The sequence below is a fragment of the Sphingomonas sp. genome, from assembly GCF_040398505.1.
In the GTDB taxonomy this organism is placed as follows: domain Bacteria; phylum Pseudomonadota; class Alphaproteobacteria; order Sphingomonadales; family Sphingomonadaceae; genus Sphingomonas.
In genome coordinates this window covers 1-57,671 of sequence record NZ_JBBATX010000003.1, presented here as the reverse complement: position 1 = coordinate 57,671, position 57,671 = coordinate 1, and the positions used below count along the sequence as shown (strand labels likewise).

At 65.4% G+C, this 57,671-nt stretch carries 40 protein-coding genes and 1 pseudogene (1 of these 41 running past the window's edge); 23 read left to right on the top strand and 18 right to left on the bottom strand.

What is annotated here, in order from left to right:
- Both ABWP09_RS01005 and ABWP09_RS01000 read right to left on the bottom strand, forming a co-directional pair.
- Positions 1-741 carry the 5' portion of a glycoside hydrolase family 28 protein gene (locus tag ABWP09_RS01005; protein ID WP_353203304.1) on the bottom strand. Its footprint begins 684 nt before the window's first position, so the window shows 741 of its 1,425 coding nt (coding positions 1-741); the start codon lies at positions 739-741; its stop codon lies beyond the left edge, outside the window.
- A 31-nt stretch (positions 742-772) separates the two neighbouring features.
- Entirely contained in the window at positions 773-4,057 is a 3,285-nt protein-coding gene (locus ABWP09_RS01000; protein WP_353203311.1) for a TonB-dependent receptor domain-containing protein, read from the bottom strand.
- 204 nt (positions 4,058-4,261) lie between these two features.
- Between ABWP09_RS01000 and ABWP09_RS00995 the strand changes: the two are divergent.
- Positions 4,262-4,399, top strand: a pseudogene (locus ABWP09_RS00995) (IS110 family transposase); the annotation flags it as partial.
- Between the two features lie 249 nt (positions 4,400-4,648).
- Here ABWP09_RS00995 and ABWP09_RS00990 read toward each other — a convergent pair.
- Positions 4,649-5,548 carry a LysR family transcriptional regulator gene (locus tag ABWP09_RS00990; protein ID WP_353203303.1) on the bottom strand — a complete coding sequence of 300 codons (900 nt, stop codon included), beginning with the start codon at positions 5,546-5,548 and terminating at the stop codon, positions 4,649-4,651.
- 90 nt (positions 5,549-5,638) lie between these two features.
- On the opposite strand from ABWP09_RS00990, the gene ABWP09_RS00985 reads away from it, so the two are divergent.
- The 4 genes from ABWP09_RS00985 to ABWP09_RS00970 all read left to right on the top strand — a co-directional run bounded on the left by ABWP09_RS00985 (position 5,639) and on the right by ABWP09_RS00970 (position 12,921).
- Entirely contained in the window at positions 5,639-7,138 is a 1,500-nt protein-coding gene (locus ABWP09_RS00985; RefSeq protein ID WP_353203302.1) for a CoA-acylating methylmalonate-semialdehyde dehydrogenase, read from the top strand.
- Positions 7,139-7,201: 63 nt separating this feature from the next.
- Positions 7,202-8,080 (top strand): 3-hydroxyisobutyrate dehydrogenase, encoded by an 879-nt coding sequence (mmsB, locus tag ABWP09_RS00980; protein WP_353203301.1) that lies wholly within the window; start codon positions 7,202-7,204, stop codon positions 8,078-8,080.
- Between the two features lie 582 nt (positions 8,081-8,662).
- On the top strand, positions 8,663-10,672 hold the full coding sequence (locus tag ABWP09_RS00975) for a putative bifunctional diguanylate cyclase/phosphodiesterase (protein ID WP_353203300.1): 2,010 nt from the start codon (positions 8,663-8,665) through the stop codon (positions 10,670-10,672).
- 200 nt (positions 10,673-10,872) lie between these two features.
- On the top strand, positions 10,873-12,921 hold the full coding sequence (locus tag ABWP09_RS00970) for an amidohydrolase family protein (RefSeq protein WP_353203299.1): 2,049 nt from the start codon (positions 10,873-10,875) through the stop codon (positions 12,919-12,921).
- A 28-nt stretch (positions 12,922-12,949) separates the two neighbouring features.
- On the opposite strand, the gene ABWP09_RS00965 is transcribed toward ABWP09_RS00970, so the two are convergent.
- From ABWP09_RS00965 to ABWP09_RS00945, 5 genes are all read right to left on the bottom strand, one after another.
- The gene (locus ABWP09_RS00965; RefSeq protein ID WP_353203298.1) at positions 12,950-14,149 is read right to left on the bottom strand and encodes an MFS transporter; all 1,200 of its coding nucleotides are present in this window, start codon (positions 14,147-14,149) and stop codon (positions 12,950-12,952) included.
- 44 nt (positions 14,150-14,193) lie between these two features.
- Complete coding sequence (locus tag ABWP09_RS00960) at positions 14,194-15,246, bottom strand: LacI family DNA-binding transcriptional regulator (RefSeq protein ID WP_353203297.1); 1,053 nt, start codon at positions 15,244-15,246, stop codon at positions 14,194-14,196.
- 78 nt (positions 15,247-15,324) lie between these two features.
- Positions 15,325-17,865: a glycoside hydrolase family 3 protein gene (locus tag ABWP09_RS00955; RefSeq protein WP_353203296.1), complete on the bottom strand. Its 2,541-nt coding sequence runs from the start codon at positions 17,863-17,865 to the stop codon at positions 15,325-15,327.
- Complete coding sequence (locus tag ABWP09_RS00950; protein WP_353203295.1) at positions 17,865-18,713, bottom strand: glycoside hydrolase family 16 protein; 849 nt, start codon at positions 18,711-18,713, stop codon at positions 17,865-17,867. Before ABWP09_RS00950 ends, ABWP09_RS00955 begins: the two co-directional genes overlap by 1 nt.
- A gap of 76 nt (positions 18,714-18,789) precedes the next feature.
- A complete protein-coding gene (locus tag ABWP09_RS00945) occupies positions 18,790-21,588 on the bottom strand; it encodes a TonB-dependent receptor (protein WP_353203294.1) in 2,799 nt (932 codons plus the stop codon).
- A gap of 251 nt (positions 21,589-21,839) precedes the next feature.
- Between ABWP09_RS00945 and ABWP09_RS00940 the strand changes: the two genes are divergently transcribed.
- The gene (locus tag ABWP09_RS00940) at positions 21,840-22,070 is read left to right on the top strand and encodes a hypothetical protein (protein ID WP_353203293.1); all 231 of its coding nucleotides are present in this window, start codon (positions 21,840-21,842) and stop codon (positions 22,068-22,070) included.
- Positions 22,071-22,177: 107 nt separating this feature from the next.
- On the opposite strand, the gene ABWP09_RS00935 is transcribed toward ABWP09_RS00940, so the two are convergent.
- Complete coding sequence (locus ABWP09_RS00935) at positions 22,178-22,378, bottom strand: hypothetical protein (protein ID WP_353203292.1); 201 nt, start codon at positions 22,376-22,378, stop codon at positions 22,178-22,180.
- Positions 22,379-22,503: 125 nt separating this feature from the next.
- On the opposite strand from ABWP09_RS00935, the gene ABWP09_RS00930 reads away from it, so the two are divergent.
- Both ABWP09_RS00930 and ABWP09_RS00925 read left to right on the top strand, forming a co-directional pair.
- Positions 22,504-23,985 carry an ATP-binding protein gene (locus tag ABWP09_RS00930; protein ID WP_353203291.1) on the top strand — a complete coding sequence of 494 codons (1,482 nt, stop codon included), beginning with the start codon at positions 22,504-22,506 and terminating at the stop codon, positions 23,983-23,985.
- A complete protein-coding gene (locus ABWP09_RS00925) occupies positions 23,982-24,659 on the top strand; it encodes a response regulator (RefSeq protein WP_353203290.1) in 678 nt (225 codons plus the stop codon). Before ABWP09_RS00930 ends, ABWP09_RS00925 begins: the two co-directional genes overlap by 4 nt.
- Positions 24,660-24,663: 4 nt before the next feature.
- Here ABWP09_RS00925 and ABWP09_RS00920 read toward each other — a convergent pair whose 3' ends face one another.
- The 3 genes from ABWP09_RS00920 to ABWP09_RS00910 all read right to left on the bottom strand — a co-directional run bounded on the left by ABWP09_RS00920 (position 24,664) and on the right by ABWP09_RS00910 (position 27,956).
- On the bottom strand, positions 24,664-25,773 hold the full coding sequence (locus ABWP09_RS00920; protein ID WP_353203289.1) for a HupE/UreJ family protein: 1,110 nt from the start codon (positions 25,771-25,773) through the stop codon (positions 24,664-24,666).
- A complete protein-coding gene (locus ABWP09_RS00915; protein ID WP_353203288.1) occupies positions 25,770-26,759 on the bottom strand; it encodes a YHYH protein in 990 nt (329 codons plus the stop codon). Before ABWP09_RS00915 ends, ABWP09_RS00920 begins: the two co-directional genes overlap by 4 nt.
- A gap of 195 nt (positions 26,760-26,954) precedes the next feature.
- The gene (locus tag ABWP09_RS00910) at positions 26,955-27,956 is read right to left on the bottom strand and encodes a YHYH protein (RefSeq protein WP_353203287.1); all 1,002 of its coding nucleotides are present in this window, start codon (positions 27,954-27,956) and stop codon (positions 26,955-26,957) included.
- A gap of 204 nt (positions 27,957-28,160) precedes the next feature.
- Between ABWP09_RS00910 and ABWP09_RS00905 the strand changes: the two genes are divergently transcribed.
- From ABWP09_RS00905 to ABWP09_RS00860, 10 genes are all read left to right on the top strand, one after another.
- Entirely contained in the window at positions 28,161-29,297 is a 1,137-nt protein-coding gene (locus tag ABWP09_RS00905) for a M42 family metallopeptidase (protein WP_353203286.1), read from the top strand.
- Positions 29,298-29,312: 15 nt separating this feature from the next.
- Positions 29,313-30,590 carry an acetamidase/formamidase family protein gene (locus ABWP09_RS00900; protein ID WP_353203285.1) on the top strand — a complete coding sequence of 426 codons (1,278 nt, stop codon included), beginning with the start codon at positions 29,313-29,315 and terminating at the stop codon, positions 30,588-30,590.
- Between the two features lie 8 nt (positions 30,591-30,598).
- Positions 30,599-34,153: a hydantoinase B/oxoprolinase family protein gene (locus ABWP09_RS00895; protein ID WP_353203284.1), complete on the top strand. Its 3,555-nt coding sequence runs from the start codon at positions 30,599-30,601 to the stop codon at positions 34,151-34,153.
- A complete protein-coding gene (locus ABWP09_RS00890) occupies positions 34,153-34,806 on the top strand; it encodes a DUF969 domain-containing protein (RefSeq protein ID WP_353203283.1) in 654 nt (217 codons plus the stop codon). The genes ABWP09_RS00895 and ABWP09_RS00890 overlap by 1 nt, the downstream gene beginning before the upstream one ends.
- A complete protein-coding gene (locus ABWP09_RS00885) occupies positions 34,803-35,744 on the top strand; it encodes a DUF979 domain-containing protein (protein ID WP_353203310.1) in 942 nt (313 codons plus the stop codon). The genes ABWP09_RS00890 and ABWP09_RS00885 overlap by 4 nt, the downstream gene beginning before the upstream one ends.
- A complete protein-coding gene (locus ABWP09_RS00880) occupies positions 35,744-36,718 on the top strand; it encodes a DUF2891 domain-containing protein (protein WP_502959738.1) in 975 nt (324 codons plus the stop codon). The genes ABWP09_RS00885 and ABWP09_RS00880 overlap by 1 nt, the downstream gene beginning before the upstream one ends.
- Positions 36,719-36,900: 182 nt before the next feature.
- Positions 36,901-39,999: an efflux RND transporter permease subunit gene (locus tag ABWP09_RS00875; RefSeq protein ID WP_353203281.1), complete on the top strand. Its 3,099-nt coding sequence runs from the start codon at positions 36,901-36,903 to the stop codon at positions 39,997-39,999.
- A gap of 93 nt (positions 40,000-40,092) precedes the next feature.
- Positions 40,093-41,487 carry a M20/M25/M40 family metallo-hydrolase gene (locus tag ABWP09_RS00870; protein WP_353203280.1) on the top strand — a complete coding sequence of 465 codons (1,395 nt, stop codon included), beginning with the start codon at positions 40,093-40,095 and terminating at the stop codon, positions 41,485-41,487.
- 7 nt (positions 41,488-41,494) lie between these two features.
- Positions 41,495-42,634 (top strand): aromatic ring-hydroxylating oxygenase subunit alpha, encoded by a 1,140-nt coding sequence (locus ABWP09_RS00865; protein WP_353203279.1) that lies wholly within the window; start codon positions 41,495-41,497, stop codon positions 42,632-42,634.
- Between the two features lie 172 nt (positions 42,635-42,806).
- The gene (locus ABWP09_RS00860) at positions 42,807-44,414 is read left to right on the top strand and encodes a phytoene desaturase family protein (protein WP_353203278.1); all 1,608 of its coding nucleotides are present in this window, start codon (positions 42,807-42,809) and stop codon (positions 44,412-44,414) included.
- Here the strand turns inward: ABWP09_RS00860 and ABWP09_RS00855 are convergent.
- Complete coding sequence (locus ABWP09_RS00855; protein ID WP_353203277.1) at positions 44,394-45,680, bottom strand: amino acid permease; 1,287 nt, start codon at positions 45,678-45,680, stop codon at positions 44,394-44,396. The genes ABWP09_RS00860 and ABWP09_RS00855 overlap by 21 nt on opposite strands.
- A gap of 88 nt (positions 45,681-45,768) precedes the next feature.
- Between ABWP09_RS00855 and ABWP09_RS00850 the strand changes: the two genes are divergently transcribed.
- Positions 45,769-47,388 (top strand): tetratricopeptide repeat-containing sulfotransferase family protein, encoded by a 1,620-nt coding sequence (locus ABWP09_RS00850; RefSeq protein ID WP_502959737.1) that lies wholly within the window; start codon positions 45,769-45,771, stop codon positions 47,386-47,388.
- A gap of 103 nt (positions 47,389-47,491) precedes the next feature.
- Positions 47,492-50,044 (top strand): TonB-dependent receptor, encoded by a 2,553-nt coding sequence (locus ABWP09_RS00845; RefSeq protein ID WP_353203276.1) that lies wholly within the window; start codon positions 47,492-47,494, stop codon positions 50,042-50,044.
- 4 nt (positions 50,045-50,048) lie between these two features.
- Here the strand turns inward: ABWP09_RS00845 and ABWP09_RS00840 are convergent, their stop codons facing one another.
- A complete protein-coding gene (locus ABWP09_RS00840) occupies positions 50,049-50,306 on the bottom strand; it encodes a hypothetical protein (RefSeq protein ID WP_353203275.1) in 258 nt (85 codons plus the stop codon).
- Between the two features lie 95 nt (positions 50,307-50,401).
- Here ABWP09_RS00840 and ABWP09_RS00835 point away from each other — a divergent pair, with 95 nt between their 5' ends.
- Together ABWP09_RS00835 and ABWP09_RS00830 are read left to right on the top strand one after the other, a co-directional pair.
- On the top strand, positions 50,402-51,568 hold the full coding sequence (locus ABWP09_RS00835) for a serine hydrolase domain-containing protein (RefSeq protein WP_353203274.1): 1,167 nt from the start codon (positions 50,402-50,404) through the stop codon (positions 51,566-51,568).
- Between the two features lie 182 nt (positions 51,569-51,750).
- Positions 51,751-52,215, top strand: coding sequence for a hypothetical protein (locus tag ABWP09_RS00830; protein WP_353203273.1), 465 nt, complete (start codon positions 51,751-51,753; stop codon positions 52,213-52,215).
- Here ABWP09_RS00830 and ABWP09_RS00825 read toward each other — a convergent pair.
- From ABWP09_RS00825 to ABWP09_RS00810, 4 genes are all read right to left on the bottom strand, one after another.
- On the bottom strand, positions 52,202-52,939 hold the full coding sequence (locus ABWP09_RS00825) for a Crp/Fnr family transcriptional regulator (RefSeq protein ID WP_353203272.1): 738 nt from the start codon (positions 52,937-52,939) through the stop codon (positions 52,202-52,204). The genes ABWP09_RS00830 and ABWP09_RS00825 overlap by 14 nt on opposite strands.
- 212 nt (positions 52,940-53,151) lie before the next feature.
- Complete coding sequence (locus ABWP09_RS00820; protein WP_353203308.1) at positions 53,152-53,517, bottom strand: hypothetical protein; 366 nt, start codon at positions 53,515-53,517, stop codon at positions 53,152-53,154.
- A complete protein-coding gene (locus tag ABWP09_RS00815) occupies positions 53,424-54,863 on the bottom strand; it encodes an ATP-binding cassette domain-containing protein (protein WP_353203271.1) in 1,440 nt (479 codons plus the stop codon). Before ABWP09_RS00815 ends, ABWP09_RS00820 begins: the two co-directional genes overlap by 94 nt.
- A 2-nt stretch (positions 54,864-54,865) precedes the next feature.
- The gene (locus ABWP09_RS00810) at positions 54,866-56,419 is read right to left on the bottom strand and encodes an ATP-binding cassette domain-containing protein (RefSeq protein ID WP_353203270.1); all 1,554 of its coding nucleotides are present in this window, start codon (positions 56,417-56,419) and stop codon (positions 54,866-54,868) included.
- Between the two features lie 125 nt (positions 56,420-56,544).
- Here ABWP09_RS00810 and ABWP09_RS00805 point away from each other — a divergent pair.
- The coding region (locus tag ABWP09_RS00805) for a cytochrome ubiquinol oxidase subunit I (RefSeq protein WP_353203269.1) at positions 56,545-57,671 on the top strand (1,127 nt) is incomplete at its 3' end.

Here is a 57,671-nt window from a genome sequence, read left to right as displayed (position 1 = left end):
CTGCCAGAACGGCGCGCCACGCAGCCGCACGCCTTCGATCAGGACATTGTCGCACAGGTAGGGTTGGACGAACGCCGGGCGCAGGAAACTGTCGTCGCCGAACACGCGCTTTTCGACCGGCACACGACGCTCCGCCATGTCGAACAGCCGCGCGCGCGCCGGGCGCTGATCGGGCATGCCGTCGCGCCAGCCGTGGTCGACCGTGCCGCTCCATGGCCCCTTCCACGACCACCAATGCTGCGCGCTGGCCTGGCCATCGAGCGTGCCTTCGCCGGTGATGCCGATGTTCTGCGCGCGATAGGCATAGATGAGCGGTGAATAGTTGATCAGCTCGATTCCCTCCCAGCGGGTCGGGACCAGCGGATAATCGGCCGGGTTGGAACTGAACGCGAGTGTCGCGCCGCGCGCCAGATGGAGCTCAACCCCCGATTTGAGCTCGACCGCGCCGGTCAGGAAGCGCCCGACCGGGACGAGCACGCGCCCGCCCCCCGCTGCAGCCGCTGCGCCGATCGCTTGCGCAATCGCTTTGCTATTCAGCGTGACGCCGTCACCGCGCGCGCCAAACGCGGTGATGTCGAAGCGCCGTGCGGCGAAGCGTGGCGGGGTGATGGCGCGACGAATCCAGTCCGCGCGCGCCCAACCGGGATCACTCGCAGGCAAGGCAGCGGCGGCGACAGCGACCCCCATCGCTGCCGCCGCGCCCCCCGCCTTCACCACGTCACGCCGGGAGAGGGTGTTCATGGCCTTATGTCCTCGCCCGCGCGCCGGTGCTTTAGAAAACGACGCGCAGTCCAGCCGTGACGATCCGCCCGGTGCTCGCAGCAACCGAACTGAGTGGGTTGGCCGAGTACATCGTGTTCCACTGCGTTGCGTTGGTCAGGTTGCGCGCTTCGAGGGAGACACGCGCCCAGGGCGTGATCGCATAGCTCGACGCAAAGTCGAGGTTGAAGGTCGATTCGCGATAGCCAAAATCGGCGACGATCGGCGAGTTGCACGGTGCCCCGGCGTTGGTCGTCAAGCCGACGCTGCACGTGCCCGTCGCCAGCGGGAACTTGTTCACATAGCGCGTGCGGTACGCGCCCGAAAAGCGGATCGAGAACTTCGAATCTTCGTAATAGAGCGTGGCGTTGAACGCGTCGGGCGAGGTATTGAGGAACGGCGCGCTGCCATAGGTGTTCGCCGCCGTGGTCGCCGTGCCGGTCTGCGTCGTCGCCAGCGCCGAGCCGACCAGATAGCTCAGCCGCGACGTGATGTGCGTATAGTTGGCGGTCACCCCGAAATTGTCGAACGGTGCGGGCAGGAAGCTGAAGTTCGACTGAACGTTGAATTCCACACCCTTAATGACTCCGCCCGGCGCATCATTGAACTGCCGCACCGCGTAGACGCCGTCGGCCTGGGTATAGGCCAGCAGCGTCGGGCTGGTGATGGTGGTCAGGATGAACTGATAGGTGGTCGGGTCGTAAACCGAGGAGAGCGGCACTTCACCCGCCGTCTGTTGTGGGAAATTGTCGAGTTTCTTGAGGAAGAACGCAGCCGAGACAAGGCCATTCTTGCCGAAGTAGCGCTCGAAACTGATGTCGAGGTTGGTGGCCCGGAACGGCTTCAGGTACGGATTACCCACCGTCACCCCAGGGGCGGAACCGTTCGTCGGCAGACCCGTCGGGAACGCCGTCGTGCCCGGCGTGAGCGAGGACAGCTGTGGCCGCGCGATCACCTTGGCTGCGGCGAAACGGAACAGGAAGTTGCGCGCGATCGTCCAAACCAGATTGGTTGACGGCAGAACGTCGGTATACTCGTTGCGCGCCGTCACCACCACGCCGAGCGCACCATTGCCGGCACCACCAACCGATCCGGTCGATGAAACCTGCGTATTGGCGACGCGGACGCCGGCGTTGCCACGGAAATCATGGCCGAACAGCATGCCGTTCCAGTCGAGCTCGAAGAAGCCCGTTAGGTCGCGCTCGGTCACCTGGTTGGCGTTGCGGCCGTCCTGGGTGAGGCGATAGTCGGAATATTTGTTGACGCAATTGCAGTCGATGCCGAACGCATTGATGAATTTCGAAAGATCGGGGACGAAGAAGCTGGTCGGCGTGCCGGCCCTCAGATCGAGCCCTTGGCCGAAGCCCACGGTGCGGCCGAGCGAGCTGATCGACGCGATCCCAGCCTCGGCAAGCGTCGGATTGATCGCCTCGATCGTCGTGTTGTTGCGGCCCGACGTGCTGTAATAGGTAAAGCGCTTCCAGGTCAGCCCCGCCTGCAGTGCAATTTCGCTACTCACCTTCCATGCAAGGCTACCGCGGCCGACCGTAAAAGTGTTGCGCACATCGTCGGAGAACACGCGGATCGTCGACAAGCCCTTCACCAAATTCCAATTAGCGGAATTGGCAACGTCGAAACCGGGATTGAACAGCGGCACCTGACCGCCATTACGCTCATCGTAAACAAAGCCGTTCTGATCGATCGCGTTGAACTCCGTCAGATAGCCGCGGTCGTTGAACTTCGATTCGGAATAGCCGCCCGTACCTTCGAAGTGGAGATTGGGCGTGAAGTCGTGCTTTACGTTGATCGTCCCCTGCTTGAAGGTCGTCTTGCCGAACTGCGAATCGGCGAAGCTGCGCCAGTCGAGCCGGTCGAGCGCGAGATAATCGGCTTCTCCTGCCGCGTTGACATTGGCGGCCCGGATCTGCGTGCTCGGGCGACCGATCAGCTGGTTGTAGAACCCGGTTTGGTTCGCCGTCGCGACATAGCCCGGTGACGCCGGATTGTTGTAATAGTCGAACGGGTTGAGGTTGTTGGGGTTGAGGCTGTTGAGATAGCCGGTGAGCGGCGTTCCGCCAACGCCGGTTCCGTCGGCCAGCCCGTTGCAGTCGAGCGATGCTGAGGCGACGCAATTAGGATAGAGCGCGACGCGATCGGCATTGCCATTCGCCGTGCCGATCGCACGCAGCCCAGCGCTGCCGGTCAGTTGCGCGCGCGCATTGCTGCCGTTGCGGTTGAGCCCGATCGTAGTGATGCCGCTGACAGTCGAATCCTGCTTGTAGCTCGAATAGACGCCGTCGAGCGTGATCTCGGTGTGGTCGGTCGGGCGCCACTGCGCGGTAAGCGTTGCGCCGATCCGTTCATATTGAAGGTCCTGCCGCGACAGTGCTGGCAGCGCCGGGATCAACGTCGTCGGCGTAACCAGCGCATAGGCCGCCGGGTCCGATCCGTAGAGAATGCCGGTGCCCTGGTTCGATGGCAGCGCAAAACCATAGGTGTTGGGCGTGATGCCGTTCAGCTGCGAGTTGCGATAGGTATATTCGAATTGCCCTGGATTGCGGCGATAGGCGTCAATCTGCTGCTTTTGCTTCTGATACGCCAGCGTGCCGAGAATCCCGAAATTGTCGGTGATATGCTGCGATATCAGCGCGGTAATGCGCGGATTGTAGGTCTTGCCATTCTCGCGATATTCGCCCTCTAGGCCGAGCGCATAGCGATTTTTCTTGCTCGCCAGCGGACGCCCGGTGTTCAGGTCGATGATCGCGCCAAGCGAACCTTCGTCGTTTGAGGCCGCTGTCGATTTGGTCACGGTGACACCGCCGAACAGTTCGGACGCAAAGGTGTTAAAGTCGAAACCGCGCGAGCGGTTGGCGCCCGAATCGGACTGATTGCCGCCAGAAATGCTTAGCGCATCGGCGCCGTTGAGCCGTACCTGTTGAAAATCGCCGCCCAGGCCGCGCACGGTGATCGTGCGGCCCTCGCCATTGTCGCGATCGATCGAGATGCCCGGCAGGCGCTGAATCGACTCGGCGAGGTTGGCGTCGGGGAAGTTGGCGATGTCCTCCGCCGTAATCGCATCGATGATCTGGTTCGACAGCCGCTTCTGGTCGAGTGCGTCCGCCAGCGATTTGCGGAAACCGGTGACAATGATGTCGTCCGATTTGACCTCTGCGGGTGCAGGCCGGGCTTGGGCCGCTGCACCCGAAGCCGCGCTAGCGGCGACGGCTGGCGCAAATGGCGATGTCGGCGCTTGCTGCGCAGCCGCCGGAGCAGCAATCGCAACACTGGCGACAACCATGCTCAAGCTTGAGCCCGATAGAAAAAGCTTTGATGCCCCAGTGATCATACACCCTCCCCCTCATGTTCGCTTCGGCGACTTATTGTCGCTCCCAATCGTATTGACACCGGAATCAATATGATTTGAACATTTCAAGTGGGATTGGCGGGGCGTTGAATTTCGTTACGCAGGCAGCCGCTGAGCTTGCCTGAACGAGCGGGGTGGATGGCTCCCGCGGACGGCATTGACGCAGCGGGCAAAGTGGTCGTCGGTAAGGCGCTGCGACGCGCGCAGCTTCTGCCATTTTTTGCTACGCTGCCTCCTTGCCTTGCCGGTTTGGAGGCCTGCGGCACGGCGCATCATTAGGCGCGCGACCTGCTTGCCTGGCAGATGAGCAATCAGGCGGACCTGCACCGATGCGGGCTTCACGCACGCGCGCCTCGGCCATTTCCTGCATTGCTTCGTGGGGGGCAATCTGATCCGCACGACAGCCCCGAAAGTGGTCGCTCGACCGCGCATCCCGAAGCGCGCTCTACGCTCGCCTGCTACGGACGCACCAAAGGCTCCGCACAATATCGAGGCGCTGACGCCGCGGATCGTTGGCTGGCTGGCTCAGGCGCACGACTTTGACGATGGCATCAGCACCTGTCTTTCGGTCACAACGAGCGCGGTGAGCCAGTCGCTGAACGCGCGAATGGCCGGGAAAAGACTGGTATCCTGGTGTGTTACCAACCAGAAAGAGCGGGTGATACGGATCTCCGCCAGGATCGCGACGAGCTTGGGATCGGCGTCGCCGATGAAGCAGGGAAGAATCCCGATTCCAGCCCCGCTCGCGATCATGCGGGCTTGTGCATTGATGCTGGACGACCGCAGGCTTGGCTGTCGCGCCCCGGGAATTTCGTCGAGATACCGCAATTCCGGCGCATAAATAATGTCGGGAACGTAACCGATCATGCGTCTGCTCCGCAGATCGTGCAGGGATGCGACCGCGCCCTTAGCGGTCAAATAGTCGGCCGACGCGTACAGGCGCAGCGCATAGTCGGTGAGTTTGCGGGTCCGCAGCGGCCCGCGGCGGGGTCGTGCGAGCAAAACCGCGACATCGGTTTCGCGCCGCGTCGGATTGAGAAAACCGCTACTCGCGACGAGATCGACGTTGAGCCGGGGATAGGCGTCGGCCAGACGGCCGAGGTGGCGGCTGACGAACCAGGTGCCGAACCCTTCGGCGACACTCACCCGCACGGTCCCGGCAATCTCGGGTTTGCTGTCAGACGTGATGCGCGCGCCTGCGGCAATCTCTTCCATTGCGGTTGCACGTTCGAGCAGATCGAGGCCAGCCACCGTCAGAATCTGTCCGCTCGGACTTTGCTCGAACAGCCGCTGGCCGACCGCCTGCTCCAGCCGTCGCAGCCGCCGCCCCACAGTGGTCGCATCGACGCCCAATAGCACCGACGCGCGTCCGATTTGCTGCGATCGCGCGACTTCGAGAAAAAACGGCAGGTCGCTCCAGTCCATCACCTGCAAATATGCAGGTCGAAGCTGCATGTCCATCGCTTGCGCGCTGCGTGTTCCGATGGTCTAGCCGCCACAGATTAGGAGAATGTCATGCGGATCATCGACCATCACATCGTGGGGCTTTCGGGTGGCGGTGCTGGCCGCACCGGTGACGTGTTCGATCCCAACACCGGTCTGGTCCAGGCGCAGGTCAATCTTGGGACGCAAGCCACGCTCGATACCGCCGTTGCCGCCGCGCTGAAGGCGCAACCCGGTTGGGCGGGGACCAATCCGCAGCGCCGCGCACGCGTGATGGCCGAGTTCAAGCGGCTGGTCGACGCGCATATCGACGAGCTCGCGCATCTGTTGTCGTCCGAGCACGGCAAGGTGATCGCCGATTCGAAAGGCGATATCCAACGCGGGCTCGAAGTGATCGAATTTTGCTGCGGCATCCCGCATGTGATGAAGGGCGAATATACGCAGGGCGCCGGCCCCGGCATCGACGTCTATTCGATGCGCCAGCCGCTCGGTATCGGCGCCGGCATTACGCCGTTCAACTTCCCGGCGATGATCCCGTTGTGGATGTCGGGCGTGGCGATTGCCACGGGCAATGCCTTCATCCTGAAACCCAGCGAGCGTGACCCCTCGGTGCCGGTGCGGCTTGCCGAGCTGTTCGCCGAAGCCGGCCTGCCCGAGGGGATCCTGCAAGTCGTCCACGGCGACAAGGAAATGGTCGACGCGATCCTCGATCATCCCGCGATCAGCGCGGTCAGCTTCGTCGGTTCGTCGGACATCGCGCATTATGTCTATCGGCGTGGCGTCGCCGCGGGCAAGCGCGTGCAGGCGATGGGCGGTGCCAAGAATCACGGCATCGTCATGCCCGATGCCGATCTCGATCAGGTCGTCGCCGATCTGTCGGGTGCCGCCTTCGGGTCGGCAGGCGAGCGTTGCATGGCGCTGCCGGTGGTTGTGCCGGTCGGCGAGAAGACCGCGATTGCCTTGCGTGAAAAACTCCTCCCCGCGATCGCCAAATTGCGCATCGGCACCTCGACCGACACGGACGCGGATTACGGCCCGGTCGTCAACGCCGCGCACCGTGCGCGCGTCGAAGGCTGGATCCAGAAGGGCGTCGATGAAGGCGCCGAGCTCGTCGTCGATGGCCGCGGCTTCGAGTTGCAGGGCCATGAAAAGGGCTTCTTTATCGGCCCGTCGCTGTTCGATCATGTCACGACAGCCATGGAATCGTACAAGGAGGAAATCTTCGGACCCGTCCTCCAGATCGTCCGCGCCGACGATTTCGAACATGCGCTGCGCCTGCCGAGCGAGCATCAGTACGGCAATGGCGTCGCGATCTTCACGCGCAACGGCCACGCCGCGCGCGAATTCGCCGCGCGCGTCAATGTCGGGATGGTCGGCATCAACGTGCCGATCCCGGTGCCGGTCGCCTACCACACCTTTGGCGGGTGGAAGCGCAGCGCGTTCGGCGACACCAATCAGCACGGCATGGAAGGCGTGAAGTTCTGGACCAAGGTCAAGACCGTCACGCAACGCTGGCCGGACGGCGGTGTCGGCGACGGCGGCAACGCTTTCGTCATCCCGACAATGGGGTGACGCGGGACGAGCGAGCAGTCCGATTTCACCACCTGCAGCCTTACGGGCAATAAGGAAAAGACCATGACACGCATCGCCTTTATCGGCCTTGGCAATATGGGGGGCGGGATGGCCGCGAACCTCGCCAAGGCGGGACATGATGTCCGGGCGTTCGACCTGTCGCCCGAAGCGCTCGCACGCGCCAAAGCCGCCGGATGCCTCCCCGCCGCCAGCGCGGCCGCGGCGGCCGACGGGGCCGAGGCGATCGTCACGATGCTGCCGGCGGGCGCGCATGTCGAGGCGGTCTATACCGACCTGTTCGCCGCCAGCGTCGCGCCGTCCGCGATCCTGATCGATTGTTCGACGATCGATGTCGCCACCGCCAAGCGGGTTGCCGAGGCGGCGCTGGTCAAGGGTCTCGCCGCGGTCGATGCCCCCGTCTCGGGCGGCATCGGCGCGGCCAATGCCGGCACGCTGACCTTCATGGTCGGCGGCAGCGATGCGGCGTTCGCGCGGGCCGAGCCGATCCTGTCGGCGATGGGCAAGGCGGTGATCCATGCCGGGGCGAACGGGACCGGGCAAGCTGCGAAGATCGCCAACAACATGCTGCTCGGCGCGACGATGATTGCGACGTGTGAGGCGTTCCTGCTTGCCGAGAAACTGGGGCTCGACGCGCAGACCTTTTACGACATTTCCAGCGTCGCCTCGGGGCAAAGCTGGTCGATGACAAGCTATTGCCCGGTCCCCGGCGTCGGCCCCGACACCCCCGCCGACCATGACTATCAGGGCGGCTTCGCCACGATGCTGATGTTGAAGGACCTCAAACTCGCCGCCGCCGCCGCCGCCGATACGGGTGCCGACACGCCGATGGGGGCGAAGGCGGCAGAGCTTTACCAGCGCTTCGCCGACGAAGGGCAGGGCGGACTGGATTTCTCCGGCATCATCAAAATGCTGCGGGGCTGAGAGTCGAATTTTCGTTCGGCTCCTGGATATCCGCGTAAAATACTGTCCTGCCGGAATCGTCTCTACTTCAGGAGATGGTTTCGCGTTGACGCCTCAACGCTAGCCGCCAAATCCGGAGGGCGGATGCGTATCGCGCTGTGGCGTGGGGCTTTGAACGTCGCAAGCTGGGTCTTTCGGATCAAAAGACCCCATCGCCAAAGTGACGCGCCACGGCGGGATTGGCGTCGCGCGTAGGGCGCGGCGCGAGGACTCGCTCGTGCGTGCCTGAACGCGGTAGCGCACTCCGTCAGCGCCATTTTGTTGACCAGGTTCGGGGAGCGAGCAGGGTGGCATGACGGCCCGCGGTCACGACCCCACCGGCCTGTCCCCCGCTATTGCACAAAAACGCACAGCGAAACCGCATGGGCGCTGGCATCGGCTATAATGGGCACAGCGCAGGTGGACGGGGAAGCCGGCATTGATCCAGCGTCGCGGCTTGGATCGTGCCGCCGGATCATCGGCGGATATCCCGCTTCCGACCTGCGCCACGGTTGGGCCAAGAGCGATCGAGTCGTCGGCCGGAAGGAAGGGAAGGGGACTGTCATGCACGCCCGCGAGCCTCAGAGCGTTGAGCGGGACCTGTTGGCGATCGCGTTCGAAAACCTGAAGCCGATGCTGGGCATGAATTTCGTCGCATGCGGTGGCGTCTCGATCATCTTATGGTCGGACGGCGCGCATTGGGTGGCGTGGTGGTTCGCGGCGGCGGCGATCTTGGTTTTCTTGCGATATGGACTCAGCGCCCGTCTGCCACGCGCGGTCATTCTGGGCGGCACGCTGGGCCAATCGGTGCGATGGCGGCGTCAGTTCGCAGTCGGGCTGTATCTGTCTGCGGCGCTATGGGCAGGTCTGGCGCTGCTGGTGAGCCACTCGAATAGCCCCAGCCAGTATATGGTCGCGATCATTATCTCGGCGCTGGCGGCGGGCGGATCCGGGGTCATGGCGAGCATGCTGCGCGAGGGGCGGGTGTATATCGCGATGATGCTCGGGCCGGCCTCCATCCTGCTGTTCGCCAGCGATCATCAGGGTGGCGTTATGACGATCCTGGGCTTGATGTTCCTGATCGTGATGCTCGTCATCCATCGACGCAATTACCTCGCGATCCATTGCAGCGTCGTGTTGAAGAACCAAAATGTTGATCTTGTCCGCGATCTGCAAGCGCTCAACACCGACCTCGAACGCAGGATCGAGGAGCGGACGAGGGCGCTGGCCGACGCGGCCAATTCTGACAGCCTGACCGGCCTGCCGAACCGGCGGCGGCTCCTCGCCTGGATGCACACGCACCTTCACGCCGACAATGGCCGCGATGCCGCCGCGTTGTTTCTCGATCTCGACCGCTTCAAGCAAATCAACGACGCGATGGGCCATGATGTCGGGGACCGCATCCTTCGCGGGGTTACCGAGCGGCTGAGCGGCCTGCTTCCCGACAATGCGATATTCGCGCGCTGGGGCGGGGATGAATTCGTTCTCGTCCTGGGGCATGGCGACGACGTTTCTCGCAAGGCCGAACGGATCGGCCACGCCCTGATCGACGCGATCAGCCAGCCCTTCCAGATTGACGGGCACAGCCTCTCGATCGGCCTGTCGGCGGGCCTTGCGATGTTTCCCGGCGATGCGAGCACGCACGAAGCCCTGATCCTTGCAGCCGACCTCGCCGTCGCGGAGGTCAAGCGGCAGGGGCGCGGCAAGGTTCTGACATTCCGCGAATCCTATGCCGCGACCCAGAAGCGGCGCTTCGACGTGTCGCGCGCGCTACCCGAGGCGATCGAGGTCGAACAACTCGTGCTGCATTATCAGCCAATCTTCAATTGGCGCACCGGCACCATCCATGGCTATGAAGCGCTGGCGCGCTGGAACCATCCAAAGCTTGGCACGATCAATCCCGATGAATTCATTCCGATCGCGGAGGAAACCGACCGGATCATTGCGCTCGGCGATCTCGTGCTGCGACGCGGTTGTGCCGATGCGGTCGCGTGGACCACGTCCGATCATGCGCCGATCGTGGCGATCAACGTCTCGGTCAAGCAGCTGCGCGAAAGCGATTTCGCCTTGCGGGTCGCCCAGATCCTCGCCCAGACCGGCCTCGCCGCCGGCCGGCTCGAACTCGAAGTGACCGAGTCGGTCTTTGCCGAAGACCATATCGACGCGACCCGTTCCTCGATCGAGAGTTTGCGCGCGATCGGCGTATCGTTGCTGATCGATGATTTCGGGACGGGATATTCCTCTTTGTCGCGTTTGTTGAGTTTTCCGGTAACCGCGGTGAAGATCGACAAGTCGTTCATGTCCACGCTTGATGGCAAAGGCGGCGCGGTCGTCGAAAGTACGGTGCTGATCGCGCGGCGGCTCGGGATTTCGGTCGTGGCCGAAGGTGTTGAGACAGCAGAGCAAGCCAAGCTCCTTTCCGAAATGGGAGTCGATCTGTTCCAGGGATATTATTTCGGTCGGCCCTCCGCTGCGGTGCTCGCAGGTCATGACCTGCGCCCCCTCATCGCCGCAGCGCCGGACCTGGCGCGGTCGGAGCGCGGCACTGCGCTTCGCGGTATTGCGGGGAGCTAGGCGACGAGCGATGCCTCGCTGATCCCGCTTCGTGCTGGGCCAAAAGCCCAATACCCGGTCAAGCGCCTTGACTCTGCTCGTCCGGGACGCGCGCGCTGGGGCGGCGCAATCCGCAGCCACGCTTGCATGCGCTTTATCGAAGGTTGTGAAGCGCCCCCGACCTTGGCACTCTGCCGACATTGCATCAGGGGGCTTTGACCATGCGTTCGACGATCTGCGCCGTACTTCTCGCTACGGCTGCGGCCGCCCTCCCGGCCACCGCCGAGCCGATCAAGAAGGAACAGTTGCTGACGCCGCCGCCGGGCGCGCGGCACTATACGATCAGTTCGGTCGCCGGAAAGCATGGCGACATCTGGTCGTGGCGCCTGCCCGACGGACGTATGGCCTATCGCATGTCGATGTCGCTGCGCGGCTGGGTGACCGAGACCGACGAAACCGTCACGCTTGCCGCCGACAAGCGCCCGACGGCGATTGCCATTCGCGGCTTTACCGATTCGGGGGATGCAACCGAAAGCTTCAGCGTCGATGCGCAGGGCGTGGCGCGGTGGAAAACCGCGGTCGACGAAGGCACCGCCCCGTTCGGCACCAAGCGCTACAACACCTATGGCGGCCCGCCGCTCGCCAATGAAAGCGATATCGCCGCGCTGGTCGCCGCCGGAAGCGCGGGCGTCGATTTGCTGCCGACCGGACACGCCTCGATCGAGATCCGGCAATCGGTTCAGATTGACGGGCCGGCGGGGCCGCACACGGTCAAGCTCGCTTTCATCAAGGGCTACGGTTTTTCCCCGTCGCCGATCTGGCTCGACAGCGACAACCGCTTGTTCGGGGCGGCCGGGATCGTGTCCTTCCTGCCGGAAGGGTATGAGGCGAACGGCCCGAAGCTGAAGGACATTCAGGACAAGGCGACCGCCGACATGGTGCGCGAGGTCGCGCACGCCTTCCTGAAACCCGCCAACCGGACGCCGACGCTGATCGACCATGTGCTGTTGTTCGATTCGGTCGACGGACGCTATCTGCCCGATCGCGCGGTGCTGATCGCCGGTGGCAAGATTGCTGCGGTCGGCGCGGGCGGGACGATCCCGGTGCCGGTGGGCGGGGTTGTGCTCGACGGGCGCGGCAAGACGCTGTCGCCCGGGTTGTGGGATTCGCATCAGCACATCGGCGGGGATGACTGGAACCTGCTGCAGAATGTCGCGACCGGCATGACCAACTATCGCAGCCCCGGGTCGATGATCGATGAATCGCGCGACATCTTCAAGCGCCGCGCGGCCGGCGACCTGATCGCGCCCGATGGCAAGGTCTCGGTCATCATCGATCGGAAGGATCCGCTGGCGGCGCAAGGCGCACTGACTGTCTCGTCGCCGGCAGAAGCGATCGCGGCGGTCGACAAGATCAAGGCGGCGGGCCTGTGGGGCGTCAAATTCTATACGTCGATGAACCCCGCATGGATCGCGCCCGCTGCAGCCGAGGCGCACCGGCTCGGCCTGCATGTCCACGGCCATGTGCCGGCGGGGATGCGCCCGCTCGATGCGGTCCGCGCTGGCTATGACGAGATCACGCATATCAATTTCATCATGATGCAAGCGATGCCGCAGGCGGTGGTGGACAAGGCCAACACCGCCGCCCGGCTCGAAGGGCCTGCGAAATATGGCAAGGATGTCGATCTCGATTCGCCCGCGATGACGGCATTTTATCAGGAATTGTCGCAGCGCAAGACGATCATCGATCCCACGCTCACGGTCTGGGAACCGCTGATGACATCCGACGGCAGCGCGATCTCGCCCGAATATGCGCCGTTTGCCGATGTCGCGCCGCCTGCGGTCGTGCGTGGGTGGAAGATCGCGGGCTACCCGCTGTTCGACGGCGTCACGCGCGACGATTTCCGCAAGAGCTTCGCCAAGATGGTCGGCCTGGTCGGCAAATTGCACCAGGCGGGCGTGCGGATCGTGGCGGGCACCGACGGATCCGGGCTCGAACTCGTCCGCGAACTCGAATTGTATCAGCAAGCCGGGCTTAGCAATGCCGAGGCGCTGCAGTCGGCAACGATCGTTCCCGCGCGGATGACCGGCATGGCCGACCGCACCGGATCGATCACGCCGGGCAAGGCGGCCGATGTCATTTTGGTCGATGGCGACGTGTCGGCCGACATCACAAACCTGCGCCACGTCCATACGGTGTTCCTCGACGGCTATCGCCTCGATGGCGCGGCTTTGCGCGGGGCGAGCGGCATGGGCGGTATGCCGAAATAGCAGGCACCGAGCCGATTTCGTCGCCGCATCAGCGCAGCGTGCGAAGGCGGCTGCCGCAGAACGCGGCGACCAGCGCGCCACCCGCCGCGACCTGCATCACAAGGGCGATCGGCACAGCCTCGCCCCGTTCGCCGATCACCGCCAGCGTCAGGGCTGGCGCAAGAATGCCGGGCAGGGTGTTGGTCAGGTTCATGACGCCAAGCAACGTTGCGCGACGGCTGTTGGTGGCAACGAGTTGCGCGACCAGCGCGCTGTCGATCGCCAGAAATCCCGCCAGCCCGGCGGCGAGACCGCCATACGCTGCCACGCTCAGTGGCCAGCCGGGCGCGACCGACAAAAGCGCCAGGCTGGCCGCGACCAGGATCGCGGCAAGCGCCAGCGGTGCGCGACGACGGCCAAGTCGATCCGACACCCACCCCACGAAGAGCGCGCCCGCAACCGACATCACCGCAAAGGCAAAGGCCAATTCCCCGACGGCCGACGCGACCGCGCGGACGCCCCCGACGGGCCGGACGACATCGGCGACATAGAAATAGAGGTACGGGCAGATTGCGGCGGCCGCGAACTGGACCAGCAGCCGCGCCGTCCAGGCCAGGATGAAATCGTGCACGACCCAGCGACGCCGCGCTTGCGGGGCGGTCTCAATCGCGGATTCGGGCGCAATCAGCGGCGGAACCGGCCAGAACACGATCAGCGGCGCGACCAGCATCAGCACGACGATGATGGTGAGGGTAAGTGCTACCGTCGGGCTGGCGCCAGGGGCCAAGGGCGCGGCGATCGTCAACACCGTCACCATCAACGACCCGAACGGCAGTGCCAGGCCGAGCCACCCCGCCATGCGCCCCTTTTGGTGATCGGGCACATAATCCACAATCAGCGCGACCAGCGGCGACAGCATCAGATTGAGCGCGAGCTGGTACGCCACGATTGCCAGAAGTACCTCCGCGAAGGAATCTGCCCGTGCCAAGCCCGCAAGGCCTGCGGCTACGGCGATCGCACCGATCGTGATGAGCAGCCGTCTGCTGTGGGTGTGTCGGAACAGTGCATCGCTCACGACACCCGCAACGATATTGCCACTGCCCGCGGCGACCCCGCCGGCCACCAAAATCCAGCTAAGCGCCTGCACTGCACCGCCGCCGGCCAAATCGGGCAAGGTTGCAATCTTGTGGGGCAGAATCAGCGCAAAAAGCGGTATAAACGCCGCAAATGCACCGAACATCGCCAGCACATAGCAAATCGCAAAGGGCGGCGGCGTTGGGACGCGCTGCGGGATTACACCGGGCAGCGTGCGGTACTCTGGCGCTCGATCAGTTCGAACGGCAGCACGTAATCCCCGTTCAGATCGTCGCCGCCGTGCGCGCGGATCAGCTTGGTACACAGCGCCGAGGCCAAAGCGGAGATCGGCTGACGGATTGCGGTCAGCGGCGGCATGCTGAAGCGCACCCCGGGTGTATCGTCGAAGCTGACCACCGACAGGGCACCCGGAACAACAATTCCGGCATCGGCGGCGACATGCAGCACCGCAAACGCCATTTCATCGTTGCTGACGATCACCGCGGTCGGGAGATCGCGCAGCGCCAGGATCCGCTCCATCGCCTGCGCCCCAGACGCAAACGAGAAGTCGCCATGCTGGATGTATCCGTCGGCAACCGAAAGGCCCGCCGCCGCAAGACCGTCGATATATCCGCGCTCGCGCGCGTCCGAGACGGCATATTGCGCACTGCCGGAAATGAAGGCGATGCGGCGATGATCGAGCGCGACGAGATGCTCCACCGCGGCGACCGCGGCGGCATGATCGCTCATGAAGACATTGATGCCATCATCATGGCGCGAGGACGATCCCATGCGGCCAAACGGAATTCGGCGCTTGGTCAGAAGTGCTGCGAGTTCGGGATTCTCGCTATGCGGCGGGGTCAGGATCACGCCGTCGGGGCGCAGCGATGACAGCGCGCTATCCAATGCCTTGATCGCCAAGGCCGGTTGGGTATCGACCAGCTCGAACAGCAAGTGATAGCCCAGCGCTTCGCACGTCAGCATCCCGCCGTGCAGCATCTGATCGACCCAGTCATTGCCGCGCCCCGCCGTCCAATTCTCGATCGTGCGGGCGCGGTCGTTGATCGCCAGGATCAGGAAGGACTTCCCGCTGCCCATGCGGCGTGCAGCAAGGCTGGGCACATAGCCCAATTCTGCGATGGCCGCGAGAATCCGCTCGCGGACCACGGGCCGCACGCTTGGCCCGTTATTGAGGACGCGCGACACGGTTTGACGCGAAACGCCAGCGGCCAGCGCCACGTCTTCGATCGTCAGTCCACCGCCTTTGGCCATTATGTGCTTAAAAATCCTGTCGGCATCGTCGCGGACGCGCAGCCTATCCCGCAATCCGCATCGCGGCTCAAGACCTGTTCAGCGTGATTGCGCCGGGCATTGCAATATTGTGCCGCTCGATGGCGCAATGCCAATGTCCGATACTGCCAGCGCCAGGTGCCCCGCGGTTTCGATCACGAACGGCGTATCGACCGCGCGAAGGGCCGCGCGCGGGCCGAGACAGCGCAGCGGGATCGATACTGTGCGCCATGAGCCGGGGCGGTCCGCCAGCACAGCGGTAGCATCGACCAGCAGGCTATCGGCGGCCTTGCCCCCAACCGTCGCTGCGGGCTTCACGCCGATCATCACCTTGCCCGTCGGTTTGGCCATGACGCGTAAATCGATCACCAGCGCCTGTCCCGCCGCCGACAGATCGAGCGAGCGGGTCGCGGTCACCGCGACCCGCGCCTTTGTCCCACCACGCCAGGTCGCGAGTCTCGCATCCTCTTGCCGGTCGCGATCAATCCCGCGCAGCGCCAGCGCGCCCGACTGGCTCTGCCCGGCGTTGCTGCTGATCGGAACGGGCGGCGATCCTGCCTCGGTCAGCGACATGTTCCATGCCGCGGGCAGCCCGGAGCGGCCAAGCACCGCGATCCGCGTACTGACGATTTGGCCGACCGGTGCGGTTTCTCGAAGCGGGCCGAGCACGCTGCGGTCAGCAACGGACAAGCCATAGCCGAACGCGAACAGCGTGCCGGGATCGCGCGGCGTATCGAGCTTCGCCGGCATCGGTCCGTTCGGCCAGCTAAACGACAATTTCCCGCGAAAGTCGTTGGCGACGGACCCGTCGGGCCGCGCGAACAGCATATCGGCCACGCCGCCGCCCTCGCTGCCGGGCAGGAACGCGGCGACAAAGGCATTGGCGGCGTTGATCTCGGGGTTGACCCACATCGGCCGCCCTGAGAGGAAAACGGCGACGACCGGCACACCGGCGGCACGCAACCGCTGCATCGTCTTATAGCTTTTGTAATCGTCGTGGAATTCGAGCGTGTCGAGGTCGCCCATGAATTCGGCATAGGGTTTTTCGCCGAACACGACGATCGCGACATCGGGTTTGGCGGTGAAGCTGCCATCGACCGACAGCGTCGCGCTTCCGCCTGCCGCCTGCACCGTTTCGACGATGCCGCCATAGATCGACTGCGCGTGCGGGAAATCGGCCTTGGTCAGATCGCCGCCGCCTTGCCAGCTGATCGTCCAGCCGCCCGATTGCATCGCGACGGAGTCGGCACCCTCACCCGCCACCAGCACGCTTTGCGCTGGCTTGAGCGGCAACAGATTGCCGTTGTTCTTGAGCAAAACGAGCGATTCGCGCACCGCGCGGCGCGCCAGCGCGCGGTGCTCGGCGCTGGCGAGCAACGCGACCTTGCCCGCCAACGGCCGTGACGAGGGGCGCCCCTTTTCGAACAGTCCGGCGGCAAGCTTCACCCGCAAGATGCGCCGCACCGCCTCATCGAGCCGGGCCATGCTGATCTCGCCCGATTGTACTTGTGCCGTGGTTGCCGCCAGCAGCGGTTTCCAGCTGTCGGGGGCCATAAAGATGTCGAGCCCGGCGTTGAACGATGCAGCACAGCTGGCGACCGAGCAGCCCGGCACTTGCCCGTGCCCGTTCCAGTCGCCGACGACCAGCCCGTTGAAGCCAAGCCCGTGGACGCCAGGCCCGCCGCGCAAATAGCCGGTCAAATGCGCCCTATCGCCGTGCAGCTTCACGCCGTTGACGCTGGAAAAGGAGGCCATCACGGTCTGGACGCCCGCCGCGATCGCCGGGATATAGCCCGCCGCGTGAATGCGGCGCAGATCAGCCTCCGATACGACGGTGTTTCCCTGATCCTTGCCGCCGGTGCCGCCATCGCCGAGGAAATGCTTGGCGGTCGCGATCACCTTGTCGGGGCCGAGAAAGCCCGGCGTTCCGGGCGTGCCCTGCAGCCCCTCGACCATCGCCCCCGCCATCGACGCGACGATATCGGGTCGTTCCGAATAGCTTTCATAGGTGCGGCCCCAGCGCGGATCGCGCACCACCGCCAGCGTCGGCGCGAAGGTCCAATCGATGCCGGTGACCGCGATCTCGGCGGCGGTGGCGGCGCCGATCGCGCGCACCAGCTCAGGATCGCGCGTCGCGCCCAGCCCGATATTGTGCGGGAACAGCGTCGCCCCGACGATATTGTTGTGGCCGTGGAGCGCATCGATTGCCCACAGGGACGGGATCGGCGTGCGGCCGTCGGCGCGCGGTGCCATCGCCGCGTCCCAAGTGGCGTCGGCCAGCGCCAGCCAGCGCTCGGGCGGTGCGCGCTCATCGCCGCCGGGCCCGGAATTGCCGCCGCTCAAATAGCTGCCGAAGCGATACTGCGCCATGTCGGCCGCACTGAAGCTGGCCGTATCGGGCATCACGACCTGCGCAATCTTCTGATCGAGCGACATGCCGCCCAGAATCGCTTCAACCCGTGCGTCGGTCGCGCTCGCGCGTGTCGTCTGCGCGCGCGCGGAGCCGGCGAAGATCAGGGATAGCGAGACCGCGCTCCCCGTCGCCAGGACGGCGCACAGCGCGAGCAGCGGGAGACGTCGAACCACCGGCAGGTTACGCATTATGACCCCGATTTCTGATACACGCGGACATAATCGACCTCCATCCGCTGCGGGAATGCAGCGTCGTCCACGCCCTTCTGCCCGCCCCAATCGCCACCGATTGCGAGGTTGAGCAGGATGTGGAACGGCCCGTCGAACGGCCAGTCGGAGCGCTTCATGCTCGGCTTCTTGAAACTGAAACCGCGCACGTCATCGACCCCCATCACGATCAGATTGGGCGTCCACGACAGTTGATAACGATGCATTTCGGTGCAGGCGGTCGGGACCGATTTGAACGCGGTCTTTTCGGTATGGAGGATGAAGTTGGCGGCCTTGGTGTGGAGCGAGAAGTGGACCTTGCCCGGATCGAACCCGACATGCTCCATAATGTCGATTTCGCCGCTGTCGGGCCACGGCACCGTCTTGTCGTCGGGCAGCATCCAGATTGCCGGCCAGCTACCGACGCCGCACGGTAGCTTCGCGCGAACTTCGACCGCGCCGTACGTCCAGCTCGCCTTGCCGAGCGTGCGCAGCCGCGCCGAGCTGTAGCGCTGCTTGCCCCAATCGGGCAGTTTGCTGATCGCGTCCGGGTCGGCGCGCGCTTCGAGGATCAGCTTGCCACCCTCGACCCGCGCGTTCTCGGCGCGGTGGTCGGCATAATATTGCTTTTCGTTGTTGAACCAGCCGGCGCGGTTGTGGTCGGTGTCATACGCCCATTTGCTATCGTCGGGCAGGCCATCGACCGCAAACTCGTCCGCCCAGACAAGCTTATAGTCGGCCGGAACAACGGGTTCAGCGTGCGCGCCGGTCGAGATCAGCGTGCCAAGCAGAAGCGTGGCCAGCGAGGAACGGCGCAGGGGATTCGGCATGACGTATCTCCAAAGCGGTGGCAGTAGGTGCGAACGTTGGCGGGCGACCGCACTTGGCCGCCCGCCCGCGCAACCCTCAGAACGTAATCCGCAAGCGTCCACCACCAAGCCGCGGGTTGGTGAAGAACCGCGTATTGTTGAACTGATTGACGAGCAGCCCGGCGGCGACCGTGTTGTCGAACAGGTTGTTCACATACGCCTCGAGCCGGAGATTGCCGTGCGTATACCCCACCGCCATATTGACCAGATAGTAAGACGGAATGCGGTCGTTGAGCGACTCACGCGGCCCAGCGGCGGGAGGGTTGAAGTCGATCGAGTTGAAGATCGTCGCGAAACTCGATGAGCGCCACGAGACGCTGATCAGCCCGTCGAACGAGCCACCGAGCGGGCCGCCCACGGGAATGATCTTGGCGAGCGAGGCATTGAGCTGGAAGCGCGGCGTATAGGGCAGCCGTCGACCAGCGATCGGGCGCGCCGAGGAGTCGACCCCGCCCGCGACATCCGCCTGGAAGCGGAAATCCTGCACGGGCGCGGCGTCCTTGATCCGCCCCTCCAGCCACAGGAAATCGGCACCCAATTTGAAGCGGGCCGGCAGGATGATCGAGCCGCTCCCCTGGATGCCGTAGGTCTCGCTATTGGCGGCATTGTAGGTGAAGGCGACGACCTGATTTTGGCTAAAGCCGTTCGGCACATTCTGCGGCCCGGTTACGTTGACCAGCGGGCTGTTGGGGTCGTTGGGATTGCTGCGCAGCTGCGCGACGATCGAGGTGACCCCGAGCAACGCGGTGAGCTGCTGGTCCTTATAATCATTGTAGAAGACCGACAAGTTGAGCACCGCCTTGCGCCCCCCGACGGTGAACGCGTTCTTGGTGCCCAGTTCGAACAGCGTGACCTTTTCGGGACGGAAATAGGGTGCCGGCCCGAGCGACCCAAGATTGTCGTTGAAGCTGGCGGCCTTATGCCCGCTCGAGACGAGCCCGTAGACGAGGTTGTCGTCGCTCAGATCATATTCGAGCCGCCCGCGCCAATCGATGAAATTGGTGCGGATTTGCGACGCCTGATTGTTGATCGTGTGCGCGATGAAATTGTAGGTGAAGGTCCCATCGGCGCGGCAGACATAGCCCGGATTGGTCGCCGAGTTGATGCAGCCCGCGCCATTGGCAAAGCCGAAATTGGGGTCATTGGCCAGCGCCGGATTGGCGCGGAGCCGCGCGATCGCATCGGCAAAGGCGATCGGAATCGTGTCGCGCGCGCCGAACGATTTTACGCCATCGAGGAAGAAGGCCAGCGCCGCGCCCGGCAGCGGTTCGCCAGCGGGATTGCGCGCGACATCGAAGATCGTCCGGTTGGTGTTGAATTCGAAACCGGGCGTTCCGAGCCGGAAATAGCCGCAGCAATTATAATCGGCCGCGCCGCCGCCGAAGAACAGCCGCGAGATCACCCCGGTGCGGGACTTGCTGTCGTCGGTGTAGCGAAGGCCACCGGTGACGCGCAGTTTCGACGTCACCGAATAGGTCGCGTCGCCGTAAAAGGCGTAGGTCTCGCTCTTGGTCTTGGTGTTGAATTCCTGCCCCTGGAAGAACGAGTTGTAATCGGCAACCGAGGTGACGAGGGTGCGCTGACGCTCGTTGAAATAATTGCCGCCGACCGAATATTTCAGTGGCTCGGAATCGTTGAAGAAGCGCAGCTCGTGGAAATCCGAGAAGGAGCCACCGCGGCCAAGACCTCGACCGTAATTGTCGGAGCGCTCGGCCCCCACCGCTTGCTGCAGGGGAGTCCCGCCGATGCCGTAGAAATCCTGTTCGAAGCCGGGATATGCCACGCTCGCCGGGCCGGCACCGTCCGATGCGGTACGCAAATCGCGGTGGCTGCCGATATATTGGACGTTGAACAGCCCGTCGGTCTTGTAGGTCACGCGGGCACGAATGCCGGAATGCTCGGTCGAATATTGCTCGCCCAGCGGCCCGGTGATGATATCGCGCGGATTCTTGACCGAATTGACGGCATTGGCGAACCCGCCCACCGTGGCCGGATCGAGGAACTTGGAATAATTCGACCCGTTGAAGCCGGTCGAATCCTGCTTGTTATAATCCCCCGCGATCAGGATGCTGAGCCGCGTCGTCGGTTCCCACAACAATTGCGCGCGCACGCCGCGATTATTGTCGGCATAGGGTGCCGCCACTTGCGGAAAGCGCCCGACATTGCGGTAATAGGAACCGTGCCGGTCGGCGCTGCCCGATACGCGAAACGCGAGATGGTCGCCCAGCGGCACGTTGAACACGCCGCGGATGCTGGCCTGGTCGAAATTCCCCGCGCCGACCTCCATCACGCCGACAAACTTGCCGAGCTCCGGCGCGAACGAAATGAAGTTGAGCGACCCACCCGAGGCGTTGCGGCCGCGCAAGGTACCCTGCGGCCCGAAATTCACCTCGACCGCCTTCAAGTCGAAATAGGAGTTTGCGAGTCCCTGCACGCGCGGGACATAGACATCGTCGAAATGCGTCGCGACGTTCGGATCGCCAAGCTCGGTATTCTGGTTGGTGCCGATCCCGCGCAATGCGATGTCGATCGCGCCGTTGAAATTCTGCACGCGCAAACCCGGCAGCGTGTCGTTCAGATTCTCGATATTGACGATGCCGACCTTCGCCAATTGCGTGGGCGATAGCACCGCTGCGGTACCGGCATAGCTTTGCAGCGATTGCGGACGCCGCTCGGCGGTCACGACGATGTCGTTGGGGTCTTCCTTGGCGGGCTTGTCGGCGGTCGCCTCGGCCGGCTGATCGGCCGGTTTGGTCGGCGCGTCCTGTGCATAAGCCGGTGCGCCGAGCACCAGACTGGCGACCCCTGCCAACAACAGATAACGGTGCGTGTTCATAGCCCTCTCCCCTGAATATCGAATTCTGCGAAACGATCTGACGCGTAGATGCCTCAATTTGTGAAGGTTCACAATCCCAAATTCAGGGCACCGCTCGCGTGCAGAAATCCGCTATTTTCTGGCGGCGGACGGGGCAATACGGGCTTTAGACGGGGGCGTTGGTGGCACGCGACCTATCGCCGACCACGCCGCTTGAGTCATGCCGCGGCGCTGCCATGATTTGCGAACCGGCGAGGGTGGATCTTTCAGCGATGTCGATCGACTGCGCGACGGTCATCGACTCGCCGGATCGGGTGTCGCGCCGGACGCCGGTCGGCCTTGCCGCCGCGGTCGACGGGGCAGGGGACTTGCCGCGCTGCGCGGCTGCGCGCGACGATTCCACCCACGCTTCGCGGGTGTGGTTTGCGTGGGCCAATGGTCCGTTCGGCGCGCTTGTCTTGAAGATCGCGGACGAGCATCCGACGATCCGCAATCGGCTGTAACGGTTACGGCGATGATCCCTCACCGTGGAGGAAATCCTCGACCCACGCCGCCAGCCGAAACGATGCCGCGCGCTCGCGGCTGCGGGTCGAGCGGGATATCATCCCGCCTATTTTTTCGGCGTCACCCAGACCGTCACTGGAACGGCAAAGGAACCCGGTGCCGGCTTTCCGACCTCGACCCGGTCCGCCGTGACCAATTCGCCACTCGCCAAATTGAACGATACCCATGGCTTGGGCATTCGGCCGAAGGTGAATTTCTGGATCGGCTGGCCGGTGGTGGTGTTCAAGATTGTCGCGGTGATGCCCATGCGCGGCGGATAGTGTGCTCGGTGCCATTGTCCAACCCGTTTGTCGGGCCGGGGCCGGCGATCCTGCCCCGTCCGGCGCGCGCAATCCATATTTCCTCGACACTTCGATCCTATTAGCGTGCGGCATGCGCATTCGCCTGTTCCAACAGCTGTTCATTCTGATCACGGCCAGCGTCCTCGTCGCGGTGCTGTCGATGGCGGCGGTCATGGCGCTCAACTTGCAGCGTGGCTTTGACGGTTATCTCGCGGCGCGCGACACCGAAGAGCTCGAACTGTTTGTCGATCTGGCGGGGCGGAAGATCGCTGCAAGCGGTGGCGCGCCCGCGTTGCAGGCAGGGCGGGTGACGCTTGGTGGCCTGTTGGGAGACTTCGCCGCAGCGCAAGGGCGCCCGCCCCGCCCTGGTCGCCCGCCGCCCGGCATGGGCCCGCCGCCGGGGCCGGACGGGCGCCCGCTGCCGCCGCCGCGGCGCGGTCCGGACGGCCGCCTGCCGCCGCCGCCCGAGGAGTTTGGCGCGCGGTTGATCCTGTTCGACGCGGCGCACCGCGTGATCGCCGGGCCGCCCGGAGCGGCGACTTTTCCCGCCGATCGGGGCGCGACGCGGCCGATCCGCAGCGCGGGAAAGACGGTCGCACTTGCCCAGCTCATCCCGCGCGCGCCGATTCCCGGCGGGGTCGAGGCGCGGTTTCTTACCAGCCAATATTACGGCGCGCTGTGGCTCGCCGCCTTGCTGACCGCGCTTGGTGCCTTGGCCGCCTGGGGGCTGGCACGGCTGGGGGCGCGGCGGCTCGGCCGCCTCAAGATCGCGACCGATGCGATTGCCGGCGGCGATTTCGGCTATCGCTTGCCGAGCCACGGCGAAGACGAGGTCGACGATGTCGCGCGGAACGTGAACCGCATGGCGGAGAGCCTTGCCCGGCTCGATACCGCGCGGCGACGCTGGCTGGCCGAGGTCAGCCATGAATTGCGCACGCCTTTGTCGGCGATCCGCGGCGAGCTCGACGCGCTCGAGGATGGCGTGCGTCCGCTCGATCCGGCAGCGGTCGCGTCGCTCAACGAGGAGGCGAAGCGGCTGAGCGGCCTGATCGAGGATTTGCATTTCCTCGCAATGACCGATCTGTCGGGCCAGCCATGCCGCTTCGTCCCTGCGGACGCCGTCGCGATCTGTGCGAAGACGATCGCGCGATTTGGCACGCAGGCCAGGGCGGCGGGGATTGCGCTGACCTTCGAGACTGTGGGCGATCCCGATCCTTCCGTGCGATGGGATGTCGCGCGGATCGAGCAATTGCTCGCCAATGTGCTGACCAATGCGCTGCGCTACACCGATGCGCCGGGACAGGTGCGCGTCGTGCTGGCAGCGGTGGGTACGCATCTGCAAGTGACCGTCGAGGATAGCGCCCCCGGCGTCCCGCCCGAGCATCTGGAGGCGCTGTTCGCGCCGCTCTACCGGCTCGATGCCGCGCGGAGCCGGGTGTCGGGGGGCAGCGGGCTGGGGCTGGCGGTCAGCGAGGCGATCGTGCGCGCGCATGGCGGCACGATCGTTGCTGCGCCATCGTCGCTCGGCGGCCTGGCGATCCGGATCGATTTGCCGCGCGTGGTCGCGGCATGACGATCCGCACCGTCTTCGTGGTCGAGGACGACCCGAAGATCGCCGCGGTGCTTGCCGATTATCTGCGCGCCGGGGACTATGGCGCGCGGGTGTTTCCCGATGGCCGCGCGGTGGTGGCGGCTGTCCGCGCCGAGCCGCCCGCCGCGATGATCCTCGATCTCGGACTACCGGGGGTGGACGGGATGGCGATCTGCGCCGCGGTGCGCGCGTTCAGCGCGGTGCCGATCCTGATGCTGACCGCTCGGGTCGAGGAGGCCGATCGTTTGGCCGGGCTTGATGGCGGGGCCGACGATTATGTCTGCAAGCCGTTTGCCGCGCGCGAGGTCATGGCGCGGGTCAACGCGATGATCCGCCGGGCCGAGGGTCGGGTGACGCGCGATGCGTCGGCCTTGCCGTGGGTGATCGATGAGGACGGACAGCGTGTCGCATGGCGCGGGACCTGGCTCGATCTCAGCCCGTCCGAATTTCGCATCCTCGCGGCGCTGATGCGCAGCCCCGGCCGCGTGTTCACGCGCGACCAGTTGCTCGATCGGTTGGGCACCCGTGCGCTCGACAGCGGCGATCGCGCGATCGACAGCCACATGAAAAACATCCGCCGCAAGATCGCGACCGTGGAGCCCGGCGCAGCATGCGTGGCGTCGGTGTACGGCGTGGGATATCGGTTCGACGGGTAGGGCGCTATCCCACGTCGGGCAGCACCGGCAGCACGCGCGCGACCAGCATCACCGCGCCGAGGATCGCCGCCGTCACCGATGCGAGGCGCGGCAGGGCAAGCGTGGACGGCACGGTCACGATCCGTCGAACAAGCGTCGCGAGCGCCAGCACCGCGCCGAGAAACGCGAACTGCCCCAGCTCGATCCCGATATTGAACCCGGCCAGCGTCGCCAGCCGGTGCGCGCCGTCGGCGGCCATCGCGCCGATCGCCGACGCGAAGCCGAGGCCGTGGAGCAAGCCACAGGCGAACACGATCGCGACGCGCGCCCGCGCTTCGGCCGGACTGCCATGCCCGCCGCGCCACAAGTTGAGCACCGCCATCAGGATGATACTCGCGGCGATTCCCGGCTCGACGATCGCGGGCGACACGCGCACCGCGCCAAGCGCCGCCAGCGTCAGCGTAATGCTGTGCGCGACCGTGAAGCTCGTCACCACGCTCAGCCAATAGCGCCAGCCGGCCGCCGCGACGATGACGGTCAGCAGGAACAGCAAATGATCGGGCCCTGTCAGGATATGCTCGATCCCGATCCGGACGAAATCGGCGAAGGTCGCAAAGCCGCCGCGAAAGAAGCTGTGTTCCGCAGCACCCGGGCGCAGGATCGCGACCTCGGCGGTATTCTCGCGCTTGTCGCGCTTGGCGGTGATCGTCATCTGGCCTTCGCCGCTACGCGTGCCGAACAGGTCGGTGGCGACGATCGGGCTGTGCGGCGCGGCCGCGAAGCGCACGCTATGCAGCACGACGATATAATCACTGTCGGCGGCCGGCCCTTCGGTTTGCGGGGACCAGGCCATCGTCATCAGCGGCGTGCCTGCGGCGCCATCGGCGGACACCGTGAAATGCCGCGCGAATTGCAGCGCGATGTCGCGCGAATGGCGGGCGATCTCGCTTTGCGATGCACCACCGCTGCCATCGTCGTCGATGCCTTTTAGAGCGGATACCGGGACCGACACGACGCAATAGGCGGTGTTGCCGACCACATTCATCGTCGCCGTCTGCGCGGGCAGCAAATGCGCGTCGGCACCGACGACCAGCCCGGCCAGCCCGAGGAGGAAAAGGGCAAATCGCCAAATCACCAGCGCGGCCTCGCAAAGCCGCCGAACGGCGGCGGACCATCATCGGCCACGCGCGCGGGCGTGCCCTTCACGCAGCGCTGGATGAAGGGAAAGCCATCGGTGGCGTAATAGTGATAGATGCCGCGCGGGAATTCCGGCGTCACGTCGCGGCGGCCATTGCATTGGTCGAGATCGCCGAGCCCCGCGACGAATTCATAATCTTGCGTGAAGGTCCCCATCGGCGCGAAGTCGACGCGCGGCCGTCCGGCATCGGGCCGCGTTTTCAGCCGGTAACTCGGCCGCATCGCGCGCAGCGGGCTGGCGAGCGATGTCGCGTCGGCATGGCCGAACCGCGCATAGATCGGATAGCCATCGACTGCCCAGCCGATCAGCGCCATCGCGCGCCCCGCGCGTGCGGCGGCGTTCAGCATGCCCTCTGGCACGCCGTGATAATGATAGGCACCGCCGGGCTGAACGTGCGCGTGGCTGGCATCGACCCCGAAGGCGAAGAATGGCTGGCCCAGCGCCTCGATCCGCCATGGATTGCCACGACCCGCGCCACGATCGGCGCAGCGCGTGTCGCAGCTTTGCGCGGTACCCGGATCGAACTTGATCCCGTTCAGCGCATAGCCCGCAACCTTGACGAACGCGCCCGACCCGGCGTGCACCACGGGGGTCAGCGTGGTCGAAAACCGCACCGATTGCGCAGCGAGCGGGTTCGGATTGCCCGCATTGGGAAACGCCCCCACCGGATGATCCGGTACCCCGTTGGCAACCAGCGTGCGGGCGTCCGCGCTGCAGCGCCAGCGGGCTTCGAACGGCAGTCCGGCTGAGCCATTGGTGCCCTTGGACTGGAGCGCGCAAAGCGTCGTGCGGGTATCGGCGGCCGTCGCCGGGATCGCGGCGCCCTGCTCGGATCGTGGCGGAGGGCCGCCGCCGGGAGGCCCGTAGCGTGGCACGCAAGCCAGTTGCAGGCCGGGCGGTGCATGGCATGTCCCATCGTCCATTGGACCACCGGCCCTCCCGACGCTGCACCTCGCGCCCTCGGTTTTGGCTTTGCATGCAGCCAAGGCTTCGATCGGCGGCCTTGGCCGCGGTCCCGCGTCGTCGCCGCGCGTCTGGGCGAGGATCGTCGATGTGCCGGCCAGGCCAAATCCGATCAGCACGAGCTGAAGACTCCGCCGATCCGCCTTGGCAAGCATTTAGAACGTGCCTTTGAAGCAGCGCGGCAGATATGGATACGTGTCGGTGGCGTAGTAATGATAGATTCCGCTCGGGAACTCGGGCGTCACGCCGAAGCGCCCGTTGCAATCATCGAGATCGCCCGAGCCTGCGACATAATTCCAGTCGCTGACGAAGGTGCCGAGCGGAATATTGGCAGCGGACGGGCGCCCCGCATCGGCGACGGTGTCGACGGCGTAGCTGCCCTTGATCACTTTCAGCGCACTCGTCGCGACGCTATAGCCGTAACGGGCGTAGATCGGGTAGCCATCGGGTGCCCAGCCGATCAGCAACATCCGCTGCGCGGCGCTGCTGACGCCGGCTGCCGTCAGAACACCCTCGGGCATGCCGTGATAATGATAGATACCGCCGGGTTGCACATGCGCATTGTTGCTGTCGACACCGAAATCGAAGAAACTCTGCAACGCTTCAAGCGAATAGGTTCCGGCGCCGATCGCGGTGCAATCCGATGCTTTGGTCGCGGTGCTCGGGCAACTGCCGCCGGTGCCGGGATCGAATTTCACGCCGTTCAGCGCATAGCCGAGCGACCGCGACGCGTTGTTGCTGCTCGCCAGCGTGGGCGCGAGCGTCGCCGAAAAGCTGACGTTCTGGACGGTCGGTGTATTGGGGTTGCCCGAATTGGGGAAGGTGCCGATCTGGTGGTTCGGCACGCCATTGGCGGTCAGTGTCCGGGTCGTCGATGAGCACGTCCAAGAGGACGTGCTGGTCGCGGTGACGCCGGTCGTCAGCGTGATGTTGGGCGTGCTCTGGCTATAGGGGCACAGGATCGACGCCGTGCTGGTCGAACCCGATGTCGGCGTCGGCGTCGGCGTCGGCGTCGGGCTCGGTGTGGATGTCGGTGTTGGGGTGGGCGAAACGACCGCGACGGTGCCCGTCGTGCCGCCGCTCGCGCCGCACCCGCTAAGGCTGAGGAGCAACGCCAGTCCCGTCATCGATCCCAAGTGGCTGTAGACTTTCGACATCGCAGCGCTCCCGTTCTTGCGTTCAACGCTGGGTTAAACGCGCATTGTGGAGCCACTATGGGCGTCCGGAGCGCCGGGGATGTTGGGTTCCGCCAGCCGTCGGAAGCGCGATTGGCCTGATGCGCGGCCAATAAACAACATTGCCCAGGCGGCGATTGCGCTTAACACCGTGTCCTTCCTTCAAAGGATTATCGAATGCGACGAATGTCCCGATCCCTGCTTGCGATTGTGCTCGCGGCCACCGCCATGCCGGCTTTCGCGCAGGATCGCACCGAGCGGTTGCTTGGCGAACTGGCCGATGCGCCGGGGCCGTCGGGCTTCGAGGAGGCGGTGCGCGCAATCATGGTGCGCGAGATGAAGGCATCGACCGACCAGATCAGCTATGACGGCGTTGGCTCGGTGATCGCCGCACACGGGTCGAGCGGTCCCAAGATCATGCTCGACGCGCATATGGACGAACTTGGCGGCGTGGTCCGGCGCGTCACCCCGACTGGCTTTCTGTCGATGCAGATGCTCGGCGGCTGGCTCGATCAGGCACTGCCCGATCAGCGCTGGATCATCATCGGCAGCAAGGGGCCGGTCCATGCGGTGACGGGGATCCGCGATATCCATGTCGTGCCGACTGAGGAGCGGGGGAAGGTCTTCCCGCGCGATTCGCTTTATCTCGACGTCGGCGCGCGCAGCGCTGCCGATGTCGCGAAACTCGGGCTCAGCGCGGGCGATCCGGTGGTGCCCGACGCGCCGTTCGTGGCGCTGCCGGGGGGCCGCTACTTGGGCAAGGCGTGGGATGACCGCGTCGGCTGCGCTGTCGTGCTCGAAGCGTTGCGGCGGCTCGCGGCGAGCGGTCATCCCAACCGCCTGTTCGTCGCTGCGACCGTGCAGGAAGAAGTCGGGCTGCGCGGTGCGCGAACTGCGTCGGACCTGATCAAGCCCGATATCGGCATCGCGATCGAAGGTGGGATCGCCGGTGACAGCCCCGGCCGCAACCCCGAGGAGACGCAGGCGGCGCTCGGCGCCGGGCCCGGCATCTTCCTCTACGACAGCAGTACGCTGCCGAACCGCAAGATGGTCGCGCTCGTGCGCGACGTGGCGGCGGCGAAACGGATTCCGCTGCAAAGCGATCTGGTGCAGGGTTATGGCGACGACAGCGCGGCGATCCAGGCGACTGCGGGCGGCGTGCCGACGGTCAATCTGGTGGTCCCGGCGCGCTACACCCATGCACATAACGGCATCATCGATCGCGCCGATTTCGACGGCATGGTCGATCTGGTGGTCGCGCTGATCCAGCGGCTCGATGCCAAGACCGTGGCGGAATTGCGTGATTTTACGCCCAAAAACTAACAGGCAGGTATTTAGATGCGCGTCCTTATCCTCGTCAGCCTGATCATTTCCGCACCTGTATCGGCCAAGACTTACGATCTCCCGGCGACGCCGCAAACCGTCGCGTGGGGGCATTATGATGCAACCGACAAGCCTGTGTTGACGATCCGCTCGGGCGACACGGTGATCGTCCACACGCTGCTGACCAGCAGCCCGGCGCGGCTCGAAAAGGCCGGCGTCGCGCCGCAGGACGTTGAGCCGGCGTTGCGCGCGGTGTTCGACGGCGTCCCCGCCGCCAGCCGCGGTCCGGGTGGGCATATCCTGACTGGCCCGATCGCGATCGAAGGCGCCGAACCCGGCGACACGCTGGAGGTGCGGATTCGCAAGATCGATCTGGCGATCCCGTATGCCTATAATGCATTTGGCTATGGTGCCGGTTTCCTGACCGACGACTTCCCGTATTCACGGATCAAGATCGTTCCGCTCGACAAGACACGCATGATGGCGGCCTTCGCGCCCGGCATCGCGGTGCCGCTTCACCCGTTCTTCGGCAGCATGGGGGTGGCGCCACCGCTGGCGTTCGGCCGGTACGATTCGGCGCCGCCGAGCATCAATGGTGGCAATATGGATGATAAGGCGCTGGTCGCGGGGACGACGCTGTTCCTGCCGGTCCATGCGACGGGCGCCTTGTTCCAGGTCGGCGACGGGCATGCCGCGCAGGGCAATGGCGAAGTCGATATCACCGCGCTGGAGACCTCGCTGGTGGGTACGCTCGAGTTCGTTCTGCACAAGGGCGTCAAGGCGCCGTACCCGCGCGCCGAAACGCCGGACGCCTATATCGCGATGGGGTTTGACGACGATCTCAGCAACGCGACGCGCAAGGCGCTGCGCAACATGCTCGATTTCCTGGTGTCAGTGAAAGGCATGTCGCGCGATGACGCGTACATGCTGATGAGCGTTGCCGGGGACGTCGAAATCACCGAACTCGTTGACCGGAACAAAGGGGTTCATGTCGTCCTGAAAAAAGCGTTGTTTCAGGTGCAATGCTCGACGCCCCGATGGGGACGACGCCGTGTTCGCCGCGATTCTCGCCACGCGCTACCTCGTCGGGCGGCTGCTCAGGGTTGGTCTTCGCAAGGCGCTGTTCAAGCAGCGGCTTGCTGGCGCGCAACGGGTTTATCGGGTGCGCGGGGTATAGACCGGTCGCTCGCGGTGTGTCGCCGCCCAGCGGGATCGGCAAGATGGCGCGTGCCGCGGCGCTTTTCGTCGTCTGACCAAATGGAACGCCGGCTTGATCCGCACCTGCGGAAGTGAGAGACGGAATGATGGTACCATGGCAGTTCTGGATCGATCGCGGCGGTACCTTCACCGATGTCGTGGCGCGCAAGCCGTGCGGCGCAGTGCTTACCGCCAAATTGCTGTCCGAAGACCCCGAACGCTATGCCGATGCTGCGGTCGAGGCGATCCGGCGGTTGACCGGGGGCGCGGACGAGCCGCTCGAACTGCGGATCGGCACGACCGTTGCGACCAATGCGCTGCTCGAGCGCAAGGGCGCGCCGACCGTTCTGGCGATCACGCGCGGCTTCGGCGATGCGCTGGTGATCGGCCATCAGGAGCGCGCCGACATTTTCGCGCGTGATCTGGCGCGCCCGGCGCCGCTGTTCGCGCACGTCGTGGAGATTGACGAGCGGATCGCGGCGGATGGCGCTGTGTTGACCCCGCTCGACCGTGACGCGGCGCGGCCCGGCTTGCAGGCGGCCCATGCTGCCGGTTTCCGCTCGATCGCCATCGTCCTGATGCACGGCTATCGCTTTACCGCGCATGAGGCGGCGCTGGCCGATCTTGCGGGCGAGATCGGCTTTACGCAGATTTCGGTCAGCCACCGCGTCGCGCCGCTGATCAAGCTGATCGGTCGCGGCGATACGACGCTGGTCGATGCCTATCTGTCGCCGGTACTCGATCGGTATGTCGCGGGGCTGCGCGCGGCGCTCGGCCAGAACGCGCTGTTCATGCAATCGTCGGGCGGCCTCGTCGATGGCGCGAGCTTTCGCGGCAAGGATGCGATCCTGTCGGGGCCGGCCGGGGGAATTGTCGGCATGGCGGCGACCGCGCGTGAAGCGGGTTTCGACCGAATCATCGGGTTCGACATGGGCGGCACCTCGACCGACGTGTCGCATTATGCCGGCAGCTATGAACGCGATACCGAGACGCTGATCGCAGGGGCCCGCATCCGTGCGCCGATGTTGCGCATCCACACCGTCGCGGCGGGCGGCGGTTCGATCTGCCGCTTCGACGGGCAGCGCTTGCTGGTCGGGCCGGAGAGCGCCGGGGCGGTGCCGGGGCCGGCCTGTTACCGCCGTGGCGGGCCGCTGACCGTCACCGACTGCAATGTGATGCTCGGCAAGCTGCGCCCCGACTTCTTCCCCGCTTTGTTTGGTGCGCAGGGCGATCAGCCGCTCGATCCCGCTGCAGTGGCGGCGCGCTTCGCCGAATTGCCGCTCGATCCCTATGCCGCCGCCGAAGGCTTCGTCGCGGTCGCGGTCGCGAACATGGCCAATGCGATCCGCAAGATTTCGGTCGCGCGCGGGCACGATGTCACCCGCTACACGCTCGCCTGTTTCGGTGGTGCTGGCGGGCAGCACGCCTGCCTGGTCGCCGATGCGCTGGGGATGGATCAGGTGCTGATCCACCCGCTTGCCGGGGTTCTTTCGGCGTATGGCATGGGGCTGGCCGATCGGCGCGTGCTGCGCGAGCGGACGCTGGGCGCGGGGATCGAGCATCGCGCTGCGATCGAAGCCGCTTTTGATGCGTTGGCGGAGGAAGCGCAGCAGGCTTTGGTGGCGCAAGGCGTGGCGAGCGAGACTATCGTCGTCGAGCTGCGTGTCCACCTGCGGCGCGGGCACACCGAACATACGATCGAACTCGACTTCGCCGACACCCGCGCAATGACCGCCGCGTTCGACGTGGCGCATGTGGCGCAGTTCGGTTTCGCGAGCACGCAAGCCTTGATCGTCGATCGCCTCGTTGCCGAAGCGGTCGCGGCAAGCGCACCGATCGAAACGACGCTGGTCGATTTGCCCGATCATCCCGCTGCACCGCGCGCCATCGTGCCCGTTCATATGGCCGGCGCTTGGCACGACACGCCGGTGCTGGCACGCGATGGGCTGCCTGCCGGTCACGCGGTCGACGGCCCGGCGCTGATGATCGATCCGATGGCGACGACGGTCGTCGAACCCGGCTGGCGTGCGCGCGTCGATGCGATCGGCAATCTGATCCTCGACCGTGTCGCCGCTCGAAGCATCGCCAGCGTCGGCACCGAAAGCGATCCCGCCCGGCTCGCGATCTTCGCCGGATTGTTCATGAGCATCGCCGAGGAGATGGGCGCCGCGCTGCAACGCTCCGCCGCCTCGGTCAACATTCGCGAGCGGCTCGATTTCTCGTGCGCTGTGTTCGACGCGGCCGGCAATCTCGTCGCCAATGCGCCGCATATCCCGGTGCATCTCGGTTCGATGGGGGAGAGCATCCGTACGATCATCGACGCGCGGGGGGGCAAGGCCGACGGACCCAAAGACGGTAGGGGCATCCGCCGCGGCGACGCTTATGCGCTCAACGCGCCGTATCGCGGCGGTACGCATTTGCCCGATATCACCGTCATCATGCCGGTCTTCACCGACCACGGCACCACGCCCGCCTGGTTTGTCGCCGCGCGCGGCCACCATGCCGATGTCGGCGGGATCACGCCCGGATCGATGCCGCCCGACAGCATCTCGGTCGAGCAGGAAGGGGTATTGCTCGACGATGTGCTGGTGATGGACGAGGGACGTTTGCGCGAAGCCGAGCTCCGCGCGCTGTTCGCCAGCGGGCCCTATCCGGCGCGCAACATCGACCAGAATATCGCCGATCTCGCCGCACAGCTTGCCGCCTGCACGCGCGGCGCGGCGGGCCTGGCGCGGATCGCCGGCGACTATGGCGCGGAGGTTGTCAGCGCGTATATGGAGCATGTCCAGGCCAATGCCGATGCGGCGACACGGCGCTTGATCGCGCGGCTCGATGACGGCGCCTTCGCCTATGAAATGGACGACGGCGCGGTCGTCCGGGTCGCGATCCGGATCGATCGCGCAAGGCAAACCATGACGGTCGATTTCGCCGGGACCAGCGATCAGCGCCCGAACAATTTCAACGCGCCGGTCTCGATCGTCCGCGCCGCAATGCTGTATGTCCTGCGCGTGCTGCTCGACGAAGATGTACCGCTCAACGACGGATGCCTGCGCGGCGTGACGATCCGCGTGCCCGAAGGATCGATGCTCAATCCGCGCTTCCCGGCGGCAGTGGTGGCGGGCAATGTCGAAACGAGCCAGGTCGTCACCGATGCCGTGTTCGGCGCGCTCGGCGCAATGGCGGCGAGCCAGGGCACGATGAACAACTTCACCTTCGGCGACGATACGTACCAATATTATGAGACGATCGCCGGGGGATCGGGGGCCGGGCCGCGCTATGACGGTACGGCGGTCATCCAGACGCACATGACCAACAGCCGCCTGACCGACCCGGAAATCTTCGAGACGCGCTTTCCCGTGCTGCTCGAGGCATTCTCAATCCGCGCAGGGTCCGGCGGCGCGGGGGCGCATAAGGGCGGCGATGGCGGCCTTCGACGGGTGCGGTTCCTGTCCGACATGACCGCCTGCATCCTCGCCAATCGTCGCCGCGTGCCGCCGTTCGGATTGGGCGGTGGTGCGGCCGGGGACGTCGGCGCGGCCCGCGTCGAACGCGCCGACGGATCGGTCGAACAGCTTGGGTCGACGGCGAAAGTGGACATGCGTGCGGGCGACGTGTTCGTGATCGCAACGCCCGGCGGCGGCGGATTCGGAGGCGCTTGATGCTCGTTCTGGCCGGGATCGCGGTGATCGTCGCGGGCTTCCTGTTGCGCTTCAACCCGTTGCTCGTCGTCGCGGTGTCGGCGCTGGTAACCGGCCTTGCCGCCGGAATCGATCCGCTTGCGATCCTCGCCGCGTTTGGCAAGGCGTTCAATACCAACCGCTATGTCAGCGCGATTTACATCGTGTTGCCGGTCATCGCCCTGCTCGAACGCTACGGGCTGCAGGAGCGCGCGCGCGGCGCAATCGCGGGCTTGCGCGGCGCGACGGTCGGGCGGCTGTTGCTCGGCTATTTGCTGTTCCGGCAAATCACATCGGCGCTCGGCCTGACCTCGATCGCGGGGCCAGCGCAGAGCGTGCGCCCGCTGGTCGCACCGATGGCCGAGGCGGCGGCGGAGCGGCAGGGCGTACCGCCGGGCGGCGACGCGATCCCGGCGCTCGCCGCTGCGACCGACAATATCGGGCTGTTCTTTGGCGAGGACATCTTCATCGCGATCGGATCGATCCTGCTGATGAAGGGCGTGCTGGAGGGCTATGGCATCGTCATTCAGCCGCTGCATCTGTCGCTCTGGGCGATTCCGACCGCGATCGCGGCGCTGTTGATCCATGGCGGACGGCTGTTGTGGCTCGATCGCCGACTGGCGCGCGCGGCATGATCGGCACCAATTTCATCTACACCGTCGCCGGGCTGATGTTCGCAGGCTTCGCATGGCTGAGCGCGACCGACCGCAGCAATGCCAAGCGCTTCGGCAATGCCGGTTTCTACGCGCTTTTGAGCGTCAGCTTCCTGTTGGGGGACCGGATCGGCGATCTCGGCAATGGCGTGCTGGTGCTGGGCTTGGTCGCCATCGCGGGCACCGGCGCAATGGGGCGCGGCGCGCGCGGCACCACCGGCGCCGTTGAACGCCAGGCCGAGGCGGTCAGCCGCGGCAATCGGCTGTTCCTGCCGGCCTTGGTGATCCCCGCGACCGCGCTGCTCGGCACGCTTGCCTTCAAGGCCATGCCCGCGCTGGTCGATCCCAAGCAAAGCACGCTGGTGGCGCTCACCTGCGGCGTGCTGCTCGCGCTGGCGATCGGCTATGCCTGGTTCCGGCCACGCCCCGCCACGCCCTTTGCCGAAGGGCTGCGCCTGATGGACGGCGTCGGCTGGGCGGCGGTGCTGCCGCAAATGCTGGCGAGCCTCGGCGCGGTGTTCGCGCTCTCCGGTGTCGGGCAAGTCGTCGGCGGCATTGCCGGCACCGCGATCCCCGCTGGCAGCCTGATCGGCGCGGTGCTCGTCTATGCGCTGGGCATGGCGGCGTTCACGATGGTGATGGGCAATGCCTTCGCGGCCTTCCCGGTGATGTTCGCCGCGGTTGCAATGCCGCTGCTGATCGGACGCCATCACGGTGACCCGGCGGTGATCGCGGCGCTTGGGATGCTTGCCGGCTTCTGCGGTACGCTGATGACGCCGATGGCGGCGAACTTCAATCTGGTGCCAGCCGCCTTGCTTGAGCTGAAAGACAAAAGCGCGGTGATCCGCGCACAGGTGCCGACCGCGCTGCCGCTTCTCGCGGTGAATATCGCTTTGCTGTACTGGCTGGGATTTCGATGATGCTTGATACTGCCACTGCCGAGCGGTTCGCTGCGCTGACGCTCGGCCATTTGACGCGCGAATGGCCGTACAAGCTCGATCAGGTCCTCAATGGCCCGTCCGACCTCGCGCTCCCCGCTACGCTCCATCCGATCTTCCATGGCAGCTTCGATTGGCACAGTTGCGTGCATGGCTGGTGGCAAGTGATGCGGCTTGCCCGGCTGTTCCCCGCGATCGACCAGACCGCCGCGATCGAAGCGCTGGCGGACCGGATGCTGGTGCCGCAGCGGGTGGCGGGCGAAGTCGCCTATCTCGATCGACCGATGACCGGCGGGTTCGAACGCCCCTATGGCTGGGGCTGGCTGCTCGCCTTGCACGATGAACTCGCGTTGCGGCCCGATCAGCCATGGGCCGCCGCGCTGGAACCGCTCGCCCGCGCCTTCGCCGCGCGCCTTGCCGCTTATCTGCCCAAGCTCGCTTATCCGGTGCGCAGCGGCAAGCATGACAGCACCGCGTTCGCGCTGATCCACGCGCTGCGCTGGGCGCGAACGCATGACACGGCGCTTGCTGGATTGATCGAGGCGCGCGCGAAATTCTGGTTCGGCGCGGACCGCGCTGCGCGCCCGTGGGAGCCGAGCGGCGAGGATTTTCTGTCCGCCACCTTGTGCGAAGCGGTGCTGATGCAGGCGGTGCTGGGTGCGGATTTCCGCGCCTGGCTCGGCGGATTCCTGCCCGATCCATATGGCGCGCCGACCGCTTGCCTGCGCACGCCTGCGATCGTTACCGATCGCAGCGACGGTCGCCTCGCGCATCTCGACGGCTTGAATCTGGCGCGCGCGTGGTGCTGGCAGCGCCTTGCCGACGATTTGCCCGATCCGGCGTCGGCTCATGCGATCGCGCAGGCGCATCTTCACGCCGCGCTGCCGCATCTGGCCGACGATTATATGGGGGAACACTGGCTGGCGACGTTCGCCCTGCTCGCGCTGACCGGCTGACGGACTCATCGCGACACTCGATACTGCAAAAATCGCTATGTGTTATCGGCGTAATACACTAAAGCACTTGTCATCAGATAAGCTGTCGAGAGTCGAGCGATGCGTCCCGTTACAGTGTCCCGAACACCATGCCACCGGCGCTTGCGCAGCGTCGGCGACAGCGCAGTTCGCACGGTGCGGCCATGAGCTTTCGCAACATCTCGGCCTGGTCGATCCGCAATCCGATCCCGTCGCTCGTGCTGTTCGCAATGCTCACCGTGGCGGGCCTGGTCAGCTTCGCGCGGATGCAAGTGAACGACAATCCCGACATCGATTTCCCGATCGTGATCGTCTCGGTCAGCCAACCGGGCGCCGCGCCAAGCGAGCTCGAGAATCAGGTCACGCTCAAGATCGAAGCGGCGGTGCGGAGTCTCGCTGGCATCGACGAAATCAATTCGACCGTGTCCGAAGGCCAATCGACCACCGTCATTCAGCTGGCGATCGGCACGCCGATCGATCGCGCGGTTGAGGATGTGCGCGGTGCCGTGCAGCAAGTCCGCAGCGACTTGCCCGACGGCATCCTTGAGCCGCAGATCGAGCGCGCCAATACCACCGGCAACGATCTGGCGAGCTACGCCGCGATCGGCACCGATATGACGATCGAGGAACTCAGCTGGTACATCGACAACACCGTGACCAAGGAATTGCTGTCGGTGCCCGGCATGGCGCATGTCGACCGCAATGGCGGGGTCAATCGCGAGATCCGGGTGATTCTCGATCCGGTCAAGTTGCAGGCGCAGGGCATCACCGCGGGCGCGGTTAACCAGCAACTTCGCCTCGTCAATCTCAATGCGGCGGGCGGGCGGGCGCAGATCGGCGGCTCCGAACAGGCGGTGCGCGTGCTCGGCAATGCGAACACCGCCTACACGCTCGGGCAAACGCAGATTTCGCTCGGGGCGAACCGCACGGTCAAGCTCGCCGACATCGCGCAGATCCGCGATCTCTATGCCGAGCAGCGTTCCGCCTCGGCGCTCAATGGCCGGTCGGTGCTGAGCTTCGATTTTCAGCGCGCCAAGGGCGGCTCCGACGTCAGCGTGTTCCACGGCGCCGAGGCGAAGCTCGCCGCGCTGGAGCAGCGCTACCCCAAGGTTCATTTCGAGCTGATCTTCAACCAGGTCAAATATACCGAGCTGCAATATCATTCGGCGATCGACACGATGATCGAGGGCGCGGTGCTCGCGGTGATCGTGGTGTTCGTGTTCCTGCGCGACTGGCGCTCGACCGTCATCTCGGCGCTCGCCATCCCGCTCTCGGCGATCCCGACCTTCTGGTTCATGGATCTGATGGGCTTCACGCTCAATGGGATCAGTCTGCTCGCGCTCAGCCTTGTGGCCGGCGTGCTGGTCGATGATGCGATCGTCGAGATCGAGAATATCGTGCGGCACATGCGGATGGGCAAATCGGCGTATCAGGCCGCGATCGACGCCGCCGACGAGATCGGCCTCGCGGTGCTTGCCACCACGATGGCGATCGTCGCGGTGTTCTTACCCGTAGGCCTGATGCCCGGCATTTCGGGGCAATTCTTCAAGAATTTCGGGCTGACCGTCGTCGTTGCAGTGCTGATGAGCCTCGCCGTCGCGCGCCTGATCACGCCGATGATCGCGGCGTATTTCCTCAAGGCGGAAGGGCATCGCGCGCATGGCGAGGGGCCGGTCATGAACGTCTATATGGCGGTGCTGCGCTGGACCTTGCTGCACCGCTGGTCGGCGGTGGTCGGCGGGATGGGCGCACTGGCGCTGACCGTCGTGTGCGCGGGCGCGCTGCCGATGACCTTCCAGCCCGATCAGGACAGTGATGCCTCGACCGCGACGATCGAAATGGTGCCGGGCACCACGCTCGCGCAGACGCAAGCGGTGGTCAATCAAGTCGCGACCTTGTTGCAGCGGCAGCCTGACGTCGAATCGACCTATCAACGCGCGAGCGTCGGCAACGGCCGGGTGACCGCGATCTTCAAGCCCAAGAAAGCGCAGACCAGCAAGGCGTTCGAAAGCGCGCTGGCACCACAACTCGCGCAGATCGCCGATGCGCGCGTCTCGTTCCGCTCGAACAATGGCGGGAGTAGTGGACGCGATCTGTCGATCACGCTTGCCGGCTCCGACCCAGAATTGCTCCGTCGGACCGCGATTACGCTCGCCGAACAAATGTCGCATCTGTCGAGCATCACCGCGCCGCGCATCGCCGGCGATTTGCAGCGACCCGAGATCGTCATCAAGCCGCATCTGGATCTTGCCGCCAGCATGGGCGTGACGACCGCTGCGCTGTCGAGCGCGATCCGCGTCGCGACGCTGGGCGACATCGACCAGAACAGCGCAAAATTTTCGCTGAGCGACCGCCAGATCCCGATCCGCGTCGCGCTCGACGAAAGCGCGCGTGCGCGCCTTGCGACGATCCGCAACCTGCCAATCCAGACCGCGAGTGGCGGATCGGTGCCGCTCAGCCTCGTCGCCGATATCAGCTTTGGTGCGGGCGCCACCAAGATCGAGCGCGTCGCGCAGCAGCGCAAGGTCACGGTCGGCGCCGACCGCGCGCCCGGTATCGTCAGCAGTACCGCGATGGACCAGATCAACGCGCTGCCGATCATGCAGGCGCTGCCGATCGGCGTCTCCAAACTGACGCTGGGCCAGCAGAAGTTCGAGACCGAGATGATCAACAATTTCTTCGTCGCGGTCGTGTCGGGCATCTTGCTCGTGTTCGCGGTCCTGGTGCTGCTCTACCGCCGTTTCCTGGCGCCGTTCGTCAATCTCGGCTCGCTGCTGCTCGCGCCGCTCGGCGGGTTGCTGGCCTTGCTGATCGCCGGCGATCCGATCTCGATGCCGGTGTTGATCGGAATGCTGATGCTGCTCGGCATCGTCGCCAAGAACTCGATCCTGCTGATCGACTTCGCGCTCGAGGAGATGTCCCAGGGGGTCGAGCCGACCACCGCAATTCTTGATGCGGGGCATAAGCGCGCGCAACCGATCGTCATGACGACGGTGGCGATGGTCGCGGGCATGATCCCGACTGCGCTGTCGCTCAGCGGCGACGGATCGTGGCGTGCGCCGATGGGTGTGACCGTGATCGGCGGGCTGCTGCTCTCGACCGTGCTGACGCTGGTGATCGTGCCGGCAAGCTTCAGCCTGGCGATGGGGATCGAGCGCTGGATTGGCCCACGCATCGGTCGGCGTCTGCTGACCTATCGCCCGGGCGACGACGGGCTTCCGGCACCGGTGAGCGGCCATGCCGCCTTGGGCGCTCCGGGCTGAGGGGGCGGTGGTCTGGGGCTGTTCCGTTGCGAACGATTGCCGCCAGCGCGCCCAACGGTTACGCAGGATCTCCGATACCGAATGGAGAGTGCGATGCGAGCCCTTGTAAGCGTTATGATGATGGGCTGCGGGCTTGCGGTACCGGCGTTGGCCCAGGCCGTCGCTGCACCGACCATCGCCGCGGACCAGGCGCTCGATCTCGCCAAGAAGGCAATCGCGCTGCGTTCGGTCCGCGGGCCGGGCAATCAGACGCCGCAAGTCGCCGCGCTCTATAAATCCGCTTTGGTCGCAGGCGGGTTTGCCGATGCCGATGTCGAAATTGTGCCCGTCGACGATACCGCCTATCTGATCGGCACGTGGCGCGGCAGCGATCCCAAGCTGAAGCCGCTCGTCATTTCCGGGCATATGGACGTGGTCGAGGCAAAGCCGTCCGATTGGCAGCGCGACCCGTTCACTGCGATCGTCGAAAACGGCTATCTGTTCGGACGCGGCGCGAGCGACATGAAGCTCGACGGCACGACCGCGATCGCCGCGCTGGTCGATCTGCGCCGCTCCGGCTATAAGCCGAAGCGCACGATCATCATCGAATTCTCGGGCGACGAAGAAACAGTGATGAAGACCTCGGGCCTGATCGCCGAGCGGCTGAAAGATGCCGATATCGTGCTCAACATCGATGGCGGCGGCGGCGTGCTCGACGAGGAAACGGGCAAGCCGAAGTACTGGACATGGCAGGGTGCGGAGAAGACCTATGCCGATTTCCGGCTGACCGTCACCAACCCCGGCGGCCATTCCTCGGCGCCGCGCCCGGTCAACGCGATCGTCGAGCTGTCGCGCGCGCTCGACAAGATCGGCCGCTATCGCTTCAAGCCCGAGCTCAGCCCGCTGACGCGCGAGGCGCTCGCCAAGGCGGCACCCTATGAGGAACCCGCGATCGGCGCGGCGATGAAGGCGTTCGTCGCCAACCCGTCGGATGAAGCCGCGATCGCCACGCTCGTCGCCAATCCCGGGACGGTCGGGCGGATCGGCACGACCTGCGTGCCGACGCTGGTCAGCGGCGGCCATGCCGAAAACGCGCTGCCGCAGCGCGCCACCGCCAACATCAATTGCCGCATCTTCCCCGGCCACAAGCCCGCCGAGATCATGGCCGAGCTGGCGCAAGCAGTGGGCGATTCCGGTGTGACGTTTAGCGACGTTACCGAAGGGTCGGTCGCCAATGACGCATCGCCGCTGCGCCCCGATTTCCTGGCAGCGGTGAACCGCGCAATGGGCAAGGTCTATCCGGGCGTGCCGGTGTTCCCGGCGCAATCCTCGGGCGCGAGCGACAGCATGTGGTTCCGCTATCACCATGTCGCGAGCTATGGCGCGAGCCCGACCTTCAGCAAGGAATCGCAGGATTTCAGCCATGGGCTGAATGAACGCACCCCGATCAGCAACATCGCGCCCGGGATCCAATATTATCGGTCGCTGTTCACCGATCTGTCGAAATAAGCGCAGCGTGGCGGACGATCCCGACGCCGATTGGAGCTTGCCCGGCTGGCTCTATACCGACCCCGAATATTTCGCGGTCGAGACCGAGCGCGTGATCCGTCCGTCATGGCAGATCGTCTGCCACCAGAATGATGTCGCCGATCCCGGCGATTTTCACACGCTCGATTATATCGGCGAGAGCGTCGTGGTCGTGCGCGGCGATGATGGCGTGTTGCGCGCGTTTGCCAATGTCTGCCGCCACCGCGCGATGCGGCTGGTCGACGGGCCGAGCGGCTGCGCCAGGAAGCTGGTTTGCCCGTATCACGCCTGGACCTATGAGACCGACGGGCGGTTGTCGGGCGTGCCGATGCGCCGCGATTATCCGGCACTCGAGCTTGAGCAGAACGGGCTGGCACCGGTCGAACTTGAGCTATGGCGCGGGTTCGTGTTCGTCCGGCTCGAAGGCGACGGGCCGTCGGTCGCCGCGATGATGGCACCGTATGACGCGGAGATCGCGCCGTATCGCTTTGCGGAGATGCGCACGATCAGCCCGTTGCGGCGGCGCGAGCGGGCGGTGAACTGGAAGAATGTCGGCGATAACTATTCGGACAACCTCCATATCCCGGTCGCGCATGACGGGCTGACGCGGCTGTTCGGCAAAAGCTATGCGATTGAAGCCGAACCGTGGGTCGACAAGATGTCGGGGCGGATCGTCGATCGTCCGTCGGACAATCTCTGGGAGCGCTTCTACCAGACGCATTTGCCGCTTGCGCCGCATTTGCCCAAGGACAATCAGCGGCTGTGGCTCTATTTCAAGCTGTGGCCCAACATGGCGTTCGACCTCTACGCCGATCAGATCGATTTCATGCAGTGGCTGCCGCTGACACCAACGACGTGCGTGTTGCGCGAAAGGGCGTTCGCGCTGCCGGATGACCGGCGTGAGATGAAGCTCGTGCGCTACGCCAATGGCCGCATCAACCGCGTCGTCAATGCCGAGGATACGTGGCTGATCGAACGCGTCCAGCAGGGGATGGCGTCGAAGAGCTACACCGCCGGACCGATCGGTACGAGCGAAGTGTGCTTGCGCAGTTTCGCGCGCAAAATCCGCGAGCGCATCCCCGAAGCGCGGCTCCACCGCGCGCCGGCGGCTGGGTGGAGCAGGCGGTAACCCTCTCCCGCTTTCGCGGGAGAGGCAATGGAGACTTGGGTCGCCTTCTTCAGGCGGCCCTAGTCGTAGTCGGTGAGGGTCTTCTTCTTTCGCGCGTCGAGGAAGAAGAAGACCCTCCCAACCCCTCCCGCGAAGGCGGGAGGGGGCAAGAGATCAGAAGGCGGGAGCAAGCATGACCAAACGCTACGACGCGCTCATCATCGGTGGCGGCCATAACGGGCTGGTCTGCGCCTTCTATCTCGCGCGCGCGGGGTTGAAGGTGCGCGTGCTCGAACGCCGCCATGTCGTCGGCGGCGCGGCGGTGACCGAGGAATTCCACCCCGGCTTCCGCAATTCGACCGCGAGCTACACCGTCAGTCTGCTGCGGCCTCAGGTCATCGCCGACATGAAGCTGCACGATCGCGGCTTTCGCATCATCGAGCGCACGATCAGCAATTTCTTCCCCTTTCCCGATACCTATCTGACGCTCGGCGGCGGCACCGCGCGCACGCAAGCGCAATTTGCGCGCTTCAGCCAGAAGGACGCCGACGCCTATCCCGCTTATGACGCGGCGCTGGAAAAGGTTGCGCAAGTGCTGCGCGATCTCGCGCTGAAAACCCCGCCCAATGTCGGCGGCGGCTTGCGCGCGCTGGTGGCTGGGGCGGCGCAAGGCTGGCCGATCGGCAAGATGGGGATCGAGGCGCAGCGCGATTTGCTCGACGTCTTCACCAAATCGGCGCGCGATTTTCTCGATGGCTGGTTCGAGGACGATCATGTCAAGTCCGCCTTCGCCTTCGATGCGGTGGTCGGCAATTATGCGGGGGTTTCGACGCCGGGCAGCGCCTATGTCCTGCTCCATCACGTCTTTGGCGAAGTGAATGGCAAATTCGGTGCGTGGGGTCATTCGGTCGGCGGGATGGGGGCGATTACCCAGGCCATGGCGCAGGCGTGCGAAGAGGTGGGGGTCGAGATCAGTCTTGAGGCACCCGTCGCTAAGCTGCTGACCGAAGGCGGCAAGGTCGCCGGCGTGCGGCTAGACTCGGGCGAGGAGATCGCCGCGAAGATCGTTGCGGCCAATGTCGGCCCCGCCTTGCTGTATCGCCAGATGGTCGATCCCGCCGACATGCCCGCCGATTTCAAGCGCCGGATCGACACCTTCAAGACTGGCAGCGGCACCTTCCGCATGAACGTCGCTTTGTCCGAACTCCCCGATTTCACGGTGTTCCCGGGGAAGGACAAGGCCGAGCATCACACCGCGGGCATCATCATTGCGCCGGGCATGGACTATATGGACCAGGCGTTCATTGATGCGCAGCAGCATGGCTGGTCGAAAAAACCGATCGTCGAAATGAAACTTCCGACCACGGTCGATGACAGTCTCGCCCCGCCGGGGATGCACATCGCCAGCCTGTTCTGCCAGCAATTTGCACCCACTTTACCCGATGGCCGCTCCTGGGACGATTGCCGCGAGCAAGTCGCCGATCTGATTATCGACACCGTCACCGACCATGCCCCCAATTTCAAAGCCTCGGTGATCGCGCGGCAAATCCATTCCCCGCTCGATCTTGAACGCAAGTTCGGGTTGATCGGTGGGGACATTTTCCACGGGACGATGGGGCTCGACCAGCTCTGGGCGGCGCGGCCGATGCTCGGGCATGGTGATTATCGCGGGCCGATCGCGGGGCTGTATATGTGTGGATCGGGCACGCATCCCGGCGGCGGCGTCACCGGTGCGCCCGGACACAATGCCGCGCACGAAATTCTGCGCGATCGTAGCGTTTTAGGCCGGTTGTTCGGCTAAGGCGGTCCGGGGGCGGAGCCAGTAGAGCGGAAGCGCGGCGAGCATCAGCACCAGACTGAGCCCGCTTGCGGCACTTCCCGCGCCCCAAAAGGCGAAGAGCGCAAAGGCGATGCCAAGCGTCGCCGTGACCGGTGCGATCCGCCGGACCAAAGCCGCGACGCACGCGGCAAGATAGAACCACAGGCTCGAACAGGTCGTCAGCAGTGCGACGAAGGCGAAGGCACCGGCCAGCGACGCGCTCGCATTCGACAGCACCAACAGGCTGGCGCAGGTCGAGGACAGGATCAGCACGCGCACCGGGACATCGCGCGCCGACACCTGCGCGAACCAGCGCGGCAGCAACCCCGCGCGCGCCATGCCGAGCGGCACCTCGCCCTGGATCAGCACCCAGCCGTTGAGCGCGCCGAGCGCCGCGATGGCGGCAAAGGCGGCAACCAGCAATCCCCCGCCAACGCCCGCGAACCGCTCGACAAACAGCTGGAACGGCGCGGTCGATGCCGCGACATCGGCGGCGGGCAACAGCAACACGATGCTCGAGCAGACGAGAATGTAGAACAGCCCGACCGCGATTGTGCCGGTCATCGTCGCGCGCGGCACGTTGCGTGCCGGATCGCGGATGCGCTCGGCAGTGACGCTCGCCGCCTCGAACCCGAGCAGCGGAAACAAGGTCAGCGCAACCGCGCCGCCAAGCCCTGCGAGCATCGTTCCCGGCGCGGGCAGTGACGGGAGTGCGACCATCCCGCTCCCTCCGACCGCAGCGGCAATCGCCACCACCGCGATCAGCGGTGCGATCTTCAGGATTGTGGTGACGACTTGCACGCGCCCCGCCAGCGTCGCCCCGGCAAGATTGAGCAGCGTGAACAGCCAGATCAGCGCGACCGAGACCAGCGCGCCGATCAGGGGTGTCGCATCAAGCGCCGGCACGAACGCCGCAAGATAGCTCGTCGCCGCCATCGCAATTGCGGCATTGGTCGCCCACACCGACACCCAATAGGCCACGCCGACCATCACGCCCGGCAACGGCCCCAATACCGCGCCGGTAATTGCAATCGCGCCGGTCGCCTCGGGCATCGCCTGCGCGAGCCGCGCCAGCGTCCACCCGATCGCGATCGCGCCGGCGATACTGACAATCCACCCCGCGACCCCGGTCCAACCATAAGGCGCGAGCGCGATCGGCATCAGGAAAATGCCCGAACCGATCATCCCGCCCATCACCAATGCGGTCGCGGTCCAATATCCGAACGGGCGCGGCGCGGCTGTCGTCATCTGCGTAATCCCCTTGTTTGGCAGTTCAGCACGCCGCGGGATGCGACGCCATAGTTCCTTTTCGTGTCGGCTGCGCTACGACCCCGGCATGGCGCAGGTGATCACGGGGACCGAAACGGGCTGGATGGCGGCGAGCGGCCGCTATCCGCCGCGGCTAATCGACGCAGCGCTCGCGCTCAATGACAATCGTCTTGGTGAGGCTGAGCCGTTGCTGAAGGCGCAGTTGCGCGATGATCCGTTCGATGTTGCGGCGATCCGCATGTTGGCGGAGCTGGCGGGACGGATCGGGCGCTACAAGGATGCCGAGACACTGCTGCGGCGCGCGATCGAGCTGTCGCCCGGCTTCACCGCCGCGCGCGCCAATCTCGCGCTGGTGCTGTACCGGCTCAACCGCCCGACCGAGGCGATTGCCGAACTCGCCACCGTCGTCGCCGAGGATCCCGACAATCCCGGCCACGCCAATTTGCAGGCTGCCGCCTTCGGTCGGCTCGGCCAGTTCGACGACGCGATCGCCTTGTACCAGCGCGTCCTCGCCGACGTGCCCGAGCAGCCGCGCGTGTGGATGAGCTATGGCCATATGCTCAAGACGGTCGGGCGGCAGGCCGACGGCGTGGCCGCCTATCGCCGGGCGATCGACCTGTTGCCGAGTTTGGGGGAGGCGTGGTGGAGTCTCGCCAATTTGAAGACCGTGCGCTTCGACGATACGGACATCGCCGCGATGGAAGCGGCGCTCGCAGATGTGGACATCACCGACGAAGATCGCTTCCATCTCGATTTCGCGCTCGGCAAGGCGTTCGAGGATCGCCGCGACGCCGCGCGCGCCTTTGCGCATTATGCCGACGGCAACGCGCGCCGCCGCACCGCGCTGAACTATGATGCCGACGAAACCGCAGCCTTTGTCGATCGCAGCATCGCGGTGTTCGACGCGGACTTCTTCGCGGCACGGACGGGGCAGGGGCATCCGGCATCCGACCCGATCTTCATCCTCGGCATGCCGCGCGCGGGCTCGACGTTGATCGAGCAGATCCTGTCGAGCCATTCGCAGGTCGAGGGGACGACCGAATTGCCCGACATCCCGCTGCTGGCGCGGCAAGAGGCGGCGTATCCGACCGGGTTGGCCGACTGGTCCGCCGATCGACTGCACGCGGCGGGCGCGGACTATCTCAAGCGCACGCGGATCCAGCGCCGCAGCGATCGGCCGCTGTTCATCGACAAGCTCCCCAACAATTGGGCGCATGTGCCGTTCATCCATTCGATCCTGCCCAATGCCCGGATCATCGACGCACGGCGGCATCCGCTCGGCTGTTGTTTCTCCAATTTCAAACAGCATTTCGCGCGCGGGCAGGGGTTCAGCTACGCGCTCGACGATATGGGGCGTTACTATCGCGATTATGTGCGGCTGATCGCGCATGTCGATGCGGTGCTGCCGGGGCGCGTCCACCGCGTCCTGTATGAGGATATGGTCGACGACACCGAACGCACCGTCCGCGCATTGCTTGAGGCGTGCGGACTCGCGTTCGAACCCGCTTGCCTCGCCTTTCATGAGACCGAGCGCGCGGTCCGCACCGCAAGTTCCGAGCAGGTCCGCCGCCCGATCTTCCGCGAGGGGACCGAGGCGTGGAAGCCGTTCGAACCGTGGCTCGATCCCCTAAAAGCCGCGCTCGGCGACGTGCTCGAACGCTATCCGGCAGTGCCTGCATCGTTGTAATTGCGCAACGCTGCGGCACGATTGTTACACTTTGGTATCGACCCGCTTGACGGATGCTGCGCTCGCGAACAGTCTGTTGCAACATCGAAAAAGGGGCTGTCTGATGTCTTCGTTCGCGCACCGTGCTGTCGTCGCCGCGCTCTTGTCTTCGGCCGTGTTCGCGATGCCGGCCTTTGCGCAGACCGCGCCTGCCCCCGCTCCGGCGCCGGTCGACGATAATGCCGATATCGTCGTCACCGCAACCAAGCGTTCGGAAAGCCTGCAGAACGTGCCGATCAGCGTCCAGGCGCTGACCACCAAGAAGCTCGATGAGCTCAATATCACCAGCTTCAAACAATATGCCCAGCAACTGACATCGGTCTCGTTCCAGGCGCTGGGCGGCACGCCGGGCACCAACGTGATCTACATGCGCGGCATCGCATCGGGCGGTGACGGCAACCATTCGGGCACGCTGCCTTCGGTCGGCGTCTATCTCGATGAGCAGCCGGTGACGACGATCGGCGGCAATCTCGACGTCCATATCTACGACGTCGCGCGGATCGAGAGCCTGTCGGGGCCGCAGGGGACGCTCTATGGCGCGTCGTCCGAAGCGGGTACGATCCGCATCATCAGCAACAAGCCCGACACTTCGCATTTCTATGGCCGCGCCGATGTCGAGGGCAATCACGTCAGCAAGGGCGGCTTCGGCGGCAAGGCCGAGGGGATGATCAATTTGCCCCTCTCCGCATCCGCGGCGCTGCGCGTGATCGGTTATTATCAGCGCGATGCCGGTTACATCGACAACGTTCCCGGCACGCGGCAGTTTTGCGGAGGCGTGAATTTCGACGCCGCTGGCAATTGCGTGAAAGATGGAATCGCCGTCAACAACGCCGCTTTCGTCAAGAAAGACTATAACGACACCGAAATCGCCGGTGGACGCGCCGCGCTGAAGGTCGATCTCGACAGCAATTGGACCGTCACGCCGAGCGTGATGTATCAGGATACGCGGAGCCACGGCTCTTACGGCTATGATCCCAAAGTCGGCGACCTCAAGGTCCAGCATTTTTTCCCGGAATTCCGCCGCGACCGCTTCATCCAGGCGGGGCTGACGATCGAAGGCAAGGTCGGCAATTGGGATCTGACCTATGCCGGGGCCTATCTCGATCGCAAGACGTACCAGTCGAGCGATTACACTGATTATTCCGAGGCCTATGACAGCCTCTATTCCTCGGCTGGCGGTCTCGCCGGGTATTTCTATTATCGCGACAATGCCGGCCGCACGATTGATCCGCGCCAGCAAGTGATCGGCAGCGACCATTTCAAGAAGCTCAGCCAGGAGCTGCGCGTCGCCAGCCCGTCGACCGACCGGTTCCGCATCGTCGCGGGTGCCTTTTATCAGCGGCAAAGCAACGACATCTATCAGGATTACAAGATCGCCAATCTGGCGACCACGCTGTCGGTCAACGGATCGCCGGGCACGTTGTGGCTGACCAAGCAGTATCGCGTCGACAAGGATTATGCGCTGTTCGGCGAGGCGAGCTTCGACATCACGCCAACGCTGACCGCCTCCGCCGGGGGCCGCGCCTATATTTACGACAATTCGCTGATCGGCTTTTTCGGCTTCGGACGCGATCCGGCGGGCGGCTTCAACACCACACCGTATAATGCCGCGGGCAGCTCACGCACCGGCGTCGCCGGTTGTTTCACCACCAACGGCACGCGCTTGCGCGATGCGGTGGCGGCGGGGGGATCGACCACTTTGCTGCCGCCTGCGGTAGCGGGCGGGCCGTGCACCAACCTCGGCACCTTTGCCGCTGGCGCGGGCGTGCAGCCGGTTACGGCATCGGGCCAGGGCGTGACGTACCGCTTCAACCTGAGCTGGAAACCGGTCACCGGCGTCCTCTTGTACGGCACCGCCTCGCGCGGGTTCCGCCCCGGCGGCATCAACCGCCGCGCCGACGTGCCGCCTTATGGCGCGGATTTCCTGACCAATTACGAACTCGGCGCCAAGACCACGCTGCTCGGCGGCAAGCTGCGGCTGAACGGTGCGATCTATCAGCAGAATTGGGACAAGTTCCAATTTGCTTTTCTTGGATTGAACAGCTTCACGCAAATCCAAAATGGCCCCAACGCGCGCATTCGCGGTGCGGAAATCCAGGGTAGCCTCAACCTGCGCGCGCTGTCGCTGAGTGGCTCGGCCTCCTACACCGATGCCAAGACGACGCAGAACCTCTGCTTCGCCGCGGACCCTACCTTCACGTGCGGCGGAGCGACCCCGTCGGCTCCGGCGGGCACGCGCCTGCCGATCACGCCGCAATTCAAGGCGAGCGGGACGGCACGCTACAGCGTGCCGATCGGCACGGCCAAGGCGTATGGCCAGGGCGTGGTGTCGTATCAAAGCTCGGCATCGAGCGACGTGCGGACGCTCGCCTTCACCCCGACCGGAGTCCCCTACAACCCCGCCGCGACGCTCGGGCGGCTCGCGGCCTTCACCACGGCGGATTTCGCGATCGGGGCGGACTTCAGTCGCTTCAGCCTTGAGCTGTTCCTGCAGAACGCGTTCGATGCGCGCGGTCAGCTCTCGCGCTTTCAGCAGTGCGGGTCGTGCGGGCAACGCCCGTATATCGTGCCGGTGACGCCGCAGACGATCGGCGTGCGGCTCCATACCGACTTTTAGCGGGTCATAGCCCGACCTTGTCGAGCGCGGAGGCGAGTTCGGACGTCATCGTGCTGTCGGCCTTGGGCGTCAGCCGGTTGAGCGCGGTTTGCACGCGCGCCTGCGCCACTTGCAGCGTCTTGTGGCGCACCGCGCGGATCGCATTGGTCCGCCCGGCGCGGCTCTCGCCGAGCAGCGCCGCCCATTTGGCCTCCTCGGCCGCCAGGATCGCCAGCGCGAGCCGCAGCCCGTCGCGCTGGCCGTGCGCATAGTCTTCGGACATCCTCAAGCCTTTCCTTTCGTGCAGCCCGATACACGCTGCGGCGGAGCTTGGCTTTGGATGTTTCACAAAGCGCTGTCTCGGCGTAATCTTGGCGCATGATCTCCGCGCTGCTCCTCCTGGCCGCGAGCATGACGCAGCCGATCGCCACAGCGCGCGTCACCTTCGATCGCAGCGGGGAGCGGTCGGTGCGCGTCTCGGGCTTGGCCGATGTCGCCGCCGCGCGCGCGCTGACCGCCGATGATCCGGCGCGGATCGCCTCGATTTCGAAGCTTGTCGTCGCGATCGCAGTGCTGCGGCTGGTCGAGCAGCGCCAGCTCGACCTCGACGCCGATGTGTCGGCTCTGCTCGGCTACCGCTTGCGCAATCCGGCCTTTCCCGATCGGGAGATCAGCTTGCGGATGTTGCTGTCGCACCAGTCGAGCCTGACCGACACGATCGATTATGTCCTTCCGCTCGATGCCGACATGCGCACCATCCTTTCCGACCCCAAGGCATGGGATGCGGGCCATGCGCCCGGCAGCTATTTCCAATACACCAATTTCAATTTCCCGGTGATCGCGGCGGTCATGGAACGCGCGACCGGCGAGCGTTTCGACTGGTTGATGCAGCGGCTCGTGCTTGCGCCGCTCAAGCTCGATGCGTGCTATACGCTCGCCTCCTGCTCCGACCGGGCGGTGGCGCGCGCGGTGGTGCAGTATCGCAGCGGGGTGGTGACGCGCGATGACAATCACGGGACCAGACCGGCTTGTCCGGTGACGCGCGCCAGCGACGGGACGTGCGATCTCTCGAAATGGCGCGCGGGTGCCAATGGCGCGACCTATTCGCCGCAGGGCGGGCTGTATATCTCGGTGCGCGATTTGGCGCGGGTCGGGCGGTTGCTGCTCGGCAAGGGCAAGCTCGACGGCGTGCGGATCCTGCGTCCACACTCGGTCGCGTTGCTCGAAACGCCCGTCTGGACGTGGAACGGCGCTACCGGTGCCGCCAGCAATGGCGATACGTGGGCCGGGCAAATGTGCCGCTACGGCCTCGCGCTCGGCTTTGTCGCGACCGGCATCGCCGGCTGCCGTGACGATCCGTTCGGCGACGGGCATCCGCGCCTCGGGCATCTCGGCGAAGCGTATGGCTTGCGCTCGGGGCTGTGGATTGATGCGACGCGTGGCACGGGAGCCGCCTATTTCGCGACCGATGTTGCGGATCTGCCGGGCGCGCGCTCGGCCTATACCGCGACAGAAGAGGCGCTCGCGCGCGGCACGGTACCGTAGCGCGCGCGGCCCCTCCCTGCGACGTCCCGCCGCCATCGATGGTCCTCACGACGACGCGGTCGGGAAGGCGAGTTTCCAAGTAGCGCTCGGCAATTCGCCGATGGCGGTTTGACCATCGTCAAGGCGCACCCGCGCCGCGCCGCTATTCCGCCAGTTTGTATAGCGTGAGGATGCCGTCCGTCATGAGCCGCGTTTCGCCGGTCGCCCCATATCCGATCCAGTCGTCGATCGAGACGCTGCACGAGGATCATGTCATCCAGCGCTTGTTGTGCGACGATCTCGAACGCGTCGCGGACTGTCTGCCGGCGCTGCCGGCCTTGCCCGAACTGCGCCGGATCAGCGATCGCATCCTCCGCATCACCAGTTCGCACTTCGCGCGCGCCGAACAGATTCTCCGCACGATGCCGCCCGAGCAGCGCCCGACCCCTGTCATGCTCGATGCGTTGCATCAGATGCATGTGCTCGATGAACTGCACGGGCAGGATCTGATTGTCACGCTGTGGCAGCATGTCGGAACGGCGGCCGGCGCCAATATCGGCCAGCTTTCGTACATGCTGCGCTGCTTCTTCGACGGCTGCCGCCGCGCGATCCGGCTGAAGGAAAGCTATATCGCAAATGCCGGTGCGGGAGTGGTCAGGCCGGATTAGCGACCAGATCGAGCCCGCGTGGATCGAGCACGAGGCAATCGCGTTCGCCCTTGGCGAAGGTGATGAGTCCCGCCGCCTTCAGTCGCGTCAGCTGACGGCTGACGGTTTCGATCGTGAGGCCGAGAAGATCGGCCATTTCGCCACGGCTCATCGGGATCGAGACATGGATTCCGCCGTCATCGCGCGGCAGTCCCGCCCGCTCCGCCAGCTGCCCGATGAACCCGGCGACGCGCTCCTGCGCATTGCGCCGCCCGAGCGACAGCATGCGTTCGCGCGCTTCATCGAGCGATGCCATCGTTCGTTCGAGCAACATCCGTTCCATCCGCGGTTGCGCGCCCAGCTCGCGCTCAAACGCTGCGCGCGGGAAGCTGCACATCTTGGTCTCGGTCAGCGCGGTCACCGTCAGCGATGCCTCGTCGGTGAACATCTGCCCGACGAAATCACCGGGGAATAACAGCCCGACGATCTGTTCACGCCCGTCGGGGGTCGAGGCCGTCACTTTCAGCGCACCGCTCACGACATTGGCAAAGGTGGTCACGATATCCCCGGCCCAGGTGATGACGTGTCCCGGCGGCACCGTCCGGCGGCGGCCGATTGCGCTCAGCGCGACCAGCTCGTGATCGTGGAGGCTCGAACAGAGCGACGTATCGCGCACCAGGCATTCGTGACAAACCGCACTGGCCTGCGCCGCGTTTGCCTTGTCGGCGAGCGTTTGCGTGGTCATGGTCGCGCTCCTTTCGTCACGAATCGATTGTAGCGCATGTGTCGCGGCGGCGCAGCATCGGAAATTACGCACTCGCCGCTTCTGACTGCGCGCAGACAGAAGCGGCGGTTGCGTGCCGGTATAAAGGCAGGCGCCGTTTTGCTGCGCGTCCGCGCACTATCATTTCAACCCGTGTGGCGCAGTGCGCCCGCGGGCCGACGCGGGTGAAGATGTCAGGCAGTTTCGGCTGGGCGGCGCAAGCCGGGATCGCCGTCGATATCTCGAAGCGTCGCTTCGTCAACATCGACGCCGCATCTATCAGAATCCGCACGACCGCGCGGCTCGATACGACGGCGGTCGGCACGCTGGACGTGCGGATCCGGCTCTGCGCTGACAATATCGCCAATCGCGATCTGCTGATCCGCCAAGGTCAGCGGCATCGCGCGGTGCGACACCAGGATCAGCCCGGTCCCGGTCGCATCGAGCCATGCGCGCAGCCGTGCGATCACCACGGCTTCGGTCGCCGCGTCGAGGCCCTCGGTCGGCTCGTCGAGCAACAGCCACGGCCGCCCGGCCAGCAGCGCGCGCGCCAGCGCCAGCCGCTTGCGCTCCCCCCCGACAAGATACCGCCCGCCTCGCCGAGGATCGTGTCCAATCCAGCTGGTGCCGAGGCGATCCGCGTATCGAGGCAAGCGATATAAAGCGCCTGCCACATATCGGCCTTGGTCACGCCAGCGCGCGCGAGACGGAGGTTGTCGGCGATCGTTCCCGCCAGCATTAGCGCGTCCTGTGCGGCGAGCGCGAAGTGCGCGCGTAACTGGGTGGCGGGGTGGCGCGCCGGCGACAGATGGTCCACCGTAATATCGAGCGCTGCATTGCGCAGTCCGGCAAGAGTCTCAAGCAGGATCGTTTTGCCCGAGCCCGATTCGCCGATCACGGCGATCCGCGCGCCGGGGCGCAGCCGCGTTTTCCCGAGCCGCACCCGCGCAGGGGTAATCGTTTCTGCCGGGGCCTCCGGCCATGGCAGTGGCGGCGCAGCTTTGGCGATCACGTCGAGCCGATGCAGCGCGGTCTCGACGCTCGCTCGCTTCAGCGCGGTGCGCGACAGCCCCGCCATCGCCTCGACCGCCGCCGCTGCCGCGAGCAGCGCGAGCGCGACATAGTGCGCAGGGCCGGTCGCCAGCGCCAGCACCAGCGCGACGGTCGCCACGCCATAAGCGAGCATGATCGCAGCAAGCACACCTTCCCCGACGAACAGGTGTTTGCGGGCGGTGTCGAGCGCCGCGCCTGGTCCTTCAAGGCGGGCGGAGACGCGCTCGGCCAGCCCGTAGGCAGCGATCTCGGGCCGGGCAGCGGCATATTCGACAAATTGCGTGCGCAGCTCGCTCAGCGCATCCGCTGCCGCCTGGGCGGGCTCGCGAGTCAATCGACCGGCGAGCATGCGCAACAGCAGCGGCAGCATCGCCAGTATCACCGTTAGCGCCAGCGCCGCCTGCCACCCCGCGAGCGCGACCAATGCGATACTCGTCGCCGCCGCGATCAACGCGGCGACGCGGGCCGGCTGGCGGATCACGAGGTCCTCGAGCGCGTCGATATCCCCCAACAGTCGCGCGCTGGCATCGCCGCCCGACAGCGCGGGCGCGGCGCGGCCATCCTGCGCCGCGAGCTTGCGGAACAGGGTGCCGCGCAGATCGGCCATCGCCCGCAAGGCGGCACGGTGCGACAGGAGCCGCTCGCCATAGCGCGACCCGGTCCGCAGCAGCGCGAACAGCCGGATCGCGGCGCTGGGGATCAGATAGTTGAACGCGAGCGCGGCGGTCACGCCCGAGGCTCCGGCGAGGGCGGCGGCGGTCAGGAACCAGCCCGATAGGCCAAGCAACAGGATCGCCGAAATCGCCGCGACCGAGGCGGCCAGCGTCGCCCAGCGCATTTCCGTGCGGCGCATGTTCATAGCTGCACCGCGAGCCGGGCAGCGGCGACGAGCGCGGGGTCATGCGTCGCCACCAGCAGACACCGCTCCCGCGACAGTTCCAGCAGCAGCGCGCGGATCTCGGTCGCGCTGTCCGCATCGAGATCGGCGGTCGGTTCATCGCACAGCAGCAACGGTCGCCCCGACAGGATAGCGCGCGCCAGACCGATTCTGCGCCGCTCGCCGCCGGACAGGCCCGATCCGCGATGGTCGATCTGGAGGTTCAGCCCCTCACGCCGGTCGCGAAGCAAGGCGCCAAGGCCAACCCGGTCCGCGACCGCGCGGATCATCTCCGGCGTGGCGTGCGGTGCCGCGAGCGCGATATTGTCGGCCAGCGTGCCGGGCAGCAAAAGTGGACGTTGCGCCGCCCAGGCAATGTCCGCCGGATCGAGCGCGCAGCCATATGCGGTGGTCACACTGCCGCCCGAAGGCGCGCATTGCGCGGCGATCGCCGCGAGCACGCTGGTCTTGCCGCTGCCGGTGGGACCAGTGAGCACGACTAAATCGCGCGAGCCGAGCGTCAGAGCGATCGGGCCAATCGTCACGCCGGGCCAGTCGAGGCGCAGGCCGGCGACGTGCAAGCCGGTGAACATGCCGGTCGCCCGAGTCGCCGCTGGCTGTTCGGGCGCGATCGTCGCAAGCGCCGCGGTCGCCGCCTCGCCGAGCTGCTTTTCGTGATACGCCGCCGCCAGCCGTCGCATCGGCAGGTAGAATTCCGGCGCCATTGCGAGGACGAAGAAGGCGCTGGTGAGCGTCAGGGTCTCGGGCGCGGGGAAGGGCAACAGGCCGAGCAGACCGAACCCGCAATAGACCGCGATCAAGGCGACCGCGAGCGCCGCGAAGAACTCCAGCACCGCGCCCGAAAGGAAGGCCGCGCGCAGCACGAGCACGGTGCGGTCCGCCACCGCGCGCGTCGCCGCGCCGACTTGCGTTGCGATGCGATCCTCCGCGCCGAAATGGCGGATCAGCGGCACGTTGCGCAACCGATCGACAAACAGCCCGGACAGGGCGGCGAGCGCGGCCAGCTGCCGCTCCGACGCCTGACGCGCGGCGGACCCGGCGAGGATCATCCCCAGCACGAACGGCAGCAGGGTGAGCAGCATGATGAGCGCGGCGACCCAACTGACCGCGGCGACGATCGCCATCACCAGCAGCGGGCCGAGCGCCGCATGCAGCCGAACCGGCGCGAAGCGGGCGTTCGATGCTTCGATCGCGGCGACATGGTCGATCGCGAAGGTCGCGCTTTCACCGGCGAGGATCGGGCGGGGGAGGACGCCGCCGAGCAAATGCGGGATCAGCCGCCCCCGGAGCGCCGCGCTGCTGGCGTGCGCTGCGTCGATCGCGACGCGGTGGACGGCAATGATCGTCGCTGCGCGCATGAGCGTGCCGAGCAGGATCGCGAGATAGGCGGTGATCCCCGGCGCTGCCCCCGCCGCCAGATGGCCGACCGCGCCGGCGATCCCGAAGGCGAACAGGGCCGCCCCCAGCACATCGAACACCCAGAGAAATCCCGCCAACGATGTTCTGTTCATACGCTTGGAATGGCCGGTTATTCCTGGTCCGCTTTGATTCCGGTCAAACCGGACGGCGCACCAACCACCTAAAGCCCGGCAATCCGGTCCCCGCTCCCTGTGTGGCGGAACAATGAGGGTCCCGCATGACGAGCATGGCTGTCGTGGAGCTATCACGGCTCCAATTCGCGCTGACTGCGCTCTATCACTTCCTGTTCGTGCCGCTCACGCTTGGCCTGTCGTTCATGCTGGTCATCATGGAGAGCGTCTATGTGATCACCGATCGCCCGATCTGGCGCGATATCGCGCGCTTCTGGGCGAAGGTGTTCGGGATCAATTTCGTGCTCGGCGTCGCGACCGGCCTAACGATGGAATTCGAATTCGGGATGAACTGGTCCTATTATTCGCATTATGTCGGCGACGTGTTCGGCGCACCACTCGCGATCGAGGGGCTGATGGCCTTCTTCCTCGAGGCGACCTTTGTCGGCGTGATGTTCTTCGGGTGGGATCGCCTGTCGAAACGCGGCCATTTGCTGACGACGATTATGGTCGCACTCGGATCGAACCTGTCGGCGGTGTGGATCCTGATCGCCAATGGCTGGATGCAGCATCCGGTCGGGTCGGTGTTCAACCCCGCGACGATGCGGATGGAAGTGACCGATTTCATCGCGGTGATCTTCAATCCCGTCGCACAAGCGAAATTCGTCCACACGGTGAGCGCGGGCTATGTCTGCGCCAGCGTGTTCGTGCTCGGCATTTCGGCTTTCTATCTGCTCAAAGGGCGGCACGTCGACTTCGCGCGGCGCAGCTTCACCGTGGCGGCGGCGTTCGGTCTCGCCTCCTCGCTCAGTGTCGTCGTGCTCGGCGACGAAAGCGGCTATACGCTGACTGAAAACCAGCAGATGAAACTCGCCGCGATCGAGGGGATGTGGCACACCGAGCCGAGTCCCGCCGGGCTCGCCATTTTCGGCTTCCCGTCCAATTCGGGCCGCTCGACCGATTATGAGATCAAGATTCCCTATGTCATGGGGCTGATCGCAACGCGCGGCATCAGCGGCGAGGTGGCGGGCATCTTCCCGCTCGTCGCGCGCGCCCGGATGCGCATCGTCAACGGCGTGACGGCGTATGATGCGGTCGAGAAACTGAAGGTCGATCCGAAAAACCTGGCGGCGCGCGAAGCGTTCGAGCGCACCAAGGGCGACCTCGGCTATGCGCTGCTGCTGAAGCGCTTCGTCGCCGATCCGCGCACCGCCGACGCCGCGACGATCGACAA

Coding starts and splice junctions, on each gene's coding strand:
- ABWP09_RS00905 (WP_353203286.1), top strand. CDS start 28,161: ATGTCCCGATCCCTGCTTGCGATTGTGCTCGCGGCCACCGCCATGCCG.
- ABWP09_RS00945 (WP_353203294.1), bottom strand. CDS start 21,588: ATGAACACGCACCGTTATCTGTTGTTGGCAGGGGTCGCCAGTCTGGTG.
- ABWP09_RS00870 (WP_353203280.1), top strand. CDS start 40,093: ATGCGAGCCCTTGTAAGCGTTATGATGATGGGCTGCGGGCTTGCGGTA.
- ABWP09_RS00810 (WP_353203270.1), bottom strand. CDS start 56,419: ATGAACAGAACATCGTTGGCGGGATTTCTCTGGGTGTTCGATGTGCTG.
- ABWP09_RS00975 (WP_353203300.1), top strand. CDS start 8,663: ATGCACGCCCGCGAGCCTCAGAGCGTTGAGCGGGACCTGTTGGCGATC.
- ABWP09_RS00935 (WP_353203292.1), bottom strand. CDS start 22,378: ATGGGCATCACCGCGACAATCTTGAACACCACCACCGGCCAGCCGATC.
- ABWP09_RS00855 (WP_353203277.1), bottom strand. CDS start 45,680: ATGACGACAGCCGCGCCGCGCCCGTTCGGATATTGGACCGCGACCGCA.
- ABWP09_RS00940 (WP_353203293.1), top strand. CDS start 21,840: ATGTCGATCGACTGCGCGACGGTCATCGACTCGCCGGATCGGGTGTCG.
- ABWP09_RS00845 (WP_353203276.1), top strand. CDS start 47,492: ATGTCTTCGTTCGCGCACCGTGCTGTCGTCGCCGCGCTCTTGTCTTCG.
- ABWP09_RS00850 (WP_502959737.1), top strand. CDS start 45,769: ATGGCGCAGGTGATCACGGGGACCGAAACGGGCTGGATGGCGGCGAGC.
- ABWP09_RS00835 (WP_353203274.1), top strand. CDS start 50,402: ATGATCTCCGCGCTGCTCCTCCTGGCCGCGAGCATGACGCAGCCGATC.
- ABWP09_RS00910 (WP_353203287.1), bottom strand. CDS start 27,956: ATGTCGAAAGTCTACAGCCACTTGGGATCGATGACGGGACTGGCGTTG.
- ABWP09_RS00955 (WP_353203296.1), bottom strand. CDS start 17,865: ATGCGTAACCTGCCGGTGGTTCGACGTCTCCCGCTGCTCGCGCTGTGC.
- ABWP09_RS00875 (WP_353203281.1), top strand. CDS start 36,901: ATGAGCTTTCGCAACATCTCGGCCTGGTCGATCCGCAATCCGATCCCG.
- ABWP09_RS00895 (WP_353203284.1), top strand. CDS start 30,599: ATGATGGTACCATGGCAGTTCTGGATCGATCGCGGCGGTACCTTCACC.
- ABWP09_RS00860 (WP_353203278.1), top strand. CDS start 42,807: ATGACCAAACGCTACGACGCGCTCATCATCGGTGGCGGCCATAACGGG.
- ABWP09_RS00830 (WP_353203273.1), top strand. CDS start 51,751: ATGAGCCGCGTTTCGCCGGTCGCCCCATATCCGATCCAGTCGTCGATC.
- mmsB (WP_353203301.1), top strand. CDS start 7,202: ATGACACGCATCGCCTTTATCGGCCTTGGCAATATGGGGGGCGGGATG.
- ABWP09_RS00930 (WP_353203291.1), top strand. CDS start 22,504: ATGCGCATTCGCCTGTTCCAACAGCTGTTCATTCTGATCACGGCCAGC.
- ABWP09_RS00985 (WP_353203302.1), top strand. CDS start 5,639: ATGCGGATCATCGACCATCACATCGTGGGGCTTTCGGGTGGCGGTGCT.
- ABWP09_RS00890 (WP_353203283.1), top strand. CDS start 34,153: ATGCTCGTTCTGGCCGGGATCGCGGTGATCGTCGCGGGCTTCCTGTTG.
- ABWP09_RS00885 (WP_353203310.1), top strand. CDS start 34,803: ATGATCGGCACCAATTTCATCTACACCGTCGCCGGGCTGATGTTCGCA.
- ABWP09_RS00815 (WP_353203271.1), bottom strand. CDS start 54,863: ATGCGCCGCACGGAAATGCGCTGGGCGACGCTGGCCGCCTCGGTCGCG.
- ABWP09_RS00925 (WP_353203290.1), top strand. CDS start 23,982: ATGACGATCCGCACCGTCTTCGTGGTCGAGGACGACCCGAAGATCGCC.
- ABWP09_RS00915 (WP_353203288.1), bottom strand. CDS start 26,759: ATGGACGATGGGACATGCCATGCACCGCCCGGCCTGCAACTGGCTTGC.
- ABWP09_RS00960 (WP_353203297.1), bottom strand. CDS start 15,246: ATGGCCAAAGGCGGTGGACTGACGATCGAAGACGTGGCGCTGGCCGCT.
- ABWP09_RS00950 (WP_353203295.1), bottom strand. CDS start 18,713: ATGCCGAATCCCCTGCGCCGTTCCTCGCTGGCCACGCTTCTGCTTGGC.
- ABWP09_RS00970 (WP_353203299.1), top strand. CDS start 10,873: ATGCGTTCGACGATCTGCGCCGTACTTCTCGCTACGGCTGCGGCCGCC.
- ABWP09_RS00880 (WP_502959738.1), top strand. CDS start 35,744: ATGCTTGATACTGCCACTGCCGAGCGGTTCGCTGCGCTGACGCTCGGC.
- ABWP09_RS00990 (WP_353203303.1), bottom strand. CDS start 5,548: ATGGACTGGAGCGACCTGCCGTTTTTTCTCGAAGTCGCGCGATCGCAG.
- ABWP09_RS00825 (WP_353203272.1), bottom strand. CDS start 52,939: ATGACCACGCAAACGCTCGCCGACAAGGCAAACGCGGCGCAGGCCAGT.
- ABWP09_RS00900 (WP_353203285.1), top strand. CDS start 29,313: ATGCGCGTCCTTATCCTCGTCAGCCTGATCATTTCCGCACCTGTATCG.
- ABWP09_RS01000 (WP_353203311.1), bottom strand. CDS start 4,057: ATGGTTGTCGCCAGTGTTGCGATTGCTGCTCCGGCGGCTGCGCAGCAA.
- ABWP09_RS00840 (WP_353203275.1), bottom strand. CDS start 50,306: ATGTCCGAAGACTATGCGCACGGCCAGCGCGACGGGCTGCGGCTCGCG.